Origin of the sequence: Streptomyces sp. (assembly GCF_035644915.1) — a bacterium.
GTDB lineage: Bacteria > Actinomycetota > Actinomycetes > Streptomycetales > Streptomycetaceae > Streptomyces.
In genome coordinates, this window is sequence record NZ_DASQNP010000208.1 from 1 (window position 1) to 40,663 (window position 40,663).

The window sequence follows — 40,663 nt, forward strand, 5'->3', positions numbered from 1 at the left end:
TGGGGCCCGGGTCGGTCGGACCCGGGTCCGTGGGACCGGGGTCCGTGGGGCCCGGGTCGGTCGGACCCGGGTCCGTGGGACCGGGGTCCGTGGGGCCCGGGTCGGTCGGACCCGGGTCGGTCGGACCGGGGTCGGTCGGACCCGGGTTGGTCGGGCCGCCGTCGACGCCGGAGATGGCACCGCCGTCGGTGCTGCCACCGTCGGTGCCACCGTCGGTGGAGCCGTCCGTGGTGCCCTCTGTGGTGCCCTCCGTGACGCCGAGCTGCACGCCGGCGCTGATGTCCAGCGCCGAGGCCGTGCCGACGGCGGTCAGCGACGCGCCCGCGAGGAACACCGCACCGGCGGCGATCCGCGCAACACGCAGTCGCGTCCTGGAATGTGTCATATGCCAACTACCCCCAGTAGTGGTCATCGTCAATGGGGCAGCCGTGCGGAGCTTCCTGCGTGCCGGGGTCTCCTGCGTCGAGCCGTCGGTCGGCGATCGTCGATCGGGCTCTGCCCACCCCCGTGCCTACGCGCCCCAAACACGCGCGTGCCGGCTGGAATGCTTTCCCAGTTGTCACATCGACGTCAAGCCGGTCCCGGCCGAAATGTCCGTGCTGGACGGGTAGTTGGCACACCTTCAGACCGAGTTGTGACCCAACCGACACCCGGCGGGCGGGGCCGTCGGGCGGGCGTGGACGCCCCGGTGGACGTCAGTCGGCCTTCTGCTCCTGCTCCTGCCGCTTGCGCCAGCGGATGCCCGCCTCCAGGAAGCCGTCGATGTCGCCGTCGAGGACGGCCTGGGGGTTGCCGACCTCGTAGTCGGTGCGGAGGTCCTTGACCATCTGGTACGGCTGGAGGACGTACGAACGCATCTGGTTGCCCCAGGAGTTGCCGCCGTCGCCCTTGAGGGCGTCCATCTTGGCCTGCTCCTCCGCCCGGCGGTGCGCCAGGAGGCGGGCCTGGAGGACGCGCATGGCGGCGGCGCGGTTCTGGATCTGGGACTTCTCGTTCTGGCAGGAGACGACGATGCCGGTCGGCAGGTGCGTGATCCGGACCGCCGAGTCGGTGGTGTTGACCGACTGGCCGCCGGGACCGGAGGAGCGGAACACGTCGATGCGGATCTCGTTCTCCGGGATCTCGATGTGGTCGGTCTGCTCCACGACCGGCAGCACCTCGACGCCCGCGAAGGAGGTCTGGCGGCGGCCCTGGTTGTCGAAGGGCGAGATGCGCACCATGCGGTGGGTGCCCTGCTCGACGGAGAGGGTGCCGTAGGCGTACGGGGCCTTGACGGTGAAGGTGGTGGACTTGATGCCCGCCTCCTCGGCGTAGGAGGTGTCGAGGACCTCCGTCGGGTAGCCCTTGCGCTCCGCCCAGCGCAGGTACATCCGCATGAGCTGCTCGGCGAAGTCGGCGGCGTCCACACCGCCGGCCTCGGCGCGGATGCTGACCATGGCCTCGCGGGGGTCGTACTCGCCGGAGAGCAGGGTGCGGACCTCCAGCTCGTCCACCGCCTTCTGGACCGACTTCAGCTCGGCCTCGGCCTCGGCCCGGGCGTCGGCGTCGTTCTCGGCCTCGGCCAGCTCGAACAGCACCTCCAGGTCGTCGATCCGGCTGTGCAGCTCCTCGACCTTGCGGAGCTGGCCCTGCAGGAGGGAGAGCTTGCTGGTGACCTGCTGGGCGTTCTCGGGGTCGTCCCACAGGGAGGGGGCCGCGGCCTGCTCTTCGAGCGCGGCGATGTCGGCCCTCAGCTTGTCGAGGTCCAGGACGGCCTCGATCGACTCCATGGTCGAGGTGAGGGACTTCAGTGTTTCGGATACGTCGACGACTGCCACGCATCCAGACTAACGGCTGGAAGGGCCGTTGCCTCCGCGGCGTCGGCGGGCACCCGGCCGGCCGGGCAGCCGGCCGGGTGCCCCGACGGCGGGCGAACGGCCCGGTCAGGGCCCTTCCGGCCGGTCGCTCTCGGTGGACGAGGGGGTCGCCGGATCGCCCTCCCCGTCGTCGGACAGCGCCAGCCAGCCGCCGACGCCCAGCGCGGCGGCGACGGCCGTGGCCGTGAGGCCCAGCCTGATGCGGCGGCGGCGCTCGGCCGCCCGGTGCCGCGCGGAGCCGGCGCGCGGAGTGCCCGGGGCGCGGGGCGTACGGGCGGTGCCGTGGGCGCCGCCGGCCAGCTCGTCCGCGCCGGGGACGCGCATGCTGGTGTGGGTGTCGCGGGTGGAGTCGGGCCCGGGTCCGCCGTGGACGAGCGGGACGGCGCCGCGGGCGGAGGTGTCGTACGGCGTGCCCTCGTACGCGGCCCGCTCGCCGTACTCCCCGCGGTCGCCGTACGTCTCCGGCTCCGGTTCCGGCTCGTCGATGTCCAGCGGCGGGTGGCCGGCCAGGGCCGGGAGCAGTTCCCGCAGCCGGGCGGCCAGCTCCGGGGCGCGCAGCCGGGAGGCGGGGGCCTTGGCCAGGCACTGGTGGATGAGCTGCCACAGCTCGTCCGGGATGCCGGGCAGCGGGGCGACGCGCTCGGTGACGTGCCGGCGCAGGACGGCGCCGGGGTGGCCGCCGCCGAAGGGCGTGAAGCCGGCGAGCAGTTCGTAGAGCACCGTGGCCAGCGCGTAGACGTCGACGGAGGCGCGCGGCGGCAGGCCCTCGACGATCTCGGGGGCGACGTAGTCGGGGGTGCCGACCACCCGGCTGCCGTTGCCCCGGCTGGGCGCGTCGATCAGTTTGGCGACGCCGAAGTCGGTGAGCAGCGCGGGCGGCGCGCCCCCCGGTCCGGCCGGGGCGTTGACGTCGAGCAGGACGTTCTCGGGTTTGACGTCGCGGTGCACGATCCCGGCCGCGTGGGCGGCGGCCAGCGCGTCGGCGACGTCGGCGGTGATGGCGACCGCGACCTCCGGCGCCAGGCGGCGCTCGCGCTCCAGCCGGGTGCGCAGGTCCGTACCGCGCACGAGGTCCATGACGAGGGCGAGGTCGTTGCCGTCGACCACCAGGTCGCGCACGCCGACGACGCGCGGGTGGTGCAGGCCGAGCAGCGCGGTGCGCTCCTGGACGAAGCGGCCCACCAGCTCCTGGTCCGCGGCCAGGTCCTCGCGCAGCAGCTTGATGGCGACGGGACCCTGCGGCCCCTCGCCCAGCCACACCGTGCCGGCGCTGCCGCGACCCAGGATCTGGTGGGCGGTGTACCGACTGCCGATCTTCCGTGACATGGCGACAAAACTACGCGGCCCGCGGGGGGTCGTGCCCCTCGGATGGCGGCAACCTTCACCTCGGTGACGGAAATCCACTCCCGAAAGTCGACAAAGTCCCCCGGCCGTCCATCACCGGACGGCCGGGGGACCGGACGACGGGGCGCCCGGACGCGGGCTACTGACCGCTGCCGACGAGGTCCTCCACCCACTTCCGGGCGTCGCCGAACCAGTTCTTGGTGTCCTCCCACAGTTGCCTGCCCTGGTCCCACCACTCGGGCAGGGGCGTGAAGTTCCAGACCAGGACGCAGATCACGACGACGATCAGGACCATGAACAGGCAGCCCTTGAGGCAGCCGAGCCCCGGGATGCGCATCGGGTTGGCGCTGCGCTGCCGCGGCTGCCGCGGAGCGGGCGACGGCGCGGGCGGGCTCGGGGGCTCGTACCGCCGCGGCTGCGGCTCGGGCCGACGGGGCGGCGTGGGGGCGTACGGCTGGGGCGCCTGCTGACGGCCGCGCTGCCGGCGCGGCTGGGGCTGGGGCTGCGGTTGCGGCTGGGGCTGCTGGGCGGGCGGCTGCGGCGCGGGCCGGCGCTGGGGACGGCGGCGCAGCGGGTCCAGCTCGGGGTCGAGGGGCTGGAACTGCGTCTGCTCGTTGCGGTCCCGGGCGGCGCGTAGCTGGGTCTGCCAGGGGTGCGGCTCCTCCGGCCGCGGCGGCCCGTCGCCCTGGCCGCCGGGCGGGGTGTTCGGCAGGGGCTGCATGACCCGGGTCGGGTCGGCGTCGGAGCCCCCCTGGCCCGGGCCGCCCTGGCCCGGGCCGCCCGGACCGGGGCCGCCGGTCTGCGGCAGGACGCTGGTGGCGGCGTTGGGGTCGTACGCGGGCCCGCCGTCCCCGGGACGGCCCGTGGTCGGCAGCACCTGGGTGGGGTCCGCGGCGCCGGGCGGGCCGGCGGGCGGCTGCGGGCCCCCGGGCACCGGAGCGGGCGACGGGTCGGGGCCCAGCAACGCGGCGACGCCCATCGCGGCCTCGGCCTGCGCGGGCGAGGCCGTCGCCCGGATGCCCGCGGCGACCGTCCGCAGGGCGCGGGCGAGGTTCTCCGCGCTGGGCCGCTCGTCGGGGTTCTTGCGCAGGCAGCGCTCGATGACCGTCCACAGCGGCAGGGGCACGCTGCCGGGGCGCTGCGGCTCCTCGTTCAGGTGGCGCTGGAGGATCTCCAGGGCGGTGCCGCCGCCGAAGGGCGGGTGGCCGGTGACCAGCTCGTACAGCAGGATGCCCGCGCCGTAGACGTCCACGGCGGAGGTCTGCGGCCGTCCCTCGGCGGACTCGGGCGCGACGTAGGCCGGGGTGCCGACGAACTCGTGGGTGCGGGTCAGCCCCGGGGAGTCGGCCAGACGGGCGATGCCGAAGTCGGTGAGCATCGGCCGCAGGCCCTCGGGGTCGTCCTCGGACCCGGCGAGCAGGACGTTGGCGGGCTTCAGGTCGCGGTGCACGATCCCGTCGGCGTGGCTGGCGGCCAGCGCGTCGGCGATCTGGGCGGTCAGCAGCGCGGCGCCGACCGGCGAGAAGGGACCGTTCTCGCGCAGGTAGCGGTGCAGGTCCGGGCCGTCGACCAGGTCCATCACGAGGGCGAGCAGATCGCCCTCGACCACCAGGTCACGGGTGCGGACGATATTGGGGTGGGTGAGGCGGAGCAGGACGGAGCGCTCGCGCAGGAAGCGCATCACCACGTCCGGGTCGTTCGCCAGCTCCTCCTTGAGGACCTTGATCGCCACCGTCTCGCCGGGGTGCCCGGCCACGGCCGCCTCGGCACCCGCCGTCTCCCTCTGGCGTGCGCGCCAGACGGTGCCCGTCGCGCCGCGTCCGAGCGGCTCTTCGAGCAGGTACTTGCTGCCTACCGGCCGCACGTCATGCGCTCCCTGGTCTTGATCTGCACTGCCGGGACGGCCGCGGCGCGGCGCCCCGTCGGCCCACTGTAATGCCGTACGGAGGGAGAGCGAACGGACACGGGCGCACCGGGCCGGCCCGGTCCGCCCGGCTCCCCTCCCGCCCGGGCCCTTCCGCTCCCGCGTGGCCCGCACCGGCCCCTTCCGGGATCTTCCCGCCCTCCCTGGTCTCCTCCGGTCTCTTCCGGCCTCTTCCGGTCTTTTCTCCGGCCTTCTCCGCCTCTCCGCTCCTTCCGCCGCCCTTCGGCCCTCCCTGCTCCGGACGCGCCGGACGGGCGGACGGTTGCCGGGAACCGGGACCTCCGGCTCCGGCCACCGGCACCCCGAGGGGGCGATCCGCAACGGAGCGAAACGCTCAGTGGACAGGCAATTACCGGCCACATTTGCGTGCGGAGCCGACCAATCAAGATCATTCGACGGAGGACCGCGGGCACGGTGACGGTGGTCGGTGCGAGGATGCATCCAGCATCACGGGACTGAAGGGGCCGATGGCGATGCAGATCCGGCTTACTGTCCTCGGGCCGCGCGGCGGTCACGCGGAGCAGACCGCGAGCGGGTGCGACGTGCTGGTGACCGCCCCTCCCGGGACGACCCTCTCCGCCGTGACCGGGGCACTCGCCGCGGCCGCCGCCTCCGCGGGCGCCGCGCCCGCCGCCGGCTCCGGGGACGCGGTGGCGGTCTTCGCCGGGACCAGGCGGCTGGACGCGGCACGGCAGATGCTCGGCGTGCCGCCGCTGGTGGACGGCGCGGTGATCTCGCTGTACGGACCCGCCCCCTGGCCCCACGACGTCGCCCCCGGCGCGGCGCCGGTCCGGCTGCACGTGGTCGCCGGGCCGGACGCGGGCGGGGTCCACCTGCTGCGGGGCGGGCAGGTGCGCGTCGGCCGCTCCGCCGAGGCCGACGTACCGCTGGACGACCCGGACGTCTCCCGGCTGCACTGCCTGGTCACGGTGACCGACACGGGCACGGCGACGGTCACCGACCTGGCCTCCACCAACGGCACGACGGTGGACGGCACCGCCGTCCACGACCGGCCGGTCCCCCTGCCGCCGGGGGCGACGCTGCGGCTGGGCGAGTCCGCCGTGCGGCTGCGCGCCGAGCCCGGGGTGGCCGGCATACCCGGGGCCCCGCCCGCCCTGCCCACCCTGCCGGACGGCGAGGGGCACCTGCGGGTCGTCCCGGGCGGCACCGCCGCGTCCACCGCGTCCACCGCGTCCGCCACCACGGCCGGGACCGGCACCTCCGCCCTGCGCCCCGTCCCGCCCCGGCCCCCCGCCGCCGAGACGGTCACCGGGCTGGGCGGCGCGACGGTGCCGCGCGCGCCGGAGGGGCCGGCCACGCCGTACGTCCCCGGCCCCGGGAGGGCGCCCGAGGAGGTCGAGCACCGGCGCGCCGACCACCCCTTCCCCGACGGCGGCGGCACCCACGGCGCCGGGTTCGTGCCCCCGCGCGGCCCGTCCGGCGAGCGGCGCGGGCGCGGGGGCCTGGGCTCCTGGACGCGGTGGCTCACCGGCGGGCGGCAGGAGGACGACCGGGCGGGCGCGACCGGAGCGGCCGGCGGCGCGTGGCCCGACGCGTCCGCCGCCCCGGCGGACGACGAGCGGTGGCCCGACCCCTCCGAGATCCTGCTCACCGCCCTGGGCCCGGGCCCCCGGCTGTGGGAACGCGGCCCGGACCACCCCGACGCACTGGCCGTCCGGCTCGGCACGACCCGCCGCGCGGGCGGGGGCGTCGCCCCGGTGACGGTGAGCCTGCGGGAGACCGGCTCGCTGGGCCTGGCCGGGCCCCGGGCCCGGCTGCTGCCGCTGGTGCGCTCGGTGCTCGCCCAGCTCGCCGCGCTGCACGGGCCGAGCGCCCTGGAGGTCGTGCTGCTGGCCCCGGGCCGGCCGGACGGCGGCCGGGTCCGCGACGAGTGGTCCTGGCTCGGCTGGCTGCCGCACCTGCGCCCGGCGCGCGGCCAGGACTGCCGGCTGCTGCTGGCGTACGACCTGGAGCAGGCCGCCGCCCGCACCGAGGAACTGGTCCGACGGCTGGACGGCCGGGGGCCGGGCACCGGACCGGGCGCGGGGCCGCTGACGGTCGCCGTGGTCGACGGCGATCCCGGCCCGGCCGGGCTGCGCGAGGCCGTGACCCGGCTGGCCGCGCACGGACCGGCCGCCGGGGTGCACCTGCTGTGCCTGGCCGAGACCCCGGCCGCCACCCCCGCCTCCCCGCTGGCCGTCACCCTCGAGGCCGCGTCCACCGCCTCCCCCGCCTTCCGCGCCTGCGGCGCCGTGGGCCTGCTCAGCGGCGCCGTCGCCACGGCGATCCGGGTGGTCGTCCGCGGCACGGACCCGGCGAACGCCCCGGTCGCGACCGTGGACGGGGTGTCGGAGGCCTGGGCCGAGCGCTTCGCGCGGGCCCTGGCCCCGCTGCGCGAGGCCGATGCGCCGGAGGGCCCGGGCGCGGCCCGCCCGGCGCCGCTGCCGCAGACCTCCCGTCTCCTGGACGAGCTGGGGCTGGCGCGGGCCACGCCCGCCGCGCTGCTGGCCCGCTGGGCCGACCCGGTGGAGCGGCCCGGTTCCGGCGCGCCCGCCGGGGCGCCCGGTCCGCGGGTCGCCGCGGTCCTCGGCACCGGGCCGCGCGGCCCGGTGACCGCCGACCTCGTGGCCGACAGCGGGCCCGTGCTGGTCAGCGGGGCGGCCGGGACCGGCAAGACGGAGCTGCTGCGCTCGCTGGCCGCCTCGCTGGCCGCCGGGGAGCGGCCCGACCGGCTGTCCCTGGTCCTGGTGGACGGCGACGGCGACGGCCTGCGGGTCTGCGGCGACCTGCCGCACGCCACGACGTACCTCGCCGCCGGCGACCCGGTGCGGATGCGGGAGTTCGCCCAGGCCCTCAGCGGCGAGCTGAAGCGCCGCGCGGAGCTGCTCGGCGACCGCCCCTACGAGGAGTACGCGCAGTACGCGGACCGGGAGGCGCGGGCCGTACGGCACCCCGCCGCGGGCGGCGCCGCCCGCGTGGTCGCGCAGCGGCAGCCCGGCCGCGGCGCCGAGCCGGGCCCGGGCGCCGCCACCGTCCCCGCTCCGCGGTCCGACGCGGACCGCGGCACCCTCAAGCTCCGGGCGCGCGGCCAGGCCCCGGCACCGGCCGCCGGAGCGCCCGGCCCGCTGCCCCGGCTGGTGGTCCTCGTCGACGACTTCGACATACTGGTCGACCCCGCTCTGGGCAACCCCGGGCGGCCGGCGGCCGGTTCCGTGGTCCGGGCGCTGGAGGCCGTGGCGCGGGACGGAATCCGGTTGGGGGTGCACCTGGTGGTCGCCACCGGGCGTCCGGACCGCACGGCGCACACCGCGGCCGGCCGGGAGGCGGTGCTGCGGATCTCCCTGGGCGGCGACGGCACGGCCGAGGGGGCGGCCGAGGGGACGCCGCCCGGGCGCGGGACGCTCCACCGGCCGGACGGCCCGGCGGTCCCCTTCCAGGCCTGCCGGGTGACGGGCCGCATCCCGCGGACGGCGACCCTGCGGCCGACGGTGGTCCCCCTGGACTGGGCCCGCGCCGGAGACCCGCCCGCCCGCCGGTCCGTACGCGAACTGGGCAACGGCCCCACCGACCTGGCGCTGCTCGCCAGCGCCATCGAGCGCGCGGCCCGGGAGGCGGGCGCCCCCGCCGCGCCCCCGCTGCTGTGACCGGGACGGCACGGACCACGGCGGCAGGACCACGACGGCACGGCGCATCACGAGGGGGTCACGAACCGCGGGCCGACGTGTGACGCGGTATTGCCGCGCACAGTGTTCAGGCGTAGGACTGATCAAACGGGACGTACGGTGCGGCCGTCCGACGACCGGCCGTGCCCACAGTGGGGACGGTGAGCATGCGCACTTCTGTCCGTACAACTCGATCGCGGGCCGTGAGAGCGGGTACCGCACTGGCCGCGGTGCTGGCCCTCTCCCTGGCGGCGGCCTGCGGCGGAGGCGACAGCGGCGGCGAGGGCTCCGGGGGGAAGGACGCGCAGGAGCGGAAGCCCACCGTCGAACTGCCCCGGCTGGACGGGCAGAAGCTCCAGGTCGCCGCGGTGTGGACGGGCCTGGAGCAGAAGAACTTCCGCAAGGTGCTCGACGAGTTCGAGGAGCGCACGGGCGCCGAGGTCAGCTTCGTGCCGACCGGCGACAGCGTGGCCACCTTCATCGGGACCAAGGTCGAGGGCGGCGCGCCGCCGGACGTGGCGTTCCTGCCGCAGGTCGGCGTGTTGCACCAGTTCGCCGAGAAGGGCTGGATCAAGCCGGTCGAGGCGGCCACCCAGGAGCAGTTGGAGAAGAACTTCTCCCAGGGCTGGCGGGACCTGGGCGCCCACGAGGGCAAGCAGTACGGCGTCTACTACAAGGCCGCCAACAAGTCCCTGGTCTGGTACAACACCACCGCCTTCGAGAACGCGGGCGTGAGCGAGCCGAAGACCTGGGACGAGTTCCTCCAGGCCGCCCGGACGATCTCCGACTCCGGTGTCCCGCCGGTGTCGGTCGGCGGCGCGGACGGCTGGACGCTCACCGACTGGTTCGAGAACATCTACCTCTCCCAGGCCGGACCCGAGAAGTACGACCAGCTCGCCCGGCACGAGATCAAGTGGACCGACCCCTCCGTCAAGGAGGCCCTGACCACCCTCGGCGAGCTGTTCGGCGAGAAGGAGCTGCTCGCGGGCGGCAACGACGGCGCGCTGCGGACGGAGTTCCCCAAGTCCGTCACCCAGGTCTTCGCCGAACCCGACGCCCCGCAGGCCGCGATGGTCTACGAGGGCGACTTCGTCGCCGTCAACATCGGCGACACGAAGTCGAAGATCAACGAGGACGCCAAGGTCTTCCCGTTCCCGGCGGTCGGCGGGGACTCCCCGGTGGTCAGCGCGGGTGACGCGGCGGTGGTGATGAAGGACAACAAGGGCGCCCACGCCCTGCAGACCTTCCTGGCCTCCACCGACGCCGCCGCGATCTGGGCCGAACAGGGCGGCTTCATCTCCCCCAACAAGGAGCTGGACACCTCCGTCTACCCCAACGACGTGCTGCGCGACATCGCCGACGCGCTGATCGCCGCGGGCGACGACTTCCGCTTCGACATGTCCGACCAGGCCCCGGCCGCCTTCGGCGGCACCAAGGGCGAGGGCGAGTGGAAGGCCCTCCAGGACTTCCTGGCCGACCCCCGGGACGTGGCCGGCGCCCAGCGCGAGCTGGAGGCCGCCGCGGCCAAGGCGTACGGCGACTGACGGACCGGACGGAGACGACTGTCATGTCGACCGCCACCGCGGGCGGCCCGGCGGCTCCCGGCCTGCCGGGCCCGCCCGTTCCCGGGACCCCGCGCCCTACCTCCGTCGTCCGCACCCGGCCCTGGCTGGCCGCCCTCTTCCTGCTGCCCGCGCTGGTGCTGCTGGGTGCGCTGGTCGTCTATCCCATCGCCTACTCGGTCTACCGCAGCCTCTTCGACGCGTCCGGCACCGGCTTCGTCGGCCTGGACAACTACGTCGAGCTGTTCACCGACGACGGCATCCTGACCGCGATCAAGAACAACACGATCTGGGTGGTCGTCGCCCCGACCGCCTGCACCGCCCTCGGCCTGATCTTCGCGGTGCTCACCGAACGGGTGCGCTGGGGCACGGCGTTCAAGCTGATCGTCTTCATGCCCATGGCCATCTCGATGCTCGCCGCGGGCATCATCTTCCGCCTGGTGTACGAGCAGGACCCGGACCGCGGCGTGGCCAACGCCGTCTGGGTCGGCGTCCACGACACCTTCAACGAGGCGTCCGCCTGGCCCGGCGCCCGGCCGCGCCCCGACTCCGGCCTGAAGGCGTCCGGCGGGGGCTCGTACACCACCGCCTCCGCGGTGGACGCCGCGGACCCGGCCAACCTCCCCCTGGTCGGCGTGCCGCCGCAGGACCTCGCCGACGCCGCCGACGCCAAGGCGGCCGGGCCCGCGGACGACGGCGGGGTCACCGGCACCGTCTGGGTGGACTTCGCCAAGGGCGGCGGCGGTGAGCCGGGCGAGATCGACCCGGGCGAGAAGGCCCTGGCGGGGGTGGAGGTCGAGGCGGTGAAGGACGGCAGGGTCGTCGCCAGCGCCGTAACCGGCGAGGACGGCACGTACGCCCTTCCGGCCGAGGCCGACGGCGCGCGGCTGCGGCTGCCCGCGTCCAACTTCACCGAGGCGTACAACGGCGTCAACTGGCTCGGCCCGAACCTGGTCACCCCGGCCATCATCGCCTCCTACGTCTGGATGTGGGCGGGCTTCGCGATGGTGCTGATCGCGGCGGGCCTGGCGGGCGTGCCGCGCGAACTGCTGGAGGCGGCGCGGGTCGACGGCGCGAACGAGTGGCAGGTCTTCCGCAGGGTCACGGTGCCGCTGCTGGCTCCCGTGCTCGCGGTCGTCCTCGTCACGCTGATGATCAACGTGCTGAAGATCTTCGACCTCGTCTACATCATCGCCCCGGGCGCCACCCAGTCCGACGCGAACGTGCTGGCCCTCCAGCTCTACCTGTCGTCCTTCGGCACGGGCGCCGACCAGGGCGTGGGCAGCGCCATCGCGGTGCTGTTGCTGCTGCTGGTGGTGCCGGTGATGGTCTTCAACATCCGGCGTCTGAGGAGGGAGAACCGACGGTGAGCACTCTCTCCGAGGCCACCCCCGCCCCCGGTTCCGCGCCCGCTTCCGCGCGGCAGGAGGGGGGAGGCGGACGGGCCCGGCAGCCGCTCGGCTCGCGGATCGCCGCCCTCACCGGCCACTGGGCGGTGCGCTTCGCCCTGGTCGTGGTCGCCCTGCTGTGGCTGCTGCCGACCACCGGGCTGCTGCTGTCGTCCTTCCGCGAGCGCTCCGACATCGCCTCCACCGGCTGGTGGACGGCGCTGGGCGACTGGTCGCAGCTCACGGCGACCAACTACCGGTCGCTGCTGGAGAACGACGCCATCACCAACTCCCTGCTGACGACCCTGGTCATCACCGTGCCCTCCACGGTGCTGGTCGTGGTCATCGGCTCGCTGGCCGGCTACGCCTTCGCCTGGCTGGACTTCCCCGGCCGCGACTGGTGGTTCCTGCTGGTGGTCGGGCTGCTGGTGGTGCCGGTGCAGGTGGCGCTGATCCCGGTGGCGAAGCTGTTCAACTCGCTGGGGATCTTCGAGACCACCGTCGGCGTGGTCACCTTCCACACGGCGTTCGGACTGCCGTTCGCGATCTTCCTGCTGCGCAACTTCTTCGCGGAGATCCCGCGCGAACTGCTGGAGGCGGCCCGGCTGGACGGCGCGAACGAGGTGCGGCTGTTCACCCGCGTCATCATGCCGCTGGGCGGCCCGGCGATCGCCTCGCTGGGCATCTTCCAGTTCCTGTGGGTGTGGAACGACATGCTGGTGGCGCTGATCTTCGCCGACGCCGGTGATCCGCCGATCACGGTGGCCCTCCAGCAGCAGGTGCGCCAGTTCGGCAACAACATCGACGTCCTCGCCTCCGGCGCGTTCGTCTCGATGGTGGTCCCGCTGGTGGTGTTCTTCGCCTTCCAGCGGCAGTTCGTCTCGGGCGTGATGGCGGGCGCGGTGAAGTGATCCGCGGACGTGTCCGCGGCGCGGTGCCCCGGCGGGCCGGGGTGCGGAAGGGGGCGGCCGGCGGCCGCCCCCTTCACCCGTTTCCGTCCGCTCCTCAGCGGTTGCTGCGCAGCAGCGTGCGCATGGTGCGCATGGCCACCGAGAGGTTCGCCAGGTCGAAGGTCTCCGACTTCCGGATCTCCTCCAGGGTGGCGCGGGCCCGCCCCAGGATGGCGGCGTTCTTCTCCGCCCACGCCTTGAAGCGCTGCTCGGCGGTGGCGCCGGTGTCCCCGGCGGCCAGCACGTCCGCCGTGAGGAGCTGGTGGGCGGCGTACAGGTCCTCGCGGATCGCCGCGCGGGCCATCGACTGCCAGCGGTCGGCCCGCGGCAGTTCGCTCACCCGGTCCTGGAGTTCGGTGATGCCCAGGCGGTCGGCGAGGTCGTAGTACACCTCGGCGACGTCCAGCAGCTCCCGGCCCGTGCGGTCGGCGACGGCGACCACGTCCAGGGCGGGGAAGGCGGAGGAGAAGCCCGCCACCCGCAGCGCCAGCTCGCCCGGGACCCCGGCGGCGGCCAGCTCGTCGTGGACGCCCTGGAACCACTCCAGGTCGGTGCCCTTGAGCAGCTTGGGCAGCTCGGACCAGACCACCTCCACCCGGTCGCGGAAGACGTCGATGGTCTCGGCGAGCTTCAGCGGCTGCGGCCGGTTGTTCAGCAGCCAGCGGGTGCCGCGCTCGACCAGCCTCCTGGCGTGCAGCCGGATGCGGGTCTGGACGTCGGCGGCGACGACGTTGTCGAGCGCCTCCACCTCGTCCCAGACGCGGGCCAGGCCGAAGATCTCCCGGGCCGCGGTGTGCGCCCGGACGATCTCCTCCGTCGAGGCCCCGGACTCCTCCTTCATCCGGTGCACCAGGGTCGTCCCCCCGGTGTTGACCGTGTCGTTGACCAGGACGGTCGTGACGATCTCGCGCCGCAGCGCGTGGCGGTCGATCCGCTCGGGGAAGCGCTCGCGCAGCGCGCTGGGGAAGTAGGCGTGCGCCAGCCGCTGCAGGTACGGGTCGTCCGGCAGGCCGGTGTCCGCCAGCTCCTCGGTGATGGCGATCTTGGTGTACGCGAGCAGGACCGCCAGTTCGGGCTGGGTGAGGCCGTGGCCGTGCGACAGCCGCTCGCGGATCTGCCGGTCGGTGGGCAGGAACTCCAACTGCCGGTCCAGCCGCCCCTCGCGGACCAGGGTGCGCATCAGCCGCTGCTGGGCGTGGAGGAGGTCGGGCGCCTGCCGCACCGCGTTGGCCAGCGCGACGTTCTGCGCGTAGTTGTTGCGCAGCACCAGCTCGGCGACCTCGTCGGTCATCTCGGCGAGCAGGGCGTTGCGCTGCTTGACGGTCAGGTCCCCGTCGGCGACCAGCGAGTTGAGCAGGATCTTGATGTTCACCTCGTGGTCGGAGGAGTCCACGCCCGCGCTGTTGTCGATGGCGTCGGTGTTGATCCGCCCGCCGTTCATGGCGAACTCGATCCGGCCGAGCTGGGTGAGGCCCAGGTTGCCGCCCTCGCCGACGACCTTGACCCGCAGGTCCCGGCCGTCCACGCGGATGGCGTCGTTCGCCTTGTCGCCGACGTCGGCGTGCGACTCGGTGGACGCCTTCACGTACGTGCCGATGCCGCCGTTCCACAGCAGGTCCACCGGTGCCTTGAGGATGGCCTTCATCAGCTCGGCCGGGGTCATCTTGGTGACGCCGTCCTCGATGCCCAGCGCCTGGCGCACCTGCGCGGTGATCGGGATGGACTTGGCGCTGCGGGGGTGGATGCCGCCGCCGGGCGACAGCAGCGAGGTGTCGTAGTCGGCCCAGGACGAGCGCGGCAGCTCGAACAGGCGGCGGCGCTCGGCGTAGGAGCCGGCCGGATCCGGGTCCGGGTCGAGGAAGATGTGCCGGTGGTCGAAGGCGGCCACCAGCCGGATGTGCTCGCTGAGCAGCATGCCGTTGCCGAAGACGTCACCGGACATGTCGCCGATGCCGACGACCGTGAAGTCCTCGGTCTGGGTGTCGTGGCCCAGCTCGCGGAAGTGCCGCTTGACCGACTCCCAGGCGCCGCGGGCGGTGATGCCCATGCCCTTGTGGTCGTAGCCGGCCGAGCCGCCGGAGGCGAAGGCGTCGCCGAGCCAGAACCCGTAGGCGGTGGCGACCTCGTTGGCGATGTCGGAGAAGGCCGCGGTGCCCTTGTCGGCGGCGACCACCAGGTAGGTGTCGTCCCCGTCGTGCCGCACCACGCCCTCGGGCGGCACGACCTGGCCGCCCACGAGGTTGTCGGTGATGTCGAGCAGCCCGGAGATGAAGGTCTTGTAGCAGGCGATGCCCTCGGCCAGCCAGGCGTCGCGGTCGGCGGCCGGGTCGGGCAGCCGCTTGCAGACGAAGCCGCCCTTGGCGCCGACCGGCACGATCACCGTGTTCTTGACCTCCTGCGCCTTCACCAGGCCCAGGATCTCGGTGCGGAAGTCCTCGCGCCGGTCGGACCAGCGCAGGCCGCCGCGGGCGACCTTGCCGAACCGCAGGTGCACGCCCTCCACGCGCGGCGAGTACACCCAGATCTCGTACGCCGGGCGGGGCGCGGGCAGGTCCGGGATGGCCTGCGGGTCGAACTTCATCGACACGTAGCCGTGGGGCCGCCCGGAGTCGTCGCGGGGCTGGAAGTAGTTCGTCCGCAGGGTGGCCTTGATCAGGGTGAGGAACGAGCGGAGGATGCGGTCCTCGTCCAGCGAGGCGACCTGGTCCAGCGCCCCGTCCAGCTCCTCCAGCAGGCCGTCGGTCAGCTCGTGGCCCGCGGCGGTGTGCTCCGGGGAGAGGCGGGCCTCGAAGAGGTTGACCAGCAGCCGGGTGGTGTGGACGTTGTTGCGGAGGGTGTCCTCCATGTAGTCCTGGCTGAAGGGGGAACCGGCCTGCCGCAGGTACTTGGCGTACGCGCGCAGCACCATCGCCTGGCGCCAGGTCAGCCCGGCGGACAGCACCAGCGCGTTGAAGCCGTCGCTCTCGGCCTCGCCGCTCCAGACGGCGGCGAAGGCCTCCTGGAAGCGCTCGCGGGCGTCGCCGTCCAGGTTGTGCTCCTGGTGGGCGGGCAGCCGGAGCCCGAAGTCGTAGATCCACGCCCGGGAGCGGTCGGAGCAGCGCAGCTCGTACGGCCGCTCGTCGACGACCTCGACGCCCATGGCCTGGAGGACCGGCAGGACGGCGGAGAGCGAGACCGGCTCACCGGTGCGGTAGATCTTGAAGCGGCGCTCGCCGGGGCCGGCGCCGACCGGCTCGTAGAGGCTGAGCGCGAAGTCGTCGGCGCCCTCCTTCCGTTCCAGCCGCTGGAGGTGCTGGAGGTCGGCGACGGCCGCGCGGGGCGGGAAGTCGGCCTTGTAGCCCTCGGGGAAGGCGTCGGCGTAGCGGCGGGCGAGCCGGGCGGCCTGCTCCTCGCCGCACTCGGCCAGGAGTGCCTCCGAGAAGCCGTCGGCCCAGGAGCGGGCGGCGTCGGCGAGCCGGGACTCGATGCGGTCGACGTCGGCGTCGGTCAGCTCGGCCAGCTCGGTGCCCTGCGGGACGCGGATGACGAAGTGCAGCCGGGCCAGGACCGATTCGGTGTTCCAGGCGGTGAAGTCGACGTTGGTGCCGCCCAGTTCCTCGGTGAGGATGTCGATCAGCCGCAGCCGCACGGCGGTGGTGTAGCGGTCGCGCGGCAGGTAGACCAGCGCGGAGTAGTACCGGCCGTACTCGTCCTGGCGCAGGTAGAGCCGGAGCTTGCGGCGCTCCTGGAGGTACAGCACGGAGGTGACGATGTCGCGGAGCTCGCCGGCCGGGATCTGGAAGAGCTCGTCGCGCGGGTAGGTCTCCAGGATCTGCAGCAGGTCGCGGCCGTCGTGGCTGTCGGGGGTGAAGCCCGAGGAGGCGATGACCTCCTCGACCTTGCGGCGGATGACGGGCACACGGCGCACCGACTCGGTGTAGGCGGCCGACGAGAACAGGCCGAGGAAGCGGCGCTCGCCCACCACGTTGCCCGCCTCGTCGAACTTCTTCACCCCGATGTAGTCCAGGTACGAGGGGCGGTGCACGGTGGCGCGGCTGTTGGCCTTGGTGAGCACCAGCAGCCGGTGCTCGCGGGCCTTGGCGCGGACGCCGGCGGTGAGCCGGTTGAAGGCGGGGGAGCCCCCGTGCGGGCGGCTCCCGTGGGCCGGCGCCCCGTCCCCGTCGTCCTCGTCGCCGCCGTCCTGGCGCGGATCGGAGCGCAGGATGCCCAGGCCGGTGCCGGGAACGGCGGAGAGCAGGAGTTCCTCGGTGCCGTCGGTGGTCTCGGAGGTCAGCTCGTACTCGCGGTAGCCGAGGAAGGTGAAGTGGTCGGCCGCCAGCCAGCGCAGCAGCTCGCGGGCCTCCTCGACCTCCTGGTCGGGCACGTCGTCGGCGATCGGCTCGTCGGGCAGCCCGTCGGCGAGCCGCAGCGCGGTGGTGCGCATCTTCCGCCAGTCCTCGACCGCCTCGCGGACGTCGGACAGGACGCGCAGCAGGTCGGCGGTGATCTGCCGCAGGGTCTCGCGGTCGGTCTCGCGGTCGATCTCGACGTGGATCCAGGACTCGACGACCGCGTCGTGCGGGAGGTCAGCCTGGTCGCCGGGGACCGGGGTCCGCGGGTCGCGGCCCGCGTCCAGCACCTGGAGCAGCCTGCCGGTGACGTCGCGGCGGACCACCACCTGGGGGTGGATCACCAGGTGGATGCCGCGGCCCTGGCGGGTCAGCTCGTTGGTGACGGAGTCCACCAGGAAGGGCATGTCGTCGGTGACGACCTCGACGACGGTGTGGGTGCAGGTCCAGCCGTTCTCCTCGACGGACGGGGTGTGGACCCGGACGTTCGCGGTGCCCTGGGGGCGCTCCTGGGCCAGCCGGTAGTGGGAGACCGCGGCCCCGTAGACGTCGACCGGGTCGCGGTCGGTGAGGTCCTCGGGTGCGGTGTGCAGGTAGTAGCGCTGGAGGTACGGACCGACGTTCCCGGTGTCCAGGCCCGGCACCGGGTGGCTTCCGGCCGGGCTGTGCTCAGCCACCCGGGCGGCTCGTTCGAGCAGCTCGGTCTTTGCCTCGTCCAGCTTGGTCTGCATGTCGTCTGGCTCCTGTCGCGCGCCGTTGCGTGACGTCACAGTGGTGGGTGCATGACGCCGACACCACACAGAGTGTCCGCCGGGGCGGGGCGTCATGCCGGAGAACGGGGCGACCAGCGGTGGCCCGGGCGCCGTCGCGCCGGGGGCCCGGACCGGAGGCGCCGCTGCCTTCCGGGGTCGTCTCGCTGATCACGCGGCCAGGCTATCGCTCCGCACCCGTGAGTTGTCTGGCCGGTGCACGCAAAAACGGAGCGCCGAGTTGGCCGTTTTGGACAGCACGGCCGGGACGGGCGCCGCACCCCCTTGGCAAACCTCCGACGAGGGAGGACGTTGGGATGCGAGGACACTCGTGCGGAGGTGGGTGGCCATGTCGGAGGACGGCACGAGGGGCACGGGAGGCGCCGGCGGCGCCGGGAGCACCGAGGCCACCGGGAGCGCCGCACCGGCGGTCCTCCTCGTGACCGGTGACGCCGCGGACTCGCTGGAGGTGCTCTACCCGTACCAGCGGCTGCGCGAGGAGGGCTACACCGTCCACATCGCCGCCCCCCGCCGCAAACGGCTGCGCTTCGTGGTCCACGACGTCGAGGCCGGCTACGACACCTACACCGAGAAGCCCGGTTACACCTGGCCCGCCGACCTCGCCTTCACCGAGGTGGACCCCGGGCGGTACGCCGCCGTGGTGATCCCGGGCGGGCGGGCTCCGGAGTACCTGCGCAACGACCCCGAGCTGCGCAAGATCCTCAAGGCGTTCTTCGACGCGGACAAGCCGGTCGCGCAGATCTGCCACGGCCCGCTGCTGACCGCCGCGTCCGGCGGACTGGGCGGTCGCCGGGTGACCGCCCACCCGGCGCTGGAGGCCGACATGCAGGCCGCCGGGGCCTTCTTCCGGGACAGGGAGGTGGTGGTCGACGGCGCGCTGGTCTCCGCCCGGTCCTGGCCGGACCATCCGGGCTGGATGCGCGAGTTCCTCGCGGTGCTGCGCGCGGCGGCTCCCGTGGGCTGACGCCCCGGACCGGAGTCCCGGGCGCCCGCCTTAGGCGTCCGCCGTCATGCGCTCGGCCACCTCGACGGCCTCGGCGAGGCTGTCGACCACCGGCACCCCGGCCGTCTCCAGGCTGACCCGGCTGTGCGAGCCGCCGGTGTACAGCACGGCCCGCGCGCCCACGTGGGCGGCCGCGACGGCGTCGTCCACCGCGTCGCCGATCACCACGGTGCGGCGCGGGTCGAAGCCGTCGAGCGCCGCCACGTGCGCCGCCATCTGCCGGGCCTTGCCACCGCCGGTCCCGCCCAGGCTGCCGTCCACCCGGACGAAGTGCCGCTCGATGCCGTACCGGCGCACCAGCGGCACCAGGTGTTCGTGCGGGGCGAGGGAGCACAGCGACTGGGTCAGCCCGGCCGCCTGCCGCGCGGCGAGCAGTTCGGCCGCGCCCTCGGCGAGGGAGACGTGCTCGGCGCGTGCGAAGTAGTGCCGGTGGAAGACCGCGTCCATCTCGGCCCACTCCTCCTCGGTGGGCAGCCGCCCCATCAGCCGCTCGTAGAAGCGCGGCACCGGTACGCAGTACAGCTCCCGGTAGCGCTCCAGCGTGATGGGCGGCAGGCCGAGTTCGGCGAACGCGGCGTTGGTCGCCTCGATGACCGCGTCGATGTCGTGCAGCAGCGTGCCGTTCCAGTCCCACACGATGTGGGCTCTCCCCGTCCCCGAGTCCATGCCCACGACGGTAAGGGTCCGGTGTGACAGCCGGTGCCGCGGGGTCGGCGGCGCGGGCCGGGGAGGTGGGGCCGGCGGGGCGCGGGCGCCGGTCAGCCGAGGTCCTCCAGGAGGGTTTCGATCTCCTGGGTGGCGTACCACAGCAGCTCGTGGTCGTCCGCCCCGTCCACGACGAACCGGGCGTCGTCGTCGCCCTGGTCGGCCGCGCCCAGCGCGTCCGCCGCCGCGGCGACGTCCGCCTCGGCGTCCTCGCCGTCGACGTGCACGGCGGCGGCCCTGGCCAGCGGCACGGCCTTCCCGATCCGCACCTCGCCGAGCGCGGCCGGGTCCAGGCTGTGGTCCGGGTCGGCGACCGCCTCCCGGTCGGGCACGTCCACGGCCACCACGACCCGCCGCCGGGGGGCGTCCGGGTCGACGGCCAGTTGCCGCAGCGACGCCTGCGCGGCGCGGCCGAGCGCGGCGTACTCCAGCTCCTCGATGTCGTCCGAGACGTACCACTCGCGCAGCCCGGGGGTGACCGCGTAGGCGGTCAGCGGGCCGGGGCCCAGCTCACCCCTCCGGTGCGCGTCCGCGAGGCCGGGCAGGGTCAGGGGGACATAGACGCGCATCGCTACCGCTTTCGTGTAAGGCCGGTCCGACTGCCCCGACAGCATACGGCGGGCCGGACGCGCCGACCGCCTCCGGTCCCGGTTCCGCCGTGTTCGCCCTCCGGCCCGACGTCCCAGGTCAGCGGCACCGCGCGTCATTCTCCGTACACGCCGTCCGCCGGATAGGTGAATCGCGCGGGGCCCGCCGGCGGCCCTCGCCGGTCGTTGCCGCGCCGCGGTCGCCTCAGTAGAACCGGGGCGAAGCTACTGACCAGTAGGCACGATCGGTGCCCGAGGAACGACGGGGAGACCCCATGCCGCCCACCAGCCGTACCGCTCCGCCCGGACGCCGGGACCTTGCACGCCGGGACTCCCGCGGGCCGTCCCGCTCGGCCGTGCTCGCCGCCCGGCGGCGCGAACGCGACCGGCTGCCGCACTACTGGTTCGCCCACCGGCTGGTGCTCGTCCTCAGCGGCCAGCGACCGGTCCACCTGCTGCTCGGCCACGCCCGCGGCACGGCGTACGAGCAGCTCGCCCGGCTGGCCCCGCACACCCCGCTGCGGCCGGCCGCGGGCGCCCCGGCCCCCGTGGTGCAGCAGGTCGGCTGGGCCCAGCCCCGTCCCGGAGCGATCGAGGCGTTCGCCCGGATCGCCGCCGGCGACCGGCTCCGCGCCCTGGCCTTCCGGCTGGAGCAGGCCCGCGACCACCGCTGGCTGTGCTCGGCCGTCGAACTCGACACGGCGCCCCGGACCCCGGCACGGCAGGCGGCGCGGCAGGGGCCCGTCCGGTGAACGCGGCGGGGCCGGGCGCCCCGGAGGGACACCCGGCCCCGAACGGCCCGGCGACCGGTCGCCGCCGTGCCGCGGCGGCGACCGCCGTGTCACTTCTTGCGGCGGCGGCCCTTCTGGGCCTTGCGGCGCTCCGCGCGCGTCATGCCGTCCGCGGGCGAGCGGACCGGACCGCCCTCGTCGCCGTTGGTGAAGTCGCCCTCGATGACGCCGCCCTCGCCGTCGACCGTCGGCGCGGAGAAGTGCAGCCGGTCCGGGCGCTGCGGGGCGTCGAGGCCCTTGGCGCGGATCGCGGGACGGGCTCCGCCGCCGACCCCGGCCGGTGCCGCGGCGGGAGCCTCCCGCGGCTCCTCCTCCGGGGAGGCGGCGGGCCTGACCTCCTCGACCGGCACCTCCTCGACCTGCTGCTCGACCTGGACCTCCAGGTTGAACAGGTAGCCGACGGACTCCTCCTTGATGCCCTCCATCATCGCCACGAACATGTCGTAGCCCTCGCGCTGGTACTCCACCAGCGGGTCCCGCTGCGCCATGGCGCGCAGGCCGATGCCCTCCTGGAGGTAGTCCATCTCGTACAGGTGCTCACGCCACTTGCGGTCGAGGACGGAGAGCACCACGCGGCGCTCCAGCTCCCGCATGATCTCCGAGCCGAGCTGCTCCTCGCGCTCCCGGTACCGCTCGTGGATGTCGTCCTTGATGGCCTCGGCGATGAACTCCGCCGTCAGGCCCTCCCGGCCCCCGGCGGCCTCCTCCAGCTCCTCGATGGTGACCGTCACGGGGTAGAGCTGCTTGAAGGCGCCCCACAGCCGCTCCAGGTCCCACTCCTCCGCGAAGCCCTCGACCGTCTCCGCCTGGATGTAGGCGTCGATGGTGTCGTCCATGAAGTGGATGATCTGCTCGTGCAGGTCCTCGCCCTCCAGGACGCGGTGGCGCTCGCCGTAGATGACCTCGCGCTGCCGGTTGAGGACCTCGTCGTACTTCAGGACGTTCTTGCGGATCTCGAAGTTCTGCTGCTCGACCTGCGACTGCGCCGAGGCGATGGCGCGGGTGACCATCTTGTTCTCGATCGGCACGTCGTCGGGCACGTTGGCCATGGACATCACGCGCTCGACCATCTGCGCCTTGAACAGCCGCATCAGGTCGTCGCCGAGCGAGAGGTAGAAGCGGGACTCGCCCGGGTCGCCCTGGCGGCCGCTGCGGCCGCGGAGCTGGTTGTCGATGCGGCGCGACTCGTGCCGCTCGGTGCCCAGCACGTAGAGACCGCCGAGCTTGACGACCTCGTCGTGCTCCTCCGCGACCGCCTGCTTGGCCCGCTCCAGGGCCGCGGGCAGGGCGGCGGCCCACTCCTCGGCGTTCTCCACCGGGTCCAGGCCCTTGGCGCGCAGCTCCGACTCGGCGATGTTGTTGGGGTTGCCGCCGAGCATGATGTCCGTACCGCGGCCGGCCATGTTGGTGGCGACCGTCACGGCGCCCTTGCGACCCGCCTGGGCGACGATCGCGGCCTCGCGCTCGTGGTTCTTGGCGTTGAGCACCTCGTGCGGCACGCCGCGCTTCTTGAGCTGCTGCGACAGGTACTCGGACTTCTCGACCGAGGTGGTGCCCACCAGGACCGGCTGGCCCTTCTTGTGCCGCTCGACGATGTCCTCGACCACCGCCTCGAACTTCGCCGCCTCGGTGCGGTAGATCAGGTCGGGCTGGTCCTTGCGGATCATCGGGCGGTGGGTCGGGATCGGCACCACGCCCAGCTTGTAGATCTGGTTGAACTCGGCGGCCTCGGTCATGGCCGTACCGGTCATGCCCGACAGCTTGTCGTAGAGGCGGAAGAAGTTCTGGAGGGTGATCGTGGCGAGGGTCTGGTTCTCGTCCTTGATCTCCACCCCCTCCTTCGCCTCGATCGCCTGGTGCATGCCCTCGTTGTAGCGGCGGCCGGCGAGGATGCGGCCGGTGTGCTCGTCGACGATCATGACCTCGCCGTCGATGACGACGTAGTCCTTGTCCCGCTTGTAGAGCTCCTTGGCCTTCAGGGCGTTGTTGAGGTAGCCGATGAGCGGGGTGTTGGCCGCCTCGTAGAAGTTGTCGATGCCGAGCAGGTCCTCGATCCGCTCCACGCCCCGGTCCAGGATCGCGACCGTGCGCTTCTTCGGGTTGTACTCGTAGTCGTGCGTGGCGCGGAGCTTCTCCAGCTCCACCTTCTCGTCGGGCCTGCTGAACATCTCCTCCTGGATGAGCACGCCGTCCAGCCGCTGCACCAGCTTGGCGAAGTCGGCGTACCACTTGGTGGCCTGGTCGGCCGGACCGGAGATGATCAGCGGCGTGCGGGCCTCGTCGATCAGGATGGAGTCGACCTCGTCGACGATGGCGAAGTTGTGGCCGCGCTGCACCAGTTCGTCCTTCGACCACGCCATGTTGTCGCGCAGGTAGTCGAAGCCGAACTCGTTGTTGGTGCCGTAGGTGATGTCGCAGGCGTACTGCTCCCGGCGCTGCCCCGGGGTCATGTTGGCGACGATGCAACCGACCGTCAGACCGAGGAACTTGTGGACCCGGCCCATCAGTTCGGAGTCGCGCTGGGCCAGGTAGTCGTTGACCGTGATCAGGTGGACGCCCTTGCCGGACAGGGCGTTGAGGTACGCCGGCAGGGTGCCGACGAGCGTCTTGCCCTCACCGGTCTTCATCTCGGCGACATGGCCCATGTGCAGCGCGGCGCCACCCATGATCTGCACGTCGTAGTGACGCTGGCCGAGCACGCGCTTGGCGGCCTCGCGGACCGTCGCGAAGGCCTCGGGCAGCAGGTCGTCGAGGCTCTCCCCGTCGGCGAAGCGCTCCTTGTACTCGTCCGTGAGCGCCCGCAGCTCGGCGTCGGAGAGGTTGATGAAATCCTCCTCGATCGACGACACCTGGTCCGCGATGCGGTGCAGCTTGCGCAGGATCTTGCCTTCACCTGCACGCATGATCTTGCCGAAGACGGACACGTAGGCTGGCTCCTTGCCGGTCGGGCCTGGCACGGTCTGGTGCGCTGGCGCGGCGGGTCTCCTCCTTGCCTCGGGCCCTGCCGCACCGGCCATCGTATGCGAGGGGCACCGGCCCCTGTACCCCCCAACGTGCCGGAGGGCCGGAAGGTGCCGGTTCCGCCCGATCGGACGACCGGCACAATCACCCCCATGCGACCTGTCACCCTCAGCACCGAGCGCCTCCTGCTGCGCCCCTTCGAGCCGCGGGACGTGCCGGCGGTCCACGCGGCCTGCCAGGACCCGGACGTCCTGCGCTGGACCACCCTCCCCGAGCCGTACGAGCGGCGGCACGCGCAGGAGTTCGTGCTGAGCGCCGCCCCGGCCGGCTGGCGCGAGGACACCGCCTACAACTTCGGCGTCTTCACCCGGGACGGCGCCCTGGTCGGCTCCATGGGCCTGGTGCGGGCCGCGCAGTTGCGCACCCCCGAGCGCCGGGCGGAGCTGGGCTACTGGACGGCCAGGGAGCAGCGCCGCCGCGGCTACACCGTGGAGGCCGCCCGGGCGGTGATCGACTGGGCCTTCGCGGAGCTGGGGGCGGAGCGGCTGGAGTGGTACGCCGAGGCCGGGAACACCGCGTCGCGGGCGGTGGCGCTGCGGCTGGGCTTCGTCATGGAGGGCACCCTGCGGGCGCGGATACCGTTCCGGGGCACCCGGCGGGACGCGTGGGTGGCCTCGCTGCTGCCGTCGGACTGGGGGCGGCCGTCGGGCGCGCCGTACCTTCCGGCGCCGTAGCGCGGCGGGGGCACGGCAGGCGGCGCGGGGCCGGCGGGAGCGGGGCCGGGGTTCCGCTGTCGGCGGGGACCTCTATCGTCGGCGCATGACCACCGTCACACTCTCCCTCTCCACCGACGAGGCCCGCCGGATCGCGCTGCGCGCGCAGGGGCTGCTGGGCGCACCGGACCGCCGGGCCGGGGTGCGGGGCGTCCTGCGCCGCCTCGGGGCCGTACAACTGGACACCATCTCGGTGCTGGCCCGCTCGCACGAGCTGGTGCCGTACGCGAGGCTGGGCGCGGTCGGCCGCGGGACGGTGGAGGCGGCGTACTGGACGGGCGGGCACGCCTTCGAGTACTGGTCGCACGCCGCCTGCATCCTGCCCGTCGAGGAGTGGCCGCACTTCGCCTTCCGGCGCCGGGCGTACCGGGCGAGGGGCCACCGCTGGCACCGGCTGGAGGACTCCGAGCGCTCCTGCGCCGCCGTGCGGGACCGGCTGAAGGCCGACGGCCCGCTGACCGCCACCGAGCTGGGCGGCGCGAAGAACGGCGGCGAGTGGTACGACTGGTCCGAGACGAAGATCGCGGTGGAGTGGCTGCTCGACATCGGCGAGGTGGTCTGCACCGAGCGGCGCGGCTGGAAGCGGGTGTACGACCTGGCCGAGCGCGCGATCCCCGGCGAGCTGCTGCACGACGACCTGACCGACCGGGAGTGCCTGCGGCGGCTGGTCGCCCAGGCGGGTGCGGCGATGGGGGTGGCCACCCGCGCGGATCTGGCCGATTACCACCGGTTGAAGGGCGAGCAGGTCGACGCGGTGGTGGCGGACACCGGCCTGGTGCCGGTGGAGGTCGAGGGCTGGGGCAGGCCGGCCTGGGCGGACCCGGCGGCGCTGGAGGCCGAGTCCGCGGCCGGCCGGGCCCGGCACCGCACGACGCTGCTGTCGCCGTTCGACTCGCTGATCTGGGACCGCAAGCGCACCGAGCGGATCTTCGGCTTCACCCACCGGCTGGAGGCGTACGTCCCCCGGGCCAGGCGGGTACACGGCTACTTCGCGATGCCGCTGCTGTCGGGGGGACGGCTGCTGGGCAGGGTCGACCCGGCGCGCGAGGGGCGGACCCTGGTGGCGCGGCAGGTGTCGATGGCGGGGCGCGGGGCGGTGGAGCCGATGGCGCGGGCGCTGTGGGAGGCGGCGGGCTGGGTGGGCTGCGACGCGGTCCGCGTCGAGCGCTGCGACGATCCGGAGCTGGCCGCGGCCCTCACCGCCGCCCTGGCGTCCTGACGGCACCGCCTCGCGCGGGCCGGCGCCGCCTCACCTGATCTCGAGGATCTTCTCCCGCATCGCGTAGACCACGGCCTCCATCCGGGAGTGGAGCTGGAGCTTCTCCAGGATGTTGCGGACGTGGTTCTTCACGGTGTTCTCGCTGATGAAGAGTTCCTTGGCGATGTCCCGGTTGTTCATGCCGGTGGCGACGAGCTTGAGCACCTCCAGCTCCCGGTCGGTGAGGCGGGGCGCGGGGACCAGGCGCCGCTCGTCGGTGCGCTGGATCATCGACTTGAACTCGGTGAGCAGTTTCGCCGCCATCGACGGGCTGATCTGGGACTGTCCGTCGGCGACCGCGCGGATCGCGGTGGAGACCTCGTCGGTGGAGATCTCCTTCAGCAGGTAGCCGGTGGCCCCCGCCTTGATCGCGTCGTAGAGGTCGGCCTCCTCGTCGCTGATCGTCAGCATGATGATCTTCGCGCTGGGGGCCACCTCCTTGATCGAGGTGCACGCCTCGATGCCACCGCGCCGGGGCATCCGCACGTCCATCAGCACGATGTCGGGCAGCAGGTCCGCGGCCTTCTCCACCGCCTCGGCGCCGTCGCCCGCCTCGCCGACGACCTCGATGTCCTCCTCCTGCGCCAGGACGATCTCCAACCCGCGTCGGAAGAGGGCGTGATCGTCGACGACCAGGACCCGGATGGGCTCCTTGCGCGGTTCGTGTCCCCGCGCGCCCGCGGAGGCGGTGCTGCCGCCGTCGTGCGCGCCGGGCGTCACGGGCCCGAAGCTGTCCGCCATCGTTCCTCCCCCTGCAGCCAGGCTACGCGGCACCAACCGGCCGATGCAGGGCGCCGGTTGGGCGTGCAGCCATGATTCCATGCCCCCGCCCCCGGCCGAATTCCTCAATCGACTGGGGGCGGGGGCGGTGCACTGTGTCAGCGACTGTTCTCAGCCACCGAGGGCGCCTCCGGCGCCGTGCGGTGCCTTCTCGACGAACGGATCGGGTTCCAGATGGATGACGCCGTAGTCGTAGCCGTGCCGCCGGTAGACGACGCTCGGCAGCTTGGTCTCGGAGTCGACGAACAGGTAGAAGTCATGCCCGACCAACTCCATCTCGTAGAGGGCCTGGTCCAGGGACATCGGGGCCGCGGAGTGGGTCTTCTCGCGCACCACCAGCGGTCCCTCCCCCTGTACCTCCAGCGGTCCGATCCTGGTGGTGGGCGGACGCTCCTCCTCCGCCGTCCGCTGGGGTCCGAGGTGGCCGTCCTCGCCGATCCGCGCCGCGTTCGGTACGGTCACGGCCACGTCGCGCGCCGGAATCCGGTGGTGACCGTTCCCCTTCCGTGCGCAGACCCGCTTGTCGTGCTGCTTGCGCAACCGCGTTTCCAGCTTCTCCGTGGCGAGGTCCAGCGCCGCGTACGGATCGGCAGCCGCCGCCTCGGCCCGGATCACCGGCCCCCGGGAGCGCAGAGTGATCTCCACGCGGTCGGACCGGTCGGCCTGGCGGGGATTGTGCTCCTTGGACACCTCGACGTCGAGGCGGATCGCCTTGGCGTCGATCTTCTGGATCTTCTCCAGCTTGAGCTTGTCGACCACGTGCTTGCGGAATCGCTCCGGCACCTCTGTCTTACGGCCCTTGACGACGATGTCCACGCAGAACTCCGTTCCCGGGCGGCTCCGCGGAACAGAGCGCGGGGCACGCCCTTTGTGCACTGAGCCGGATGGTGTCGGTGACTATCGGTCACCGTCCGGCGCTACGTCGGGTTGCGACTTTCACCTCCTCCTCCCCCGCCGGGAAGATCGCCACCCTCCCCCGACGGAAAGGGTGGCCAGCAAAGCCGGGCAAACGCCTGATAGCGCACATGTCCCGCTGTACGGAACAGCTTTCGCCATTCCTCACAACCGAACGTACCTCTCCTGAGGGGCGCTCGACACCCCCTACCGGCACGTACCTCCGATCGGGTGCATCCTCGCCCCCATCACCCGCAACGAGACGCTTTCCCTGTCGGTTCCGCCCCACGCGGCACCGGCGGACGCTCCGGCCCCTCAGGGAACGCTGGATTCCGCCGCCGCGACCACCGCCGCGCCGGCCACGGAGCCGCCCGCCCCGGCCAGCGCCCGCGCCGCCTCCGCGAGCGAGGCGCCCGTGGTCACCAGGTCGTCCACCACGACCACCGGGCCGTCCCCCAGCAACCGCTCCGCTCCGGCCACCGTGCCCAGCGCCCCGGCCAGGTTGGCCCACCGCTGCCCGGCGGTCAGCCCCGACTGGTCGGCCACGAACCGGCGCTGCCGCAGCACCGGAAGCACCCGCGCGGGCCGCCCGCCGCGTCTCAGCTCCCCGGCCGCCGCCAGGGCGGTCCGCCGCACCGGGTCGTGGCCGCGCGCCGCCACCGCCCGCCGCGCGGAGGGCACCGGCACCAGCAGCAGCGGCCCTCCGGCCGCGGCCGGTCCCGCGGCGCCCGCGGCCGCCCGTACGGCCCCGGCCAGCACGCCTCCCAGCGGGGCCGCCAGCCGCAGCGCGCCGCGCTCCTTGTGCGCGAGCAGCACGGCCCGCGCCTCGTCGGCGTACGCCAGAGCCGCGTACACCGGCGGCAGGCCGGGAGGCGCGGGCCGGGGACGCACCCGCCGCGCACGCGCCCCGCGCAGCAGCTCCCGGCACCGCGCGCACAGGCCGGCGCGCGGCAGCCCGCACCCGGCGCAGTCCGTCGGCAGCACCAGATCGGCCAGTTCCCGCCACCATCCCCGCATGCCGGGATGGCTACCCCGGGACCGGGACGGCTACCCCGGGTAGGCGGGCTTCGCCCCCTCCTCCGTGACCAGCTCCCAGTCGTCGCGCGAGAGCCGGGCGATGCCCTCCTTGGTGTCGGCCAGCAGCGGTTCCTCCTCGTTCTCCGAGGCCGCCACCCCGGTCACCTCGTTGAGGCCGGGCAGTGTGGAGGGGCTCGCCGGCGAACCGTCCGTCGCCGTGTACCGAAGCTGCTGCACGCCGCCCGACTCCCGGCCCACGACCACCAGCCTGCTGTCCCCCGCCCAGGACGCGTCCACCACGTCCTCCATCTGCGGGGCGATCGACCGCAGGCCCTCCACGGTCGCCCTGGACGCGCCGCCGTCGGCGTCCTTCCGCTCGATGCGCCCGAGCTGGAGCGTCGTACGGCCGTCCTCGCTGGTCAGCAGCGCTATCCGCACGCCGTCCGAGGAGACCCGCAGCGCCTCGATCCGGCTCCCGCCCAGGCCGACCACCTCGACCGCCTCCGGCTCCCCCCGGCCCTCGCGCAGCCGCAGCAGCCGGGGCTCGTCCGGGTCGCGGTCGGCCACCCACAGATCGCCCAGCCCGTCCCAACTGGGGGACGTCAGCCGGTCCCGCTCGTTCACCGCCTCGCTGATCAGCACCGGTTCGCCGGGCCCGCCGTCGGCGGAGAGCGGGGCGACGTACAGCGCCCGGCCGTCCAGCGACACGCCCGCGCCGCGCTGCTCGTCCCGGCTCACCGCAACCGTGCCCATCTGGACCTGCCCGCTGCTGAACGGGCCGACGACCGGCGTGGTCCGGTCGGTGCCCTCCACCACCGTGGCCAGCCGGTTCCGGTCGTCGATGAAGTACTCGTGGCCCGTGTCGCCGGCCAGCCGCCCCGGCGCGTACGCCCGCGCCCGTTCGCGGGTCTGGGAGCACAGCTCGCCGCCGCCCCGGCCGACGGTCAGCCGGACGCGGTCGATCCTGCCCGAGACCTGGCCGTCCACGGTGTGCAGGAGCTGTGCGGCCATCCGGGCGCACTGGGCGCGGTCCACCAGGATCGGCCGCTCGTGCTTGCCCGCCTTGCCCCTGCTCAGCGGCACCGTCAGCACGCCGGAGTCGTCCAGGGAGAGCCGTGCGCCCGGGGCGAGCCGCGTGTCGGCGGGGAAGGCCGAGGCCACCACCGGGGACAGCCAGCCCGTCGGCCCGTCCAGCAGCGCCCTGACCGTCTCGGTCAGCGGGTCTATCCGGCGCCGCAGGTAGACGGGGTCGGCGACCAGGACGTCCCGGCCGCGCGCCACCGCGCCGGTGTCCGGGCCGAGGTCGGCGTAGTGGTAGGTGTTGACCGACCGGTAGATGCGCTGGAAGTCGGACTCGGCCAGCACCAGCCCGTCCGGCAGCCGGTCGATCCGCCACTCGCCGTCGACCCGGACGAGGTGGAACGTCTCCCGGTACGTCCCCTCACTGGGGCGGTAGGCGTGCTCGCTGTCCACCAGGGCGACGGTGGAGCCGGTCACCTCCAGCGTGTGGCCGGTGTCCGCCTCGCCGGTGAGGCCGCTGCCCGGCAGGAGCACGCTGGGCGCGCCGTCGAGCACCGTCGTGCGGGCGAAGGGATCCCAGCGCTCCGACGTCCTGTCGGTCAGGTACTCGCGGGCGGTGGTGAAGTCCGGCTCGTCGCTCGTGGTGGCCTCCAGGAAGCCGCGGACGATCTGCGGCGGCTGCGCGCCCTTCTGCGGGCTCACCCCGAACACCCGCACCTGCGAGTCGGTGTCGGCGCGGAGGGAGGGGTTCACCCGGCGCACGTCCCCCTCGGCGGGCATCGACGCGCAGCCGGTGAGCAGCAGGGCGACGGCGCCGAGCACCACCGCGGCCCTGCGGAACGCCTCGCGGCCCGTCGTACGGCCGCCGCGTCCGCGGTCCGTACGGCCCCCGCGGCGCTCAGCCACCGCGCCGTCCGTGCCGGTCGCCATGCCGTCCGTGCTCCTCCGTCATCCGTCTGCGTGCCTCCGGCCCGCCGCCGTCCCCGTCGTTCCCGTGGTTCCCGCCGTCCCCGCTGTCCGCGTCCCGCGGCGGTGCCGCCACCCCGCCGCCCTCCGACGGCCCGTGGCGGCCCTCCACGGCCTCGCGGGACGGCGGCACCGCCGCGCGCCCGCCCGGCCGGGCACCCTCCAGTCCCCGCCGCCGGCGGGAGTCGGCGGGCTCCAGGGGAATGGGCGAGCCGCGCAGGGGCCCGCCCGCGGTCTGCGGAATGGTCAACCGGAACTGCGAGCCGCCGCCGGGCTCGCCCCAGGCCTGCAGCCAGCCGCCGTGCAGCCTGGCGTCCTCGACCGCGATGGACAGTCCCAGGCCGGTGCCTCCGGTGGTGCGGGCCCGGGCGGGGTCGGCCCGCCAGAAGCGGTTGAAGACCCGGGTGGCCTCGCCGGGCTTGAGCCCGACGCCGTAGTCGCGCACGGCCACGGCCACGGCACCGTCACCCGTGGCGAGCCGGACCACGATGTCCCGGCCCTCGCCGTGCTCGACGGCGTTGACGACGAGGTTGCGCAGCACGCGTTCGATGCGGCGGGCGTCGGCCTCCGCCATCACCGGCCGCTCGTCGCCGTACACCAGGAAGCGGCTGCCCTTGCGCTCGGCGAGCGGCTCGGCACCCTCCAGGACGCGTCTGACCACGTCGCGCAGGTCGATCGGCTCGGCCTCCAGGGCGGCGGCCCCGGCGTCGAAGCGGCTGATCTCCAGCAGGTCGGCGAGCAGGGACTCGAAGCGGTCGAGCTGCCCCAGCAGCAACTCGGCCGAGCGGGCCGTCACCGGGTCGAACTCGTCGCGCGCCTCGTAGATGACGTCCGCGGCCATCCGCACCGTGGTCACCGGAGTGCGCAGCTCGTGCGAGACGTCCGAGACGAAGCGCCGCTGCATCCGGGAGAGCTCCTCCAGTTGCTGGATCTTCAACTGGAGGTTCTTCGCCATCTTGTTGAACGACTCGCCCAGCCGCGCGATGTCGTCCTCGCCGGCGACCTTCATCCGCTCCTGGAGGCGTCCGGCGGCCAGCCGCTCGGAGATCCTGGCGGCCATCCGCACGGGGGTGACGACCTGGCGCACCACGAGCCAGGCGATGGCGCCCAGCAGCACCACCACGAAGACCCCGGCGGTGGCGAGCGTCCCCTTCACCAGGCTGAGGGACTTCTCCTCCTGCTCGAACGGGAAGAGGTAGTAGAGCTGGTACGGGTCGCCGTTCGGGTCGTTGAGCCGCTTCCCTATGACCAGCGCGGCCTCGGTCCGGCCGTCGGTCCGGACGACCTTCCCGTACTGCTCGTGGGTGTCCGGACTCTCGTCCAGCGCCTCGCGCAGCTCCGCCGACACGCTCTCCTCGGGACGCACCTCGCCGGAGGCGCGCGGCCCGTGCGTGCCGGTGCCCTCGTCCGAGCCGAAGGTGCCGCCGTCCTCCTCGGAGCTGAGCGCCACCAGGTAGTAGACGCCCTGGCCGCCGCTGGCCAGCTGCATCACCAGGTTGTTCAGCCAGGTGCCGGTGTCCTGGACGCCCCGGCGGCCGTTCCCGGCCTCCCCCTCCGCACCGCCGTCGGCCGCGGCGTCGGCCATCTGCTCGGCCACCGCGAACCCTCCGGCGGCCTGGCTCTGCGCGGCCTGCCGTTTGGCCTCCAGCAGCCCGTTGCGGACCTGCCCGATGACGACCAGGCCGAGCAGCAGGACGACGGCCAGCGACATCAGCAGCGTGGCGGCCACCACCCGGAGCTGGATGTTGCGCCGCCACAGCCGGGCCACGGCCAGCAGCGGGCGGCGCACCCAGCGGACGAACATCCGGAACACGGGATGCGCCCGGCTGCCCGTCGCCCCCTCTGACAGCAACCCGTCGGGGAGGAAACGACCTCCGCGCCACATGTCAGCTGGGTCCGGCCTTGTACCCCACGCCACGCACGGTCACCACGATCTCGGGCCGCTCCGGGTCCTTCTCCACCTTGGAGCGCAGCCGCTGCACATGGACGTTGACCAGCCGCGTGTCCGCCGCGTGGCGGTAACCCCACACCTGCTCCAGCAGCACCTCGCGGGTGAAGACCTGCCACGGCTTGCGGGCGAGGGCCACCAGCAGGTCGAACTCCAGGGGGGTCAGCGCGATGGACTGCCCGTCGCGCTTCACGGAGTGTCCCGCCACGTCGATGACCAGGTCGCCGATGGTGAGCTGCTCGGGAGCGGGCTCCTCCGAGCGCCGCAGCCGTGCCCGGATCCGGGCCACCAGCTCCTTCGGCTTGAACGGCTTGACGACGTAGTCGTCGGCGCCGGACTCCAGCCCCACCACCACGTCCACGGTGTCGCTCTTGGCGGTGAGCATGACGACCGGCACCCCGGACTCGGCACGAATCTGCCGGCACACCTCGATGCCGTCCCGCCCGGGCAGCATCAGGTCGAGCAGCACGAGGTCGGGCTTGGTCTCGCGGAAGGCGGCGAGGGCCTTGTCGCCGTCCGACACGAACGACGGTTCGAAGCCTTCGCCACGCAGCACGATGCCGAGCATCTCTGCCAGTGCGGTGTCGTCGTCGACGACCAGGACACGTCCCTTCATGCTCTCATCATCCCATTACCCGATCGTGACTTTCCCGAAGACGACGGTGACGGCGCACACAGCTCGGCCAGTGCGTCACCGGTGACCGGCGAGACCACGCCGCGCTCGGTGACGATCGCCGTGACCAGCTCCGCCGGGGTGATGTCGAAGGCCGGGTTGTACGCCTGCGCGCCCAGCGGGGCCACCGGGATGCCGCTGCCCGCCTCCATCCCGGCTCCCGGCACGGACGGCGACGCGAACTCCGTGACCTCGTGGCCCGGCCGCTGCTCCACCTCGATCGAGGCCCCGTCGGCCGTCCGGAGGTCCACCGTGGTCACGGGCGCCACCACCACGAACGGAACGTGGTGGTAGCGGGCCAGTACCGCCAGCGGATAACTGCCCACCTTGTTCGCCACCGAGCCGTCGGCCGCGATCCGGTCCGCGCCGATCAGCACCGCGTCGACCTCGCCGGCCGCGAACAGCGAACCGGCCGCGCTGTCCGTGAGCAGGGTGTACGCCATGCCCTCCCGGGCCGCCTCGTACGCCGTCAGCCGCGCCCCCTGGAGCAGCGGCCGGGTCTCGTCCACCCACAGCCTGCGCAGCTCCCCGGCCCGGTGTGCGGCCCGCACGACCCCGAAGGCGGTGCCGCCGCCACCGGACACCAGCGCCCCGGTGTTGCAGTGGGTGAGGATGCGGTAACCGCCGCCCGGCAGCAGCTCGCCCAGCAGCGCCAGACCGTGCTCGGCCATCCGGTCGCTCGCCTCGGCGTCCTCCCGGTGCAGCGCCCGGGCCTCGGCGAGCGTCGCGGCGACCGCCCGTTCGTGGTCCGCCCCGCCGTCGACCGCCGCCCGGTACGCCCGCTCGGCCCGCCGCACCCCGTACTCGAGGTTGACCGCGGTCGGCCGGGCGTGCCTGAGGAGCTCGGCGGCGTCGGTCACGTCGTACCCGCGGGCGGCGGCCAGCGCGACGCCGTACGCACCCGCCAGCCCCAGCAGCGGCGCCCCGCGCACCGCGAGCGCACGGATCGCCTCCACCAGCGCGTGGACGTCCGTGCAGACGAGTTCGACCTCCTCGACCGGCAGCCGGGTCTGGTCGAGCAACACCACCACCGGCCCCTCGGGGGGTTCCTCCCAGCGCAGGGCGGGAACGGAGACCGGTGCGTCGTCGGGAGCCGATGCCGTGACTCGCTCCTCATTCTGGTCAGCCATTCGAACAGTCTGCCCCTTCTCTCAACCATCCAGTCGGAGGCAGCCCGGACCGCCGGGGCCGCTACGTTCCGGAGCGGCCCGTGGCACGATGGCTGCCAGACCAGCCGACACATCCCACGGACGGGCCGCGAGAACACGAGGTGAACTGCAGTGAGTGACTCTCCGGGCTGGGCCTCGCCCGGATCCTCCCCCTCCGATCCTCCTCCCGCCTCCGGTAGGAGCGCATCCGGCGGCGGCGCGTCCGGCGGCGACACCGCCGGACAGCCCACCGACGCGGCGCACACCGGCAGGCCCCCCGCGGAACAGCCGCCCGCGAACTGGTCGGCACAGCAGCCGCCGCCCGCCCCACAGGGCTGGGGCGCGCCTCCTCCCCCGCCGCCGGGCCGGCCCGGCTGGGGCAACTGGAACCAGCCGCCCGCCGCCAAACCCGGCGTCATCCCGCTCCGCCCCCTGGGCGTCGGCGAGATCCTGGACGGGGCCGTCTCCACCGCGCGCGCCCACTGGCGTACGGCCCTGGGCATCTCGCTCGCCGTCGCGGTCATGATCCAGCTCGCGTCCACCATCGCCACCGGCGTGTGGCTGCGGGACAACAGCGGCTTCCAGGCCCTGCAGACCGAGGCCGAGCCCACCGCCGAGGACCTGCGGGACGCCCTCAACGGCACGCTGAACACCCTGAGCGTCGAGGTGCTGGCCGCCCTGGTCGGCACGGTCATCGCCACGGCGATGCTCACGGTGGTGGTCAGCCGCGCCGTCCTGGGCCGCCCGGTCTCCATCGGGGAGGCCTGGCGGGAGTCCCGGCCCCAGCTGCTGCGCCTGCTCGGTCTGACGCTGCTGGTGCTGCTGCTCGTGATCGGCGCGATCCTCCTGGGACTCCTGCCCGGCTTCCTGCTCGCCGCCGGGGGCTCGGGGGCGGGCGGGATAGCCCTCGGCCTCCTGGGCGGCTTCGCCGGCGTCGTGGCCGCCGTGTGGCTGTGGGTCCGCTACTGCCTCTCCGCGCCCGCGCTGATGCTGGAGCGGCAGGGCGTGTTCGCCGCCCTGCGCCGCTCCGCCAAACTGGTGCGGAACTCCTGGTGGCGGGTCTTCGGCATCCAGCTCCTCACGGTGGTGCTGGCCTCCATGGTCGGGATGATCATCCAGCTTCCCGCCTCCCTGCTGGCCCCCGTCCTCGGCGGTGACGGCCTGGACGGCTTCCTGACCGGAGGAGCCGTCGAGATGTCCTGGACGTACCTGGCCGTCCTGGGGGTCGGCGCGGTGCTCGCCTCCACCATCACCCTCCCGCTGAGCGCGGGCGTCACCGCCCTCCTCTACATGGACCAGCGCATCCGCCGCGAGGCTCTCGACCTGGAACTCGCCCGCGCCGCGGGCGTTCCCGGCTACGAGCGCCCCGGCGACGCCGCGCCGGGGGACTGATGTGGTGAGGGGCGCCACGGGGAAGGGCGCGGCGGCGAGGGAGACCCCGCTCGCCGCGCGCTCCGAGGACGAGGTGCCGGTGACGGTCCCTCGCGACCCGGCGCGCGAGGCCGCCGAGGACGAGCTGTCCAAGCCGATGTACCACGAGAACGACCCGAGCCTGCTGCGGCGCCTGCTCGACTGGGTGTGGGACCGGGTCGGCGACCTCCTCGACACCGCCGCCGGGGGCACCCCCGGCGGCTGGGTCGGCCTCGTGGTCATCACCCTGCTCGTCGTACTGCTGCTCGTCGCCCTGCGCCTGCGCATGGGCGCGCTGCGCCGGACTCCCGCCACGGGCGGGCACGGCGAACTCTTCGACGACCGCCCGCGCAGTGCCGCCGCGCACCGGGCCGAGGCCGAGCGGCACGCGGCCGCCGGCCGCTGGAGCGAGGCCCTCCAAGAGCGGATGCGGGCCCTCGTCCGCTCCCTGGAGGAGCGCGCCCTGCTCGATCCGCGCCCCGGCCGCACCGCCGACGAGGCCGCCACCGAGGCCGCCCGTGCCCTCCCCCAGCACACCGCGGCGCTGCGTGCCGCCGCCACCGCCTTCGACGAGGTCACATACGCCGCCCGCCCGGCCGACCGGGCCGCGTACCTCCATCTGCGCGACCTGGACGACGCCGTCCGGAACAGCAGGCCCCGACTGGTCGGGGAACGGTCCAGCGCCGCGCCCCCGGGCGGAGGCACCTCATGACGGCCGCCCCGCCCGCCCCCGCCCCGGCGACCTCGGTCTCGCCCACCTCCCGTCAGTTGTGGAGCCGTGTCCGCGGCCTGCTGCTGGCCGCGGCCGTCCTGGCCCTGGCCGGGCTGATCATCGCCGCCGTGCGTTCCGGCGAGCAGTACGGCCGGCTCGACCCGCGCTCCGCCGACCGCTACGGCAGCCGCGCCACCGCCGAACTCCTCGCCGGCCGCGGCGTGGACACCACCGTCGCCACCACCCTCGCCGAGGCCACCGGAGCGGTGGGCCCCGACACCACGCTGCTGGTGACCAACCCCGACCTGCTGAGCGCCCGCCAGCAGTCGGCACTGCGCGCCGCGACCTCCGGCAGCGGGGGCCGTACCGTCCTGCTGGCCCCCGGTCCCGTCTCGCTGGACGTCATCGCCCCGGGCGTACGCGCCGTCGGATCCGCGTCCGTACGCCCGCTTCCGCCGGCCTGCGACGCCCCCTACGCCCAGCGTGCGGGCAACGCCGACCTCGGCGGCATCACCTACACCACTTCCGCCGCCACCGTCGACGCCTGCTATCCCAGCGGGGAACTGCCCACCCTGCTCCGGCTGCCCGGAGAGTCCGGCGACGGCGACACCGTGCTGCTCGGCGCCCCGGACCTGCTGTACAACGACCGCCTCGACGAACACGGCAACGCCTCGCTCGTCCTGCAGCTCCTCGGTTCCCGCCCCCATCTGGTCTGGTACCTCCCCTCCCTGGACGACGCCGCCATCGACAGCGGCAACGAGAGCTTCTTCGACCTCATCCCCTCCGGCTGGAAGTGGGGAGCCCTCCAGCTCGCCGTCGCCGCGGTCCTCGCCGCCCTGTGGCGCGCCAGGCGGCTCGGACCCCTCGTCCCGGAACGACTGCCCGTGGCCGTCCCGGCGTCCGAGTCCACCGAAGGCCGCGCCCGCCTCTACCGCCAGGCGAACGCACGCGACCGTGCCGCCGACGCACTGCGCTCCGCCGCTCGCGCCCGGCTCGCCCCCCTCACCGGAGTCCCCGCCTCACAGGCCCATGTCCCCGAGGCCCTGTGTCCGGCCGTCGCCGCCCAGTTGGGCGGTGACAGCGCCACCCATGTGCGCGCCCTCCTCTTCGGTCCGGCCCCCGCCGACGACGACGCGCTCGTCCGGCTGGCCGACGACCTCGATCGCCTCGAACACCGCATCACCCCATCTCCGAGAGACAAGGACCGCACCTCGTGAGCGCCCCCTCCGCAGACAGCGCCCGCGCCGCCCTCGAGGCCCTGCGCAGTGAGATCTCCAAGGCCGTGGTCGGCCAGGACGCCGCCGTCACCGGACTTGTCGTCGCCTTGCTCTGCCGCGGACACGTGCTGCTGGAGGGCGTCCCCGGCGTCGCCAAGACCCTCCTCGTCCGTGCCCTGGCCGCCACGCTCGACCTCGACACCAAACGTGTTCAGTTCACCCCTGACCTGATGCCGAGCGACGTCACCGGCTCGCTCATCTACGACAACCGGACGGCCGAGTTCTCCTTCCAGCCCGGGCCGGTCTTCACCAACCTCCTCCTCGCCGACGAGATCAACCGCACCCCTCCCAAGACCCAGGCGTCCCTGCTCGAAGCCATGGAGGAGCGGCAGGTCTCCGTCGAGGGCACCGCGCGCAAGCTCCCCGACCCCTTCCTGGTGGCCGCCACCCAGAACCCGGTCGAGTACGAGGGCACGTACCCCCTTCCCGAAGCTCAACTCGACCGTTTTCTGCTCAAGTTGCAGATCCCGCTGCCCTCGCGGGAGGAGGAGGTCAAGGTCCTCACCCGGCACGCCGAGGGCTTCGATCCCCGTGACCTCGACGCCGCCGGAGTGCGGCGCGTCGCCGGTCCCGCCGAACTCGACGCGGCCCGCGCCGCGGTCGCCAAGACCTCCGTCTCCGCCGAAGTCGCCGGCTACGTCGTGGATATCTGTCGTGCCACCCGTGAATCCCCCTCGCTCTCCCTGGGCGCCTCACCCCGCGGCGCCACTGCCCTGCTCTCGACCGCACGCGCCTGGGCCTGGCTCACCGGACGCGACTACGTGACCCCCGACGACGTGAAAGCCCTGGCCCTGCCCACCCTGCGGCACCGCATCCAACTGCGACCCGAGGCCGAGATGGAGGGCGTCACCGCGGACAGCGTGATCACCTCGCTCCTCGCCCACGTCCCCGTACCCCGCTGAGGTGGCGTGAACTGACCGATGGCTCTCACCGGACGAACAGCCCTCATTGCCGCTCTCGGCGCGCTCCTCGTCGGTTTCCTGCTTCCCGGCTGGGCCGGACTACTCGCCGTCGAACTCCCCCTGCTGCTCGCAATTCTGTACGACCTGGGACGCGCGGCACCAGTCCGAAAGCTCCTTTTCACCCGTTCCGGTGACACATCAGTTCGACTCGGTGAACTCGCCCAGGTGCACCTCACCATTGCCAACCCCTCAGGGCGCCGGCTTCGCGCTCACCTCCGCGACGCCTGGCCCCCCAGCGCCTGGCCCCCGGGCTCCGAAGTCGAAGCCTCCCGGCACCGGCTGACCGTCCCCGCGGGCGAGCTCCGCCGCGTCACCACACAACTGCGTCCGACCCGCCGCGGCGACCACCAGGCGGCCCGCGTCACCGTACGGTCATACGGCCCGCTCGGCCTCGCCGCCCGCCAGGGCAGCCACTCCGTCCCCTGGACGGTGCGTGTCCTGCCGCCCTTCACCAGCCGCAAACACCTGCCCGCACGGCTCTCCCGCCTCCGCGAACTCGACGGGCGCACCAGCGTCCTCACCCGGGGCCAGGGCACCGAGTTCGACAGTCTCCGCGAGTACATCCCGGGAGACGACACCCGCTCCATCGACTGGCGTGCCACCGCCCGCCAGAGCAACGTCGCCGTCCGCACCTGGCGGCCCGAGCGCGACCGCCGCATCCTGACCGTTCTCGACACCGGCCGCACCTCGGCCGGCCGCGTCGGCGATGTCCCGCGTCTCGACGCCGCGATGGACGCCACCCTGCTGCTGGCCGCTCTCGCGGCCCGCGCGGGCGACCGCTTCGACCTCCTGGCCTACGACCGCCAGGTGCGCGCCGCCGTCCGGGGCCGCACCGCCCACGACCTGCTGCCGGCTCTGGTCACGGCCATGGCCACCCTCGAACCGGCCCTGGTCGAGTCGGACGCGCGGGGCATGGCCGCAGCCGTTCTCCGCAACGCTCCCCAGCACTCACTCGTCGTCCTGATCACCGGCCTCGACCCCTCCCCTGTGGAAGAGGGCCTGCTTCCGGTGCTCCCCCTCCTCACCCAGCGCCACACGGTCGTGGTCGCATCGGTCGCCGATCCGCGCATCGAGGAGATGGCCGCCGCCCGGGGCACGCTCGACGGTGTCTACGAGGCCGCTGCCGCCGCCCAGTCCCAGGCCGAGCGCCGGCACACGGCGGCCCGGCTCCGACGCCACGGTGTCACGGTCGTGGACGCCGTCCCGACCGCGTTGGCTCCCGCCCTGGCCGACACCTACCTGGCGCTCAAGGCCGCAGGCCGTCTCTGACCCGCTCCGCCGGATCCGTCCACGGAACTCCCACTCACTGGGGTCGGGCCAGTTCCATCTCATACGCCAGGAAGCCCGACCCCTGGGGATCGGGGTCAGTCATTCCTACGGTTCGGAAACCCTGACGGCGGTAGAAGGCCTCGGCTCGGGAATTGTCCTTGTGCACGCACAGCCGCAGGCCTCGAATCCCTGGACGAGCCCAGGCCCACTCGGCGGCCGCCTCGAAGAGTTGCGTCGCCAACCCGGTACCACGGTGCTCTGGGCGCACATAGACGCCCACAATGTGGGCGTACCGGTCGGCCTTGAGCAGGACGACCACCATTCCGCCCCATCGTCCCTCAGGGGTCTCACCGACGAACGTCGCCCCGTTCCCATGGCCCTCACCAGCAGCGGCACGTTGCTGCCAGGTGCTGTCCGGGTAAGCGGCGACCGTCTCGTACCGATCATGAAAAGCCACGGACGCCACAGGATCGGCGAGAGCCTGTAGTCTCAGCTCCTTGAGGAGTGGCCATTCCTCGGCCCGTGTGGTCCTGGCCTTGTACACCATCTACCGATACTGGCAGTACGGCCGATACAACCTCAACGCAGAAAAGGGCCCCGGTTCCCGAGTCGAAACTCAGGAACCGAGGCCCTCACATTTTGTTCGGCGGCGTCCTACTCTCCCACACGGTCCCCCGTGCAGTACCATCGGCGCTGAAGAGCTTAGCTTCCGGGTTCGGAATGTA

28 protein-coding genes, 1 rRNA gene and 1 pseudogene are annotated in these 40,663 nt (G+C 73.6%); 13 read left to right on the forward strand and 17 right to left on the reverse strand.

All coding sequences use genetic code 11. The annotated features are described in order from the left end of the window. The 4 genes and pseudogenes from VE546_RS23185 to VE546_RS23200 form a co-directional block, all read right to left on the reverse strand. Nucleotides 1–385: pseudogene (locus VE546_RS23185) on the reverse strand (hypothetical protein); the annotation flags it as partial. A 310-nt stretch (nt 386–695) separates the two neighbouring features. Continuing rightward, nucleotides 696–1,817 carry a peptide chain release factor 2 gene (gene prfB / locus VE546_RS23190; protein ID WP_324925476.1) on the reverse strand — a complete coding sequence of 374 codons (1,122 nt, stop codon included), beginning with the start codon at nt 1,815–1,817 and terminating at the stop codon, nt 696–698. Between the two features lie 105 nt (nt 1,818–1,922). Continuing rightward, nucleotides 1,923–3,182: a serine/threonine-protein kinase gene (locus VE546_RS23195; RefSeq protein ID WP_324925478.1), complete on the reverse strand. Its 1,260-nt coding sequence runs from the start codon at nt 3,180–3,182 to the stop codon at nt 1,923–1,925. 157 nt (nt 3,183–3,339) lie between these two features. Beyond that, nucleotides 3,340–5,064: a serine/threonine-protein kinase gene (locus VE546_RS23200; RefSeq protein WP_324925480.1), complete on the reverse strand. Its 1,725-nt coding sequence runs from the start codon at nt 5,062–5,064 to the stop codon at nt 3,340–3,342. A gap of 533 nt (nt 5,065–5,597) precedes the next feature. Between VE546_RS23200 and VE546_RS23205 the strand changes: the two genes are divergently transcribed. The 4 genes from VE546_RS23205 to VE546_RS23220 all read left to right on the forward strand — a co-directional run bounded on the left by VE546_RS23205 (nt 5,598) and on the right by VE546_RS23220 (nt 12,647). After that, the gene (locus VE546_RS23205) at nt 5,598–8,768 is read left to right on the forward strand and encodes an FtsK/SpoIIIE domain-containing protein (RefSeq protein WP_324925527.1); all 3,171 of its coding nucleotides are present in this window, start codon (nt 5,598–5,600) and stop codon (nt 8,766–8,768) included. 185 nt (nt 8,769–8,953) lie between these two features. Then, nucleotides 8,954–10,330, forward strand: a complete 1,377-nt coding sequence (locus VE546_RS23210; RefSeq protein WP_324925482.1) for an ABC transporter substrate-binding protein — start codon at nt 8,954–8,956, stop codon at nt 10,328–10,330. 23 nt (nt 10,331–10,353) lie between these two features. Then, nucleotides 10,354–11,718, forward strand: a complete 1,365-nt coding sequence (locus VE546_RS23215; protein WP_324925484.1) for a sugar ABC transporter permease — start codon at nt 10,354–10,356, stop codon at nt 11,716–11,718. Next, a complete protein-coding gene (locus tag VE546_RS23220; RefSeq protein WP_414720556.1) occupies nt 11,715–12,647 on the forward strand; it encodes a carbohydrate ABC transporter permease in 933 nt (310 codons plus the stop codon). The genes VE546_RS23215 and VE546_RS23220 overlap by 4 nt, the downstream gene beginning before the upstream one ends. 94 nt (nt 12,648–12,741) lie before the next feature. On the opposite strand, the gene VE546_RS23225 is transcribed toward VE546_RS23220, so the two are convergent. Then, a complete protein-coding gene (locus VE546_RS23225) occupies nt 12,742–17,745 on the reverse strand; it encodes an NAD-glutamate dehydrogenase (protein ID WP_324925486.1) in 5,004 nt (1,667 codons plus the stop codon). A gap of 367 nt (nt 17,746–18,112) precedes the next feature. Between VE546_RS23225 and VE546_RS23230 the strand changes: the two genes are divergently transcribed. Next, nucleotides 18,113–18,748, forward strand: a complete 636-nt coding sequence (locus VE546_RS23230) for a DJ-1/PfpI family protein (protein ID WP_324925488.1) — start codon at nt 18,113–18,115, stop codon at nt 18,746–18,748. Nucleotides 18,749–18,778: 30 nt separating this feature from the next. Here the strand turns inward: VE546_RS23230 and VE546_RS23235 are convergent, their stop codons facing one another. After that, the gene (locus VE546_RS23235; RefSeq protein ID WP_324925490.1) at nt 18,779–19,453 is read right to left on the reverse strand and encodes an HAD family hydrolase; all 675 of its coding nucleotides are present in this window, start codon (nt 19,451–19,453) and stop codon (nt 18,779–18,781) included. A 92-nt stretch (nt 19,454–19,545) separates the two neighbouring features. After that, nucleotides 19,546–20,061: a DUF6912 family protein gene (locus VE546_RS23240; RefSeq protein WP_324925492.1), complete on the reverse strand. Its 516-nt coding sequence runs from the start codon at nt 20,059–20,061 to the stop codon at nt 19,546–19,548. 293 nt (nt 20,062–20,354) lie between these two features. On the opposite strand from VE546_RS23240, the gene VE546_RS23245 reads away from it, so the two are divergent. After that, nucleotides 20,355–20,831, forward strand: a complete 477-nt coding sequence (locus tag VE546_RS23245; RefSeq protein WP_324925494.1) for an Rv3235 family protein — start codon at nt 20,355–20,357, stop codon at nt 20,829–20,831. Between the two features lie 89 nt (nt 20,832–20,920). On the opposite strand, the gene secA is transcribed toward VE546_RS23245, so the two are convergent. Then, entirely contained in the window at nt 20,921–23,794 is a 2,874-nt protein-coding gene (secA, locus tag VE546_RS23250) for a preprotein translocase subunit SecA (protein ID WP_324925496.1), read from the reverse strand. A 189-nt stretch (nt 23,795–23,983) separates the two neighbouring features. Here secA and VE546_RS23255 point away from each other — a divergent pair, with 189 nt between their 5' ends. Together VE546_RS23255 and VE546_RS23260 are read left to right on the forward strand one after the other, a co-directional pair. After that, entirely contained in the window at nt 23,984–24,565 is a 582-nt protein-coding gene (locus tag VE546_RS23255; RefSeq protein ID WP_324925498.1) for a GNAT family N-acetyltransferase, read from the forward strand. A gap of 85 nt (nt 24,566–24,650) precedes the next feature. Beyond that, nucleotides 24,651–25,823, forward strand: a complete 1,173-nt coding sequence (locus VE546_RS23260; protein WP_324925501.1) for a winged helix-turn-helix domain-containing protein — start codon at nt 24,651–24,653, stop codon at nt 25,821–25,823. A gap of 30 nt (nt 25,824–25,853) precedes the next feature. Here the strand turns inward: VE546_RS23260 and VE546_RS23265 are convergent, their stop codons facing one another. From VE546_RS23265 to mtnA, 7 genes are all read right to left on the reverse strand, one after another. Beyond that, nucleotides 25,854–26,603, reverse strand: a complete 750-nt coding sequence (locus VE546_RS23265) for a response regulator transcription factor (protein ID WP_324925503.1) — start codon at nt 26,601–26,603, stop codon at nt 25,854–25,856. Nucleotides 26,604–26,753: 150 nt separating this feature from the next. Beyond that, nucleotides 26,754–27,458: a ribosome hibernation-promoting factor, HPF/YfiA family gene (hpf, locus tag VE546_RS23270; RefSeq protein ID WP_324925505.1), complete on the reverse strand. Its 705-nt coding sequence runs from the start codon at nt 27,456–27,458 to the stop codon at nt 26,754–26,756. 393 nt (nt 27,459–27,851) lie between these two features. Next, nucleotides 27,852–28,553, reverse strand: coding sequence for a ComF family protein (locus VE546_RS23275; RefSeq protein ID WP_324925507.1), 702 nt, complete (start codon nt 28,551–28,553; stop codon nt 27,852–27,854). 30 nt (nt 28,554–28,583) lie between these two features. Next, entirely contained in the window at nt 28,584–30,503 is a 1,920-nt protein-coding gene (locus VE546_RS23280; protein WP_324925508.1) for an LpqB family beta-propeller domain-containing protein, read from the reverse strand. Next, nucleotides 30,472–32,424 (reverse strand): MtrAB system histidine kinase MtrB, encoded by a 1,953-nt coding sequence (gene mtrB / locus VE546_RS23285; protein WP_324925510.1) that lies wholly within the window; start codon nt 32,422–32,424, stop codon nt 30,472–30,474. Before mtrB ends, VE546_RS23280 begins: the two co-directional genes overlap by 32 nt. A 1-nt stretch (nt 32,425) precedes the next feature. Beyond that, the gene (mtrA, locus tag VE546_RS23290) at nt 32,426–33,103 is read right to left on the reverse strand and encodes a two-component system response regulator MtrA (protein WP_324925512.1); all 678 of its coding nucleotides are present in this window, start codon (nt 33,101–33,103) and stop codon (nt 32,426–32,428) included. After that, nucleotides 33,100–34,290 (reverse strand): S-methyl-5-thioribose-1-phosphate isomerase, encoded by a 1,191-nt coding sequence (mtnA, locus tag VE546_RS23295; protein ID WP_324925514.1) that lies wholly within the window; start codon nt 34,288–34,290, stop codon nt 33,100–33,102. The genes mtrA and mtnA overlap by 4 nt, the downstream gene beginning before the upstream one ends. A gap of 150 nt (nt 34,291–34,440) precedes the next feature. On the opposite strand from mtnA, the gene VE546_RS23300 reads away from it, so the two are divergent. From VE546_RS23300 to VE546_RS23320, 5 genes are read left to right on the forward strand one after another with little or no spacing between them, the layout of a single operon-like run. After that, on the forward strand, nt 34,441–35,700 hold the full coding sequence (locus VE546_RS23300; protein WP_324925516.1) for a DUF7544 domain-containing protein: 1,260 nt from the start codon (nt 34,441–34,443) through the stop codon (nt 35,698–35,700). Between the two features lie 4 nt (nt 35,701–35,704). After that, on the forward strand, nt 35,705–36,430 hold the full coding sequence (locus VE546_RS23305; protein ID WP_324925518.1) for a DUF4129 domain-containing protein: 726 nt from the start codon (nt 35,705–35,707) through the stop codon (nt 36,428–36,430). Next, on the forward strand, nt 36,427–37,647 hold the full coding sequence (locus VE546_RS23310) for a DUF4350 domain-containing protein (protein ID WP_324925520.1): 1,221 nt from the start codon (nt 36,427–36,429) through the stop codon (nt 37,645–37,647). Before VE546_RS23305 ends, VE546_RS23310 begins: the two co-directional genes overlap by 4 nt. Then, a complete protein-coding gene (locus VE546_RS23315; protein ID WP_324925522.1) occupies nt 37,644–38,609 on the forward strand; it encodes a MoxR family ATPase in 966 nt (321 codons plus the stop codon). The genes VE546_RS23310 and VE546_RS23315 overlap by 4 nt, the downstream gene beginning before the upstream one ends. Nucleotides 38,610–38,627: 18 nt before the next feature. Then, on the forward strand, nt 38,628–39,938 hold the full coding sequence (locus VE546_RS23320; RefSeq protein WP_324925524.1) for a DUF58 domain-containing protein: 1,311 nt from the start codon (nt 38,628–38,630) through the stop codon (nt 39,936–39,938). Nucleotides 39,939–39,972: 34 nt separating this feature from the next. On the opposite strand, the gene VE546_RS23325 is transcribed toward VE546_RS23320, so the two are convergent. Both VE546_RS23325 and rrf read right to left on the reverse strand, forming a co-directional pair. Then, the gene (locus VE546_RS23325) at nt 39,973–40,485 is read right to left on the reverse strand and encodes an N-acetyltransferase (RefSeq protein ID WP_324925525.1); all 513 of its coding nucleotides are present in this window, start codon (nt 40,483–40,485) and stop codon (nt 39,973–39,975) included. A gap of 94 nt (nt 40,486–40,579) precedes the next feature. Further along, nucleotides 40,580–40,663 (reverse strand): 5S ribosomal RNA (gene rrf, locus VE546_RS23330); the annotation flags it as partial.

Bases quoted from the DNA above. Each gene is read 5' to 3' on its own strand.
- VE546_RS23195 (WP_324925478.1), bottom strand. From the start codon at position 3,182: ATGTCACGGAAGATCGGCAGTCGGTACACCGCCCACCAGATCCTGGGT.
- VE546_RS23205 (WP_324925527.1), top strand. From the start codon at position 5,598: ATGCAGATCCGGCTTACTGTCCTCGGGCCGCGCGGCGGTCACGCGGAG.
- VE546_RS23210 (WP_324925482.1), top strand. From the start codon at position 8,954: ATGCGCACTTCTGTCCGTACAACTCGATCGCGGGCCGTGAGAGCGGGT.
- VE546_RS23215 (WP_324925484.1), top strand. From the start codon at position 10,354: ATGTCGACCGCCACCGCGGGCGGCCCGGCGGCTCCCGGCCTGCCGGGC.
- VE546_RS23225 (WP_324925486.1), bottom strand. From the start codon at position 17,745: ATGCAGACCAAGCTGGACGAGGCAAAGACCGAGCTGCTCGAACGAGCC.
- VE546_RS23230 (WP_324925488.1), top strand. From the start codon at position 18,113: ATGTCGGAGGACGGCACGAGGGGCACGGGAGGCGCCGGCGGCGCCGGG.
- VE546_RS23235 (WP_324925490.1), bottom strand. From the start codon at position 19,453: ATGGACTCGGGGACGGGGAGAGCCCACATCGTGTGGGACTGGAACGGC.
- VE546_RS23240 (WP_324925492.1), bottom strand. From the start codon at position 20,061: ATGCGCGTCTATGTCCCCCTGACCCTGCCCGGCCTCGCGGACGCGCAC.
- VE546_RS23245 (WP_324925494.1), top strand. From the start codon at position 20,355: ATGCCGCCCACCAGCCGTACCGCTCCGCCCGGACGCCGGGACCTTGCA.
- VE546_RS23255 (WP_324925498.1), top strand. From the start codon at position 23,984: ATGCGACCTGTCACCCTCAGCACCGAGCGCCTCCTGCTGCGCCCCTTC.
- VE546_RS23260 (WP_324925501.1), top strand. From the start codon at position 24,651: ATGACCACCGTCACACTCTCCCTCTCCACCGACGAGGCCCGCCGGATC.
- VE546_RS23265 (WP_324925503.1), bottom strand. From the start codon at position 26,603: ATGGCGGACAGCTTCGGGCCCGTGACGCCCGGCGCGCACGACGGCGGC.
- VE546_RS23275 (WP_324925507.1), bottom strand. From the start codon at position 28,553: ATGCGGGGATGGTGGCGGGAACTGGCCGATCTGGTGCTGCCGACGGAC.
- VE546_RS23280 (WP_324925508.1), bottom strand. From the start codon at position 30,503: ATGGCGACCGGCACGGACGGCGCGGTGGCTGAGCGCCGCGGGGGCCGT.
- mtrB (WP_324925510.1), bottom strand. From the start codon at position 32,424: ATGTGGCGCGGAGGTCGTTTCCTCCCCGACGGGTTGCTGTCAGAGGGG.
- mtrA (WP_324925512.1), bottom strand. From the start codon at position 33,103: ATGAAGGGACGTGTCCTGGTCGTCGACGACGACACCGCACTGGCAGAG.
- mtnA (WP_324925514.1), bottom strand. From the start codon at position 34,290: ATGGCTGACCAGAATGAGGAGCGAGTCACGGCATCGGCTCCCGACGAC.
- VE546_RS23310 (WP_324925520.1), top strand. From the start codon at position 36,427: ATGACGGCCGCCCCGCCCGCCCCCGCCCCGGCGACCTCGGTCTCGCCC.
- VE546_RS23320 (WP_324925524.1), top strand. From the start codon at position 38,628: ATGGCTCTCACCGGACGAACAGCCCTCATTGCCGCTCTCGGCGCGCTC.
- VE546_RS23325 (WP_324925525.1), bottom strand. From the start codon at position 40,485: ATGGTGTACAAGGCCAGGACCACACGGGCCGAGGAATGGCCACTCCTC.